52 protein-coding genes, 1 tRNA gene and 1 pseudogene (1 of these 54 running past the window's edge) are annotated in these 57,671 nt (G+C 54.5%); 7 read left to right on the top strand and 47 right to left on the bottom strand.

Annotation, left to right across the window (positions count from 1 at the left end; genetic code table 11):
• The 6 genes from radA to ald form a co-directional block, all read right to left on the bottom strand.
• Positions 1 to 1,355, bottom strand: the 5' portion of a protein-coding gene (gene radA, locus NI21_RS0114235; RefSeq protein WP_033126876.1) for a DNA repair protein RadA. It extends 4 nt beyond the left edge of the window; 1,355 of the gene's 1,359 nt are visible here — the first part of the coding sequence; the start codon lies at positions 1,353 to 1,355; the stop codon falls past the left edge of the window.
• 115 nt (positions 1,356 to 1,470) lie between these two features.
• On the bottom strand, positions 1,471 to 1,884 hold the full coding sequence (locus NI21_RS0114230; protein WP_033126875.1) for a hypothetical protein: 414 nt from the start codon (positions 1,882 to 1,884) through the stop codon (positions 1,471 to 1,473).
• A 57-nt stretch (positions 1,885 to 1,941) separates the two neighbouring features.
• Positions 1,942 to 4,377 (bottom strand): ATP-dependent Clp protease ATP-binding subunit, encoded by a 2,436-nt coding sequence (locus tag NI21_RS0114225; protein ID WP_033126874.1) that lies wholly within the window; start codon positions 4,375 to 4,377, stop codon positions 1,942 to 1,944.
• A gap of 76 nt (positions 4,378 to 4,453) precedes the next feature.
• Positions 4,454 to 4,822 (bottom strand): GntR family transcriptional regulator, encoded by a 369-nt coding sequence (locus NI21_RS0114220; RefSeq protein ID WP_033126873.1) that lies wholly within the window; start codon positions 4,820 to 4,822, stop codon positions 4,454 to 4,456.
• Positions 4,823 to 4,905: 83 nt separating this feature from the next.
• Positions 4,906 to 5,697, bottom strand: coding sequence for a nitroreductase family protein (locus tag NI21_RS0114215; protein WP_033126872.1), 792 nt, complete (start codon positions 5,695 to 5,697; stop codon positions 4,906 to 4,908).
• A gap of 194 nt (positions 5,698 to 5,891) precedes the next feature.
• Positions 5,892 to 7,013, bottom strand: a complete 1,122-nt coding sequence (ald, locus tag NI21_RS0114210; protein ID WP_033126871.1) for an alanine dehydrogenase — start codon at positions 7,011 to 7,013, stop codon at positions 5,892 to 5,894.
• Between the two features lie 327 nt (positions 7,014 to 7,340).
• Between ald and NI21_RS0114205 the strand changes: the two genes are divergently transcribed.
• On the top strand, positions 7,341 to 8,198 hold the full coding sequence (locus tag NI21_RS0114205; RefSeq protein WP_033126870.1) for a MurR/RpiR family transcriptional regulator: 858 nt from the start codon (positions 7,341 to 7,343) through the stop codon (positions 8,196 to 8,198).
• A gap of 89 nt (positions 8,199 to 8,287) precedes the next feature.
• Here NI21_RS0114205 and NI21_RS0114200 read toward each other — a convergent pair whose 3' ends face one another.
• The 28 genes from NI21_RS0114200 to NI21_RS0114065 form a co-directional block, all read right to left on the bottom strand.
• Positions 8,288 to 10,999 carry an ABC transporter permease gene (locus NI21_RS0114200; protein ID WP_033126869.1) on the bottom strand — a complete coding sequence of 904 codons (2,712 nt, stop codon included), beginning with the start codon at positions 10,997 to 10,999 and terminating at the stop codon, positions 8,288 to 8,290.
• Complete coding sequence (locus NI21_RS0114195) at positions 10,999 to 11,691, bottom strand: ABC transporter ATP-binding protein (RefSeq protein ID WP_033126868.1); 693 nt, start codon at positions 11,689 to 11,691, stop codon at positions 10,999 to 11,001. The genes NI21_RS0114200 and NI21_RS0114195 overlap by 1 nt, the downstream gene beginning before the upstream one ends.
• 118 nt (positions 11,692 to 11,809) lie before the next feature.
• Positions 11,810 to 12,832, bottom strand: a complete 1,023-nt coding sequence (locus tag NI21_RS0114190) for a sensor histidine kinase KdpD (protein WP_033126867.1) — start codon at positions 12,830 to 12,832, stop codon at positions 11,810 to 11,812.
• Positions 12,833 to 12,856: 24 nt separating this feature from the next.
• Entirely contained in the window at positions 12,857 to 13,531 is a 675-nt protein-coding gene (locus tag NI21_RS0114185; protein ID WP_033126866.1) for a response regulator transcription factor, read from the bottom strand.
• A 95-nt stretch (positions 13,532 to 13,626) separates the two neighbouring features.
• On the bottom strand, positions 13,627 to 14,901 hold the full coding sequence (purD, locus tag NI21_RS0114180; protein ID WP_033126865.1) for a phosphoribosylamine--glycine ligase: 1,275 nt from the start codon (positions 14,899 to 14,901) through the stop codon (positions 13,627 to 13,629).
• A gap of 25 nt (positions 14,902 to 14,926) precedes the next feature.
• Complete coding sequence (purN, locus tag NI21_RS0114175) at positions 14,927 to 15,550, bottom strand: phosphoribosylglycinamide formyltransferase (RefSeq protein ID WP_033126864.1); 624 nt, start codon at positions 15,548 to 15,550, stop codon at positions 14,927 to 14,929.
• The gene (gene purM / locus NI21_RS0114170) at positions 15,544 to 16,569 is read right to left on the bottom strand and encodes a phosphoribosylformylglycinamidine cyclo-ligase (protein WP_033126863.1); all 1,026 of its coding nucleotides are present in this window, start codon (positions 16,567 to 16,569) and stop codon (positions 15,544 to 15,546) included. Before purM ends, purN begins: the two co-directional genes overlap by 7 nt.
• Positions 16,570 to 16,582: 13 nt before the next feature.
• A complete protein-coding gene (gene purE, locus NI21_RS0114165; RefSeq protein WP_033126862.1) occupies positions 16,583 to 17,095 on the bottom strand; it encodes a 5-(carboxyamino)imidazole ribonucleotide mutase in 513 nt (170 codons plus the stop codon).
• Positions 17,096 to 17,159: 64 nt separating this feature from the next.
• The gene (locus tag NI21_RS0114160) at positions 17,160 to 19,217 is read right to left on the bottom strand and encodes an aminopeptidase (RefSeq protein WP_033126861.1); all 2,058 of its coding nucleotides are present in this window, start codon (positions 19,215 to 19,217) and stop codon (positions 17,160 to 17,162) included.
• Positions 19,218 to 19,616, bottom strand: coding sequence for a DUF6142 family protein (locus NI21_RS0114155; RefSeq protein ID WP_033126860.1), 399 nt, complete (start codon positions 19,614 to 19,616; stop codon positions 19,218 to 19,220).
• Entirely contained in the window at positions 19,585 to 20,064 is a 480-nt protein-coding gene (locus NI21_RS0114150; RefSeq protein WP_052084154.1) for a VanZ family protein, read from the bottom strand. Before NI21_RS0114150 ends, NI21_RS0114155 begins: the two co-directional genes overlap by 32 nt.
• Positions 20,065 to 20,112: 48 nt before the next feature.
• Entirely contained in the window at positions 20,113 to 20,265 is a 153-nt protein-coding gene (locus NI21_RS16920; RefSeq protein ID WP_033126858.1) for a hypothetical protein, read from the bottom strand.
• 12 nt (positions 20,266 to 20,277) lie between these two features.
• Complete coding sequence (gene pyrE, locus NI21_RS0114140; RefSeq protein ID WP_033126857.1) at positions 20,278 to 20,958, bottom strand: orotate phosphoribosyltransferase; 681 nt, start codon at positions 20,956 to 20,958, stop codon at positions 20,278 to 20,280.
• 339 nt (positions 20,959 to 21,297) lie between these two features.
• Positions 21,298 to 22,200 carry a dihydroorotate dehydrogenase gene (locus NI21_RS0114135; protein WP_033126856.1) on the bottom strand — a complete coding sequence of 301 codons (903 nt, stop codon included), beginning with the start codon at positions 22,198 to 22,200 and terminating at the stop codon, positions 21,298 to 21,300.
• Positions 22,200 to 22,982, bottom strand: coding sequence for a dihydroorotate dehydrogenase electron transfer subunit (locus tag NI21_RS0114130; RefSeq protein ID WP_033126855.1), 783 nt, complete (start codon positions 22,980 to 22,982; stop codon positions 22,200 to 22,202). Before NI21_RS0114130 ends, NI21_RS0114135 begins: the two co-directional genes overlap by 1 nt.
• Positions 22,983 to 23,046: 64 nt before the next feature.
• Positions 23,047 to 23,973: an orotidine-5'-phosphate decarboxylase gene (gene pyrF, locus NI21_RS0114125; RefSeq protein ID WP_033126854.1), complete on the bottom strand. Its 927-nt coding sequence runs from the start codon at positions 23,971 to 23,973 to the stop codon at positions 23,047 to 23,049.
• Positions 23,966 to 25,258 carry a dihydroorotase gene (locus NI21_RS0114120; RefSeq protein WP_033126853.1) on the bottom strand — a complete coding sequence of 431 codons (1,293 nt, stop codon included), beginning with the start codon at positions 25,256 to 25,258 and terminating at the stop codon, positions 23,966 to 23,968. The genes pyrF and NI21_RS0114120 overlap by 8 nt, the downstream gene beginning before the upstream one ends.
• A 115-nt stretch (positions 25,259 to 25,373) precedes the next feature.
• On the bottom strand, positions 25,374 to 26,516 hold the full coding sequence (locus tag NI21_RS0114115; protein WP_081958104.1) for a S41 family peptidase: 1,143 nt from the start codon (positions 26,514 to 26,516) through the stop codon (positions 25,374 to 25,376).
• 32 nt (positions 26,517 to 26,548) lie between these two features.
• Entirely contained in the window at positions 26,549 to 27,694 is a 1,146-nt protein-coding gene (locus tag NI21_RS0114110) for a murein hydrolase activator EnvC (RefSeq protein ID WP_033126851.1), read from the bottom strand.
• Positions 27,695 to 27,790: 96 nt separating this feature from the next.
• Complete coding sequence (gene ftsX / locus NI21_RS0114105; protein ID WP_033126850.1) at positions 27,791 to 28,699, bottom strand: permease-like cell division protein FtsX; 909 nt, start codon at positions 28,697 to 28,699, stop codon at positions 27,791 to 27,793.
• Entirely contained in the window at positions 28,689 to 29,375 is a 687-nt protein-coding gene (ftsE, locus tag NI21_RS0114100; protein ID WP_033126849.1) for a cell division ATP-binding protein FtsE, read from the bottom strand. Before ftsE ends, ftsX begins: the two co-directional genes overlap by 11 nt.
• A 16-nt stretch (positions 29,376 to 29,391) precedes the next feature.
• Positions 29,392 to 30,480 (bottom strand): CdaR family transcriptional regulator, encoded by a 1,089-nt coding sequence (locus NI21_RS0114095; protein WP_033126848.1) that lies wholly within the window; start codon positions 30,478 to 30,480, stop codon positions 29,392 to 29,394.
• 210 nt (positions 30,481 to 30,690) lie between these two features.
• Positions 30,691 to 31,386 carry a WecB/TagA/CpsF family glycosyltransferase gene (locus tag NI21_RS0114090; protein ID WP_033126847.1) on the bottom strand — a complete coding sequence of 232 codons (696 nt, stop codon included), beginning with the start codon at positions 31,384 to 31,386 and terminating at the stop codon, positions 30,691 to 30,693.
• Positions 31,387 to 31,494: 108 nt separating this feature from the next.
• Entirely contained in the window at positions 31,495 to 31,689 is a 195-nt protein-coding gene (locus NI21_RS0114085) for a small, acid-soluble spore protein, alpha/beta type (RefSeq protein ID WP_033126846.1), read from the bottom strand.
• Between the two features lie 70 nt (positions 31,690 to 31,759).
• Positions 31,760 to 31,954: a PspC domain-containing protein gene (locus tag NI21_RS0114080; protein WP_033126845.1), complete on the bottom strand. Its 195-nt coding sequence runs from the start codon at positions 31,952 to 31,954 to the stop codon at positions 31,760 to 31,762.
• 16 nt (positions 31,955 to 31,970) lie between these two features.
• Positions 31,971 to 32,810 carry a DUF4097 family beta strand repeat-containing protein gene (locus tag NI21_RS0114075; RefSeq protein ID WP_033126844.1) on the bottom strand — a complete coding sequence of 280 codons (840 nt, stop codon included), beginning with the start codon at positions 32,808 to 32,810 and terminating at the stop codon, positions 31,971 to 31,973.
• Positions 32,811 to 33,572, bottom strand: coding sequence for a DUF1700 domain-containing protein (locus tag NI21_RS0114070; protein ID WP_033126843.1), 762 nt, complete (start codon positions 33,570 to 33,572; stop codon positions 32,811 to 32,813).
• The gene (locus tag NI21_RS0114065; protein WP_033126842.1) at positions 33,569 to 33,892 is read right to left on the bottom strand and encodes a PadR family transcriptional regulator; all 324 of its coding nucleotides are present in this window, start codon (positions 33,890 to 33,892) and stop codon (positions 33,569 to 33,571) included. Before NI21_RS0114065 ends, NI21_RS0114070 begins: the two co-directional genes overlap by 4 nt.
• A gap of 334 nt (positions 33,893 to 34,226) precedes the next feature.
• Here NI21_RS0114065 and NI21_RS0114060 point away from each other — a divergent pair, with 334 nt between their 5' ends.
• Positions 34,227 to 35,264: an Rpn family recombination-promoting nuclease/putative transposase gene (locus NI21_RS0114060; RefSeq protein ID WP_052084152.1), complete on the top strand. Its 1,038-nt coding sequence runs from the start codon at positions 34,227 to 34,229 to the stop codon at positions 35,262 to 35,264.
• Between the two features lie 78 nt (positions 35,265 to 35,342).
• On the opposite strand, the gene addA is transcribed toward NI21_RS0114060, so the two are convergent.
• The 13 genes from addA to NI21_RS0113995 all read right to left on the bottom strand — a co-directional run bounded on the left by addA (position 35,343) and on the right by NI21_RS0113995 (position 54,760).
• The gene (gene addA, locus NI21_RS0114055) at positions 35,343 to 39,002 is read right to left on the bottom strand and encodes a helicase-exonuclease AddAB subunit AddA (protein ID WP_033126841.1); all 3,660 of its coding nucleotides are present in this window, start codon (positions 39,000 to 39,002) and stop codon (positions 35,343 to 35,345) included.
• On the bottom strand, positions 38,999 to 42,376 hold the full coding sequence (locus tag NI21_RS0114050) for a PD-(D/E)XK nuclease family protein (RefSeq protein WP_052084150.1): 3,378 nt from the start codon (positions 42,374 to 42,376) through the stop codon (positions 38,999 to 39,001). Before NI21_RS0114050 ends, addA begins: the two co-directional genes overlap by 4 nt.
• A gap of 1 nt (position 42,377) precedes the next feature.
• Positions 42,378 to 43,637, bottom strand: coding sequence for a GTPase HflX (hflX, locus tag NI21_RS0114045; RefSeq protein WP_033126840.1), 1,260 nt, complete (start codon positions 43,635 to 43,637; stop codon positions 42,378 to 42,380).
• A gap of 14 nt (positions 43,638 to 43,651) precedes the next feature.
• The gene (locus tag NI21_RS0114040; RefSeq protein WP_033126839.1) at positions 43,652 to 44,179 is read right to left on the bottom strand and encodes a tol-pal system YbgF family protein; all 528 of its coding nucleotides are present in this window, start codon (positions 44,177 to 44,179) and stop codon (positions 43,652 to 43,654) included.
• A gap of 34 nt (positions 44,180 to 44,213) precedes the next feature.
• A complete protein-coding gene (locus NI21_RS0114035; RefSeq protein ID WP_033126838.1) occupies positions 44,214 to 46,076 on the bottom strand; it encodes a heavy metal translocating P-type ATPase in 1,863 nt (620 codons plus the stop codon).
• A 30-nt stretch (positions 46,077 to 46,106) separates the two neighbouring features.
• Complete coding sequence (locus NI21_RS0114030) at positions 46,107 to 46,466, bottom strand: helix-turn-helix transcriptional regulator (protein WP_033126837.1); 360 nt, start codon at positions 46,464 to 46,466, stop codon at positions 46,107 to 46,109.
• A 122-nt stretch (positions 46,467 to 46,588) separates the two neighbouring features.
• Positions 46,589 to 48,892: a heavy metal translocating P-type ATPase gene (locus tag NI21_RS0114025; protein ID WP_033126836.1), complete on the bottom strand. Its 2,304-nt coding sequence runs from the start codon at positions 48,890 to 48,892 to the stop codon at positions 46,589 to 46,591.
• A 139-nt stretch (positions 48,893 to 49,031) separates the two neighbouring features.
• A complete protein-coding gene (gene lpdA, locus NI21_RS0114020) occupies positions 49,032 to 50,462 on the bottom strand; it encodes a dihydrolipoyl dehydrogenase (RefSeq protein WP_033126835.1) in 1,431 nt (476 codons plus the stop codon).
• An 11-nt stretch (positions 50,463 to 50,473) separates the two neighbouring features.
• Positions 50,474 to 51,142 (bottom strand): uracil-DNA glycosylase, encoded by a 669-nt coding sequence (locus tag NI21_RS0114015; RefSeq protein ID WP_033126834.1) that lies wholly within the window; start codon positions 51,140 to 51,142, stop codon positions 50,474 to 50,476.
• 33 nt (positions 51,143 to 51,175) lie between these two features.
• Positions 51,176 to 51,937, bottom strand: a complete 762-nt coding sequence (gene hisF / locus NI21_RS0114010) for an imidazole glycerol phosphate synthase subunit HisF (protein ID WP_033126833.1) — start codon at positions 51,935 to 51,937, stop codon at positions 51,176 to 51,178.
• Positions 51,938 to 51,954: 17 nt separating this feature from the next.
• Positions 51,955 to 52,560, bottom strand: coding sequence for an imidazole glycerol phosphate synthase subunit HisH (hisH, locus tag NI21_RS0114005; RefSeq protein ID WP_033126832.1), 606 nt, complete (start codon positions 52,558 to 52,560; stop codon positions 51,955 to 51,957).
• Positions 52,561 to 52,624: 64 nt separating this feature from the next.
• The gene (locus NI21_RS0114000) at positions 52,625 to 54,082 is read right to left on the bottom strand and encodes a cell wall metabolism sensor histidine kinase WalK (RefSeq protein WP_033126831.1); all 1,458 of its coding nucleotides are present in this window, start codon (positions 54,080 to 54,082) and stop codon (positions 52,625 to 52,627) included.
• Positions 54,083 to 54,760 carry a response regulator transcription factor gene (locus tag NI21_RS0113995; RefSeq protein WP_033126830.1) on the bottom strand — a complete coding sequence of 226 codons (678 nt, stop codon included), beginning with the start codon at positions 54,758 to 54,760 and terminating at the stop codon, positions 54,083 to 54,085.
• Between the two features lie 120 nt (positions 54,761 to 54,880).
• Here NI21_RS0113995 and NI21_RS0113990 point away from each other — a divergent pair, with 120 nt between their 5' ends.
• The 5 genes and pseudogenes from NI21_RS0113990 (at position 54,881) to NI21_RS0113970 (ending at position 57,395) form a co-directional block, all read left to right on the top strand.
• Positions 54,881 to 55,168, top strand: a complete 288-nt coding sequence (locus NI21_RS0113990) for a hypothetical protein (protein WP_052084149.1) — start codon at positions 54,881 to 54,883, stop codon at positions 55,166 to 55,168.
• 76 nt (positions 55,169 to 55,244) lie between these two features.
• Positions 55,245 to 55,336, top strand: a tRNA-Ser gene (locus NI21_RS0113985).
• 328 nt (positions 55,337 to 55,664) lie between these two features.
• A pseudogene (locus tag NI21_RS0113980) lies at positions 55,665 to 56,129 on the top strand (iron-containing alcohol dehydrogenase); the annotation flags it as partial.
• Positions 56,129 to 56,599, top strand: a complete 471-nt coding sequence (locus NI21_RS0113975; protein ID WP_033126829.1) for a flavodoxin — start codon at positions 56,129 to 56,131, stop codon at positions 56,597 to 56,599. The pseudogene NI21_RS0113980 and the gene NI21_RS0113975, both read left to right, overlap by 1 nt.
• 130 nt (positions 56,600 to 56,729) lie before the next feature.
• On the top strand, positions 56,730 to 57,395 hold the full coding sequence (locus tag NI21_RS0113970; protein WP_242842874.1) for a TetR family transcriptional regulator: 666 nt from the start codon (positions 56,730 to 56,732) through the stop codon (positions 57,393 to 57,395).
• Positions 57,396 to 57,671 lie beyond the last annotated feature (276 nt).

The raw sequence follows: 57,671 nt of genomic DNA, 5'->3' as shown, positions 1-57,671 counted from the left end.
ATAAAATCAATCGCCTCGTTGATGGATTTCACACCCAGAAGTTTGATCCCCTGAATGTTTTTCACAGCCCCCAGGGATACCGCCGGTAAAATACAAGTCTGAAATCCCAGCTTCTTCGCCTCAGAGACTCTCTGCTCCGGCATGTTGACCGCACGCACCTCACCGCTTAGTCCCACTTCGCCGAACACAAGCACATCTTCCGGTACAGGTCTGTTTTTATAGCTGGACACAAGAGCCAACACAATTCCCAGATCCACGGCAGGCTCATTGATGCGGATACCGCCCGCGATATTGACATAGGCGTCATAATTCGAGAGGGGAAGGCCCAACCTTTTTTCCAACACCGCCATCAGCAGATTCACACGGTTGTAGTCTGTTCCCGCGGCAGTTCTTCTTGGCATGCCAAAATTACTCCGGCATACAAGAGCCTGGATCTCCAGAAGAATCGGCCGGGTTCCCTCCATAGAACAGGCCACCACTGAACCGGAGGCACTTTCCGGTCTTCCGTTCAGCATAAATTCGGAAGGATTTTCTACCTCCCGGAGTCCATCCTGTCTCATCTCAAATACCCCGATCTCGTTAGTAGAGCCAAAACGGTTCTTTACCCCGCGCAGGATTCTGTAGGACGCATGGCGGTCCCCCTCGAAATACAAAACCGTATCTACCATGTGCTCCAGTACTCTGGGCCCGGCCACCGTCCCCTCCTTTGTTACATGTCCCACTATAAAGATAGAAATCCCCATCCCTTTAGCAATCTGCATGAATATGTTGGTAGCCTCCCTAACCTGCGAGACACTCCCGGGGGCAGAGGCCACTTCCTCGCTGTACATGGTCTGTATGGAGTCAATGACTACAAGGGAAGGGTCCTCCCTCTCAATCACACCGCGGATGGTCTCTATATTTGTCTCACACAGAAGCAGCAGATTATCTGTAAATGTTCCCATGCGGTCTGCCCGCAATTTGATCTGCTTCAGGGACTCCTCTCCCGAAATATACAGGAGCTTCTGTTCGCGCTCCGTCAATCTCTGGCACACCTGCAGAAGAAGGGTAGATTTCCCGATTCCCGGATCGCCGCCCACAAGCACAAGTGAGCCTGGCACAATTCCGCCTCCCAGCACGCGGTCCAACTCGCCGATACCAGTGCGAACCCGCTCCTCTATGTCCGTCCGCACACTGGAAAGAGCAACCACCTCAGCCTCTTTCAGACTTTTCATCTGCCCCCCGGCCTTTGCCGTAGTCACCTTCTCTTCCACAAATGTATTCCACTGTCTGCATACCGGGCACTGCCCCAGCCATTTACTCTCTTCATGCCCGCAATTCTGGCAGAAAAAAATACTTTTCTTTGCTTTCGCCACTGTTCTTCTCCTTTTTCTTCCACTTTCTCCATAGACATTTCTCATTAAAAGGAACGAGACGATCTGTCTGACACCAACAAAAACAAGCTGCAGGGGAAATCCCTGCAGCCCGGAATTATTTCTTTACAATTTTCACTTCTATGCTCTTTCCTTCTTCCAGCTCTGCACTGACGCTCAGCTTGCCGCTTAAGTTTGTCGTCATATCACCGATATTCATATCATCCAGATAGACAGTGTACTCACTGTCCGCCTCCAGCTCAAGTGTAAACTGTGCATCTTTTGGCGCAGATACTTTAAAGGAAACAACGCCGTCCCCAGTCTTAAAATTCTCCACCGCTGTCCCGGGAACGGACTCGTATACAAACATGCCGTTTTTCTCCAGTTTGGTGATCTCGGCAAACGTCTTTACCTTATAGATATCTCCCTGGAACTCAAAGCCCTCCAGCTTCGTCTTAGAGCCGAGTGTGTAATCTCCAAAACTCAGTGTCCCATCGTTTTCTGCCCGCAACAGCTCTTTTACTACTGCCATTTTATATGTCCTCCTAGTGGTTCTTCTTTTGTATCCACATTATATCTCAAAAAATTTTCAATTTGTAGTCTTTGGAATAAATTTTATTTCTTTTTTAGACATGCCGACCTCTACTGTCTGGCCTCTTTTTATGGTACCGTCCAGCACTGCCTCAGCCAGCTTATCTTCCAGCAGGTTCTGCACCGCGCGGCGCAGCGGGCGGGCTCCATATTTCTGATCCGTGCCCGTCTCCACAATATACTTTTTCACAGAATCCCGGACATGGAGCATGATGCCAAGCTGCTCTTTTGCCCGCGTACACACCTCTTTGCACATCATACCCACGATCTTCTTCATATTATCATGATTCAGAGCATGGAACACAATGATCTCATCAATACGATTCAAGAACTCCGGCCGGAAGAGCAACTTCACTTCATTCATCACATTGGACTTCATCCGCTTGTAGTTTCCGGCCTCGTCTTCTTTTGTCACAAATCCCAGCCGCTTCGGATCGATGATCGCCTGGGCGCCCGCATTGGATGTCATAATGATCACGGTGTTGCGGAAATCTACCTTCCTGCCCTGGGAGTCCGTAATATGGCCATCATCCAGCACCTGCAGAAGGATGTTAAACACATCCGGATGCGCCTTCTCGATCTCGTCAAACAGTACAACCGAGTAGGGGTGACGGCGCACCTGTTCACTAAGCTGTCCTCCGTCCTCGTGACCCACATATCCCGGAGGAGAACCGATCATCTTAGAGACGCTGTGCTTCTCCATGTACTCGGACATATCCACCCGGATCATAGAGTCCTCATTTCCAAAGAGCGCCTCTGCCAGTGCCTTTGAGAGCTCTGTCTTTCCCACACCAGTAGGACCGAGAAAGAGAAAAGAGCCGATGGGGCGGCCCGGGTCTTTCAAGCCCACTCTTCCACGACGCACCGCCTTCGCCACCGCAGTCACAGCCTCCTCCTGTCCTACTACTCTCTTGTGAAGAGTCTGCTCCAGCCTTTTCAACCTGGCGCTCTCAGACTCTGCCAGTTTCCGCACAGGAATCTTCGTCCACTCGGACACGACGCCTGCTATGTCATCGGCCGTGACACACACCTGGCGGCGGGCATTGTTTCTCTGGAAACGCTTTTTCTGCTGCTCCAGCTTTTTCTGAGCTTCCTGCTGCTCCTTGTGGAGAAGGGAGGCCTCCTTCATATCTCCGGAACGGATGGCATCCTCCTTGTCACGAGCCAGCTGTTCGATCACCTTCTCCAGCTCTTCCATATTTTCCGGCACTTTAAATCCCTTCAGGCTGACCTTGGCGCAGGCTTCATCCAGCACATCTATGGCTTTATCCGGCAGGAAGCGGTCGCTGATATAGCGCTCCGACAGGGAGACCGCAGCCTCCAGCGCCTCCTCCCGGACAGACACGCGGTGATGTTCCTCATATTTTTCCTGAAGTCCCTTCAGGATCTCCAGGCACTCCTCCCTGGTCGGTTCTTCCACTGTCACCGGCTGGAACCGGCGCTCCAGGGCCGCATCCTTTTCTATATATTTCCTGTACTCCACAATGGTGGTGGCTCCGATGAGCTGCAGCTCCCCTCTTGCCAGGGAAGGCTTCAGTATATTGGATGCGTCCATGGCGCCTTCCGCGCCGCCGGCGCCGATGATGGTGTGGACCTCATCCAGGAAGAGGATCACATTGCCGGCAGCCTTCACCTCCTGGATCAGCCGCTTCATCCTCTCCTCAAATTCGCCTCTGTACTTGGACCCGGCGATCATCCCCGCCAGATCCATAGTAACGATGCGCCGGTTTTTCATTGTCTCCGGCACCACGCCTCTGGCGATCCGCTGGGCAAGCCCCTCCAGCACCGCCGTCTTTCCGACGCCCGGCTCTCCTACAAGGCAGGGGTTGTTCTTCGTACGGCGGCTCAGGATCTGCATCAGCCGCTCGATCTCCTTCTCCCGGCCGATGACAGGGTCCAGTTTCCCCTCTGCGGCCTGAAGTGTCAGGTCTGTACCATACTGTTCCAGGACAGAATTTTTCCTCCGCCCGTCCTCCTGCATCTCCTCCATGTACTCTTTGGGGTCTGCGCCCACACTGACCAGGATATCCTGGCACAGCTTCTGAAGATTCACATTCAGCGTGAGCAGGATCCTGGCTGCCACACAGTCCACATCCCGCAGGATAGCAAGGAGCATATGCTCCGTCCCCGCCTCATCGGAGCGCAGGCGCAGCGCCTCCTCCTTGGACTCCTCCAGGATGTACGTAAGCCGGGGGCTCATCTGAGGACTGCCTGTGACCGTCGCTCCCTCCCCGGGGGATACCAGCTCATCTATGATCTTCCGGATATTCTCCTCACTGACACCGTTCAGGGCCAGCACCTGTCCGGCCACCCCGGTGTAAACTTTTTTCAGCCCGACAAGAAGATGCTCCGTCCCGATGTAGGGGTGCCGGAGCTCTCTTGCCACAGTCTTTGCAATTTTCAATACTTCCTTTGCCTGTTCGGTATAGTTCATGTCCTATCAGGGAAAAAGAATCTGCTCCTCTTCCCGCTCCTTTCTCCATTTTCCCGTCTCTGCCGGATCTTTCTTCCTAAGCGTACTCGTCGAAAATCTCATCCACAAGCTCATGCACTTCTTCCCTGGATATAGCCTTGCACCGGCCCTGAGCCAGCACGATCCGAAGCTGCTGCTTCATCTCCTCCACTGCCTTGATCTTGTCGATATCCAGTGCAACCACAGCGCCTTTGCGCCTGTCAAGCTGAATAAATCCTTCCTGCCTAAGCAGGCTGTAGGCCTTGTTCACTGTGTGCATATTGATCCCCACCGCCTGGGCCATCTGCCGGACCGAGGGGAGCGGGTCTCCCTCCCGGATCTCGGCGGTAGCGATCCCCAGGATGATCTGGTTGCGCACCTGCATGTAAATCGCTTCGTCACTGTTAAAATCAATTTCTATCAACATAGTATCCCCTTCTCACTAAGAGCCTTTTCTCTTGTTATATATACATTAGCACATATTACACAATTCCCGCAAGAAAAACAACTCTACCGGATCACGATATTGCCGGATTTCCGGGGCGCAGTCCTTTTATAGGATACAGCCGGGTACCCCATGAGCATGCAACAGACCACGGTGCGCTTCCCGATGCCCAGCCACTCCCTGAGCACATCGCTGTTCTCCACCACCGCTTTGGTGTAGCCGCTGAACAGCACGCCGGCTCCCTCAGCCACAGCCATGTTTTCAATATTGGCCGCCGCCAATCCTCCGTCCAGAGGATTTTTGGAGGTGATCACCAGGAAGGATGTGGCGTTAAAGAAAAAGGTATCGTCCTTTGGATCTTTTTTATATTTCTCATAGAACCCGCGGAAAACGCGCTCATACAGAGGCGCCTCCTCCTTCAGGACATCCAGGATGCCGGGCAGCTCCTTCCAGAAAAGATCTTTAAACGCTTTCATTTCGTCCCGCACCAGGACAAACCTGCATCCCTGGGTATTTTTCGCCGTGGGCGTGTACCGGCCTGCCGCCAGGATGCGCTCCAGCTTCTCCCGCTCTATGGGCGTGCTCTTGAAGTTCCGGATGCTCCTTCTGAATTTCACCGCGTGGAGAAAATGTTCCGGATCCACACAGAATGTGTCTTTATCGTACTCCTCCACCTCGTCCATGTCGTACTCCGGTATGGACACAGCTCCCGTGGGACAGACCGCCACACAGTGTCCGCACTGAATACATTTGCGCACATACTCCGCCTTTTTATCCTGGATCTGCAGCGCTTCTCCCGGACAGTCCCTGACGCAGGCGCCGCATCCCACACACAAATCTTTATTAATCTCAACCATGATCCGCACTCCTTATCCTTTAAATAATCCTTTAAAACTTTATAAGTTCTTCCGTATTTACATCTGATATATTACCACAGCTTCCGGTTTCTGCAAACTAAAAAGACGGAGGCATCCGCCGCCGGACTGTCTTTCTCTGCCCGTCGGGGATGCCTTCGTTTATAAAAGCTGTGAATTTTTATAGACTTTACAATTTATTTGCAGATTTCTCTTATGTCTGTGTACTCATAGCAGTCAAAGCTGTCTGCCACGTTCTTGCATGTCAGCTTGCCATCGTATGTGTTGATGGCTGAGTAGATCACCTCGTTGTCTGCGCATGCTTTCTCAAGTCCCTTGTTTGCGATCTGGAGACCGTAGGAGAGAGTTGCATTTGTCAGAGCGATGGTGGATGTTCTCGGAACAGCACCCGGCATATTTCCTACACAGTAGTGAACAACGCCATCCTCGATGAAGATCGGATCATCGTGGTATGTCACTTTTGTGGTCTCGCCGCAGCCGCCCTGGTCAACAGCAACGTCTACAAATACAGCGCCTGGTTTCATCTCTTTGAGATATTTCTTTTTGAAGATCTTTGGAGCAGCTTTTCCTGGGATCAGGACAGATCCGATCACAAGGTCTGCTTCTTTTACAGCTTTCTCAATGTTTGCATCATTGGATACAAGTGTCTGGATGCGGGCTCCAAAAATGTCGTCCAGATAAGCAAGTCTCGGAAGGCTGATATCCAGGATAGTTACATTTGCGCCCATTCCAACAGCAATCTTGCAGGCGTTTGTTCCTACATTTCCGCCTCCAAGGATTACGATGTTTGCCTTCGGTGTTCCCGGAACGCCTGCCAGGAGAACGCCCTCGCCGCCGAATGTCTGCTCCAGGTATTTAGCTCCTTCCTGGATACTTAAGCGTCCTGCGATCTGGCTCATAGGAGCAAGAAGGGGAAGTCCGCCCTGCTTCGGATCATACAGTGTCTCGTAGGCAACACCTTTAACTTTTCCATTTAAGAGAGCGTCTGTCTGCGGTTTGTCTGCCGCCAGATGAAGATATGTATAGAGGATCAGTCCTTCGTGGAACAGCGGATACTCTTCCGGAAGAGGCTCTTTTACCTTGATCATCATCTCTACTGTATCCCACACTTCTTTTGCAGTGTCGATCATCTTTGCGCCTGCTGCCTCGTACTCAGCATCCTGGAACCCGGATCCAACACCAGCGCCTTTCTCAATATACACCTCATGGCCTGCTGCCACATAGCTCTTTACGTTATCCGGTGTCATACCTACACGGAACTCATTGTTTTTGATTTCTTTTACGCATCCTACTTTCAACTTTCTTACCTCCTGTGTCAATATTTTTCCGGCTCTTCTGCCTTCTCTTATTTCGGGCTGCAGCCTGCTCCTGCACGGCCTGCAGATACCCGGCGAAAAATATTCTTCAAATTCTTATTTTTTTGAAGAATATTTTTCATTTGTTTCTAAAATCATAATAGCACACCACCCTTCAACATTCAATAAAAGTTATTTTTTTCACAAAACTTTTTATTTATCAACATTTCTTTCATTTGCATGTACAATTGACTTGAATATTTTCTCAATCCATGCTTAAATCTTATTGTAGAATACAAACATACTATTGCCAAACCCGGAGGGAAGAATATGAAAGAATTGAGGGACCTTATCAGTAAGACCCCGCTTACCAAGACACAGAAGATCATTGCAAAATATATACTGGACAACTCTGCCGACGCCTGTTTCATGACATCCACAGAAATCGCCCTGAAACTGGGCGTCAGCGAATCCTCTGTCATCCGCTTCAGCCGGTCACTGGGATTTGAAGGATTTATGGATTTTCAAAAAAACCTGCGAAAGGACTACCAGGACAAAGTGCTGAGCATTTCCAGTTCCATCACCATCCCATCTCAGAGGATCGCCAAACGGGCCCAGCTCACCAGCACATCCGACTACATCAACCGGCATTTCAAAAATGCCGCACAGAATCTGGAAAGCGCACTGACATCCAACAGCCCGGACTCCTTCGAGGAGGCAGCCAGCATTATCCTTGCAAGCAGACACAAGTACATCACCGCCTCCAGAGGCAACTCCTCCCTGGGGGACTATTTTCTCCTCTATCTGAAGCACATGGTCCCCAACGTGGAGACCACCAGCTCCTCGGCCATCAGTCCGGTGGACCACCTGTGCAACATTTCAAAGGATGACTGCCTGATCATGTTCAGCTTCCCTCGGTACTCCTCCGAGGATAAGATCTGCGCCCAGATGGCAAGGGAGTCCGGCGCAAAGATCATCGTTGTGACCGACAAACCAAGCGCCCTCCTGGCCGAGTACGCTACTGTCCTCTTCACAGTCCCAGTAGACAGCAACGCTTTCTTCAACTGCATGGTGGGTCCGCAGTTCATCGCAGAGGGCATTCTGGAGACACTGAGCCATAAGGCCAAAGGGATTGAGAAAAGGCTCAAGAAAATCGACAGATATCTCGGCGAATTGGGTAATTATTGATCGCGAAAAGTTAATTCCGGACGTAATACTTTTAAAAAGTATTACGTCCGGAATTAACATATCTGGTGCGTTATTGTGTATTTTGTATTCTACTCTTTGCGCAATTCATCGATGATGTTCATCCTGCGGATCTTGCCTATGCTGTACGCCATGGTGATGCCTACGATGAGGAGCACGCCTGCCACAGCCGCCGCAAACCAGGGCCAGGGGAAGATGAATTCATTCCCGCCTCCGGCCCGGGAAGTGAAATGCCAGAAGGCAAAGCTGATAAGCAGGGACAAAATGGTGCCGTACACAAGGGAGCGCAGGCCATAGATGACGCACTCGTATCCCAGCATAAGGCGGAAGGATCTGCCTGTCATCCCCACGGAACGGAGCATGGCAAACTCCCGTCGTCTCAGCATCAGGTTTGTGGACATGGTGTTGAACACATTTGTCAGTGCAATAAGGGAGATGAGAGTGATAAATCCATAGCACAGAACCTGGATGGCCGCCACCGCCTGCCTGTTCATCTCTGCATCCGCAGCCGGCGTATAGAAAATGCCGTCCCACTCTTCTTTTTCTTCCAGTTTCTCTTGCAGGTCTGCCCCTACCGTCCGGTAATCCGAAGCCCGGATGTTGAACTCTGCAAAATAGGACTCCCCTTCCGTCCCGTCACTCATCAGGCTCCTGTACTGTTCAAACTGTCTCTCCGACAGGATCATGATAGGATCCACTCTTCCCTGGGCGTCATATTTTTCGGGGAGCTGCATCGTCTCCTGATCAAACTCCACCTGGAGCTTTTCTTCAAACGTCATTTCCTGTCCACCGTCCGGCGTCTCCTCCGCCCGGTATATCCCAGCCGCCAGGGGCCTTTTCTTCACCTCGTCTGACAGAACCGGAACCTGACTGTAGGTCTCATTTTCTTCATCATACACCTGCATCTGGTCATAATAAACCGCCTTGAGAACTGTATCGTCTGTGCCGTCCGCGCCGTCTGCTGCAGCACCCGCATCCGGCTCTTCCAGCCCCCGCTCCTTAAGGAACTCCTGGTACTCATCATCTGACAGCACAATCGCGGGGCAGGTAAAGGGCACTTTCCCGTCCGGATGATCATCCCCGCTCCAGGAATTTACCCGGTTGTACTCCTCATTCAGCATGTTCTCTTCCACAGGAATGGAAAGATAGATGCTTTTATACATCCACACCTCTTCCACACCCGGCTCATTTTCCAGAAGTTTCCGGACATCCCCGGTGGTCTGCTCATCTTCCTGGCCGCCGGACAGGAACAGCGTGTACTTCAGTTCATACTTAGGCGGATCCAGGATCGTGCCGCCTGCACGGGTCAGATAAATGGTAAACAGCGCCGCTGTCATAAGCAGTACCATGCTGACCGTAAGGGAAACCACCGTGCTCTTATATTTCTTCCGGTCCCTCCTGTAATTCTTGGAGGCCAGCATCCCCGGAAGCCCCAGCATTTTCCCTGTCAGTCTCCCGCTTTTTACATCCCGGGGACGGATGCGGATGTCCTTTGTGGAACGGATGGCATCCATGGGAGAAATCTTCCGGATCCGCCGGGAGGGTATCCACACAGACACCAGCACAATAAGAAAGGCAAAAGCCGCCGCCAGAAGAAGCGCGGCCGGATAGATCTGCACCGGTATCTCTCCCTCATACCCGTACATAAATGCCGTCAGCCCGCCTCCGATAAAATGCAGCGTGACCGCGCTCCCGGCCACCCCGGCCAGAAGTCCCAGAGGGATCCCCGCGCCGCTTACAAGAAACGCCTCAAATCGCAGGGATTTTCTAAGCTGCTTCCGGGTGGCTCCCACAGAAGCAAGAAGCCCGAACTGAGCTGTCCGCTCCCGCAGGGAAATGGAAAATGAGTTGTAGATCAAAGAGACTGACCCCACCATGATCACCGCCAGCAGTGTCCCCAGCATTCCCACGATAAACTGGATATAGCGTTCACTGCGGAACACGCCCTGCCATCTGAGGAGACTGTCGTGCCGGGACCAGGACACCCCTTCCAGCCTGTTTCTGCCGTCGGAAGGATCCACCCAGTCCGCGATAAATCCGTCTGCCTGGCCCGGCTTTTTCATCTCCAGAAAAGCGCGGCAGTACAGCCCGTTTTCGTCCTGATCCGGGATATCCCGCCCCCCTGTCAGAAGCATGTACCCGGCGTCAAACCTGGCGCTGCCAAAATCCATCTCCGCCATCTCTTTGTAAACGCCTGTCACCGTAAAGCTCTGGGTCTGCCCTTCCACATACTGCCCAGCCCTGCCTGCCTCCTCGGAGGTTTCCCGGACGAGTTCCCAGGATTTCTGCGTCTCCCCGGTTTCCGAGACATATCTGCCCATGGGAATGGCAAGCACATCCCCCACGTGAGCTTCCCGCCCGGCGATCCAGATCCCGTCGTAGGGGATCAAGATCTCGTCTTCTGTTTCCGGCAGCCGCCCTGCGTCAAGTTCCACCGGCAGCTCCTCCCAGGCCGTCTCATCCCGGCTGGCCACCAGATGACAGATCCCGTCCTCTTCCCGGGCCGGGACATACCCCAGCTCATACAGCACAGAAGCCTTCTCCACCCGATCATCCGCCAGGACCTCGGCCAGCTCCTCCCTGGTCATCCCGCTTATATCCACATGCCACGCTCCTTCCGTGGCAATAGTATGCTGCACAAGAAAATGCTGCATGCTCCCTGCAAATACCGCCAGCGCCGTCACCATGGCCGTGGAGAGAATGACGCCGATGATGGTGACCACTGTGCGGGTCCGGTTCTGTCCCATGGTCCTTCTTGTGATCTCTGAAAAAATATTTCTCATTACCGGATCACCTCGTCTTTCACGATCCGCCCGTCCGCCAGGGCGATGACCCGGTCCGCCTGGAGAGCGATATCCTCGTCGTGGGTAATGACCACCATGGTCTGGTCGTAGGTTCGGTTGGAGTATTTCAGAAGCTCCACGATCTGCCGGCTGTTCTCCGAGTCCAGATTGCCGGTGGGCTCATCCGCCAGCACCACCGCCGGGGCGTTCATAAGCGCCCTGCCTATGGACACCCGCTGCTGCTGTCCGCCGGACAACTGCCCCGGCAGATGGGTACGCCGCTTTTCCATCTTCAGGATCTTCAGCAGATTTTCCATCCGCTCTTTATTCACCTTTCTCCCGTCCATGAGCACCGGCAGGGCAATATTCTCCTCCACCGTCAGCACCGGGATCAGATTGTAAAACTGGTAGATGAGCCCCACCTTTCTTCTGCGGAACACGGCCAGCTCCTCCTCCTTCTGGGCGTACACATCCACGCCGCCCACATAGACTTTCCCTGCCGTGGGCCGGTCCACCCCGCCCAGCAGATGGAGCAGGGTGGATTTGCCGGAGCCGGAGGCCCCCATCACCGCCACAAACTCTCCTTTCTGCACGGAGAAGGACACGCCGTCCAAAGCCCGCACGGCGTTTTCCCCCTCCCCGTATATTTTTGTCAGATTTTCAACACGAAGGATCTCCCCTGTCTTTTTCATGTCACTGTTCCTCCTGCATGGTTTTTCTTTCACTGTCAGTATAGCCCGCCCACATGACAGGACCGTGACAGAAAAATGACGGATCTGTCACTTTCAGACCCGTCATCCGCAAAATCCGTCACCTGTAAAACCGCATGGTAAACTGTCCGCCCCGGCCCTTGCTGTTCCCGGCCAGGATCACCCCGTTTTCTCCGGCCAGGATGGACCTGGCCAGCGCCAGGCCGATGCCAAAGTTCCCGGCAGCCGCGTTCTGCCCTCTGTAAAACCGCTCAAACACATGGGGCAGATCCTTATCCGCTATCCCCTCCCCGGAGTCGGTAATGACAATCTCCGCAAAAAGCGGGGTCTCCCGCAGGCTGATCCAGATGCAGCCCCCTTCCGGCGTGTGCTCCAGAGCATTTTTGATCACATTCTGCACCGCCTCCAGCGTCCAGGTATAGTCTCCCCGTATGGCAGGCTCCCCGGACAGGTCGAAGATGCACTCCTGCCCGTGGATCTCCATGGAAATCTCAAAGGGCTTAAGGGCCTCCCTTGCCAGCTCTCCGGCCGGAAATTCCTCTTTTCTCATCACCACTGTCCCTGCCTCCAGCTTTGACAGCTTAAGGAGCGTCTCCACCAGCCAGCCGATGCGTGACAGCATGCCCGTCATCTCCCGGAGCAGGGCCCGCCTTTCGTCCTCTGTAAGGGCGGAACTGCGGAGCCGCTCCGCCTGCAGATTAAGAGACGTAAGAGGCGTGCGGATCTGGTGGGAGATATCTGCCAGCGCTTCCGAGAGCTGACGCTTGTCCGCCATAAGAAGAGCCGACTGCCGGCTTAAGCGGACCAGCAGTTTCTCAATCTCATCCCGCAGCACTTCCAGATCCCCCTCCCGGAAATGCTGCATCTGCATGTCACCTCTGCCGGAGGAGGAGCCTTTTGTCTCCATGTGGAGAAAACCATCCAGCTCCTCTGCCAGGCACTGCACATCCCTGGTCCTCCTCCATGTAAACAAAAGGGAAATGGCCGCAAAAACTGCTCCTGTCAGAAAGACCGGAAGCGCCGCCTGCCGGGAGACAGAAAACGCCGCCCCGGTGGCCGCCAGAAGAACCACAGCAAAGAGCAGGCACTGCTGCCGGATATCCCTGTTTCTGAAAAACTCCATCTCTTTCCTCCTTCTCTCTTCCGGTTACTCCATGCGATAGCCCAGCCCCCGGACCGTCCGCAGGATGACAGGGTTCCCCGGATCCAGCTCTATCTTCTCCCGGAGCCGCTTGATATAGACCGTCAGCGTATTGTCATTGACAAACTCTCCCGAGATATCCCAGAGCTCCTCCATCAGCACATCCCGGCTTAAAATCTGTCCCCGGTGATTTAAAAACACAAGCAGCAGCCGGTATTCCAGCGCAGACAGGTACAGCTCCCGGCCCTCACGCAGGACCACGCCCCGATCTGTGTCCACCGTAAGATCCCCGATCACCGCCGCCCGCTCCGCCCGGCCGCTCCTTCGCAGCACATTTCTCATGCGGGACACAAGCTCCCGGGGCCGGAAAGGCTTGCTGATATAGTCGTCCGCACCCATGTCCAGGCCGGCCACCACCGAATACTCGTCGTCCATAGCTGTCAGAAAGATCACCGGGATCTGGTACTCCTCCTTGATCCTGGCGCAGACCGAAAACCCGTTTCCCTGGGCCAGGGTAATATCAAGAAGCACAAGATCCACCTTGTTCTCATCCAGTATATCCAGTGCCGCCTCCTGCCCCGACGCACTTTTCACCGCAAAACCTTCTCCTGCCAGAAATTCCGTCAGATGTTCCACGATGGAGGGATCGTCCTCCACAAGAAGCACTGCCGCTGTCTGCATGTTTCCCCATCCCCTTTCCTTAAAAGTCTGTCCCGGAAGTCAAAAAGCCCTCCCTGGAATTTCCCTCCAGAGAGAGCTTCTCTTTCGCTTTTTATTTATGCTTCGTCAATGGCTTTTCCAATGTCGTGGCGCATGTACTTGTTGTCAAACTGCACCCACTCTGTGGCCGCGTAGGCGTTGGCCCTGGCCTCCTTCAGATCTTTTCCCTTGGCCGTGATACCAAGAACGCGGCCGCCGTTTGTGACGATCTGTCCGTCCGCCTCTTTTGTCCCTGCGTGGAAGCAGTAGTAACCCTCGTGTTTCTTAAATTCATCCAGCCCTGTAATGGGAAGTCCCTTCTCGTAGGAGACAGGATACCCTTCCGATGCCAGCACCACGCAGACAGCCGCATTGTCCTCAAACTGCAGATCGATCTGATCCAGGGTGCCGTCGATGCAGGCCTCCGCCACGTCGATGATGTCGTTCTTCATCCGGGGCAGAACCACCTGGGCCTCCGGATCCCCGAAGCGGGCATTGTACTCCAGCACTTTCGGCCCTTCCTCTGTCAGCATCAGGCCGAAGAAGATCACGCCTTTGAAGGGGCGCCCCTCGGCTTTCATGGCGTCAACCGTGGGCTGGAAAATATATTTCTGGCAGAACGCATCCACCTCTTCTGTGTAGAACGGGCTCGGAGAAAATGTACCCATACCGCCTGTGTTAAGGCCAGTGTCTCCGTCCCCGGCCCGCTTGTGGTCCTGGGCGCTTGTCATGGTCTTTACAATATTGCCGTCCACAAAGGAGAGGACAGACACTTCCCTGCCGGTCATGAACTCCTCAATGACCATGGTGTTGCCGGAAGCTCCGAATTTCTTGTCCAGCATGATGGTCTTCACGCCTTCCTCCGCCTCCTCCAGGGTGTTGCAGATGAGAACTCCCTTTCCCAGAGCCAGGCCGTCCGCCTTGAGGACGATGGGGAATTTCGCCTCTGTCTTCAGATACTGGATGGCCTTGTCCGGATCGTCAAAATTCTCATAGGCCGCTGTGGGGATATGGTATTTTTTCATCAGATCTTTGGAAAATGCCTTGGAACCTTCCAGGATGGCTGCATTCTTCCTGGGGCCGAAGGTGCGGATGCCTGCCGCCTCCAGCTCATCCACCAGGCCGCCTACCAGAGGATCGTCCATGCCCACAATGACAAGGTCAATGTCTTTCTCCTTTGCAAAAGCCACGATCTTGTCAAACTCCATGGCGCCGATGGGCTCGCACTGTGCGTACTCAGCGATACCCGCATTGCCCGGTGTGCAGTATATCTTCTCCGCTTTGGGACTTTTCGCCACGCAGTACGCGATGGCGTGCTCCCTTCCGCCGCTTCCTACAATCAATACATTCATTGGTCTTCCTCCTGTCTTCCCGGCTTTACCGGATCCTGACTTTTCCGTCTTCCACTGTCACCCTGCCGCCTGCTATAAGGTTAATGGCCTGTGGCAGGATCTTCCACTCTGCCTGCTCCATCACGCGCCTCTGAAGGATCTCGGGGGTATCCCCCTCCTCCACTTCCACAGCTTTCTGTAAAATGATGGGGCCTGTGTCCGTACCTTCATCCACAAAGTGCACGGTAGCTCCCACCACTTTCACCCCTCTTTTAAGGGCCGCTTCATGAACTTTCAGCCCGTAGAAGCCTGTCCCGCAGAAAGCCGGGATGAGGGATGGATGGATGTTGATGATCCTGTTCCTGTATCTTGCGATCATCTCAGCCGGGATGACCACAAGAAATCCGGCCAGCACGATGAGGTCCGGCCCAATCTCGTCCACTGCCTCCAGGAATTTCTCATTAAATTCCTCTCTCGTGGCAAAATCCTTCGGTGAGATGCACTGAGCCGCTACCCCGTGCTCCCTGGCTCTTGTCAGGGCGTAGGCATTTTTATTGTTGCTGATCACCCCCACGATCTCTGTGTTGGTGATGCTCCCTTCGTCCACCGCATCCAGGATAGCCTGCAGGTTAGTGCCGCCCCCGGACACAAGAACCAGTACTCTTAGCATAATGTGACTCCTTTATCTCCGGCTTTGATATGGCCGATCACATAAGGCGTATCTCCTGCCGCTTTCATGGCTTCCATGGCTGCGTCCACATCCTTCGGATCCACTGCCACAACCATGCCGATACCCATGTTAAATGTGTTGTACATCATCTGCTCTTCCACATGGCCCTGCTTTGCCAGCATGTCAAAAATAGGCGGCACCGGATAGCTGTCTTTCTCGATCACTGCGTGGGTGCCTTCCTTCAGCATACGGGGCACGTTCTCGTAGAAGCCGCCCCCTGTGATGTGGCTGCAGGCCTTTACCTTGACTCCTGCGTTTTTCACGCTCTTGAGGGCTTTTACATAAATCCTCGTAGGGGCCAGGAGAGCCTCCCCCAGGGTCTTCCCAAGCTCATCATAATATGTATCCAGAGACTCCCTTGTCATCTCAAAGACTTTGCGCACCAGGGAAAATCCATTGCTGTGCACACCGGAAGAAGCCATGCCGATGAGCACATCTCCCTCTGCCAGGTTCTCCCCAGTGATCATATCTTTTCTGTCACAGACGCCCACTGCAAATCCGGCCAGATCATAATCATCTTCCGGCATAAGTCCGGGATGCTCCGCCGTCTCGCCGCCGATGAGAGCCGCCTCAGACTGGATGCAGCCTTCCGCCACTCCTTTTACAATGTCAGCGATCTTTTCCGGATAGTTCTTTCCGCAGGCTATGTAGTCCAGGAAGAACAGGGGCTCCCCGCCTGCGCAGGCAATGTCGTTGACACACATGGCCACCGCGTCGATACCGATGGTGTCATGCTTGTCCAGGATCATGGCCAGCTTCACTTTTGTGCCGCAGCCGTCTGTGCCGGACAGGAGGACCGGGTCCTCCATCTCCTTGATCTTGCTAAGTGAGAAGGCGCCGGAAAATCCGCCCAGCCCCCCCAGCACCTCGGGGCGCATGGTCTTCTTCACATGCTCCTTCATCAGTTCCACGGATCTGTAACCCGCCTCAATATCTACACCAGCATTCTTGTAATCCATACTTTTCTCCTCACTACATCTGTTTCATGTATTCTTTATAGCCAAGTTCGTCCAGCTTCGCCGCCTTTGCCTGCACGGTCTCTTTCATCTCCTGTGTGTAGGCCTTCAGTCTCTCAAGAAGAGCCGCGTCTGAGGTAGCCAGGATCTTCGCTGCCAGGATGGCCGCGTTCATGCCTCCGTCAATGGCAACTGTGGCAACCGGAATTCCGGGCGGCATCTGTACGATTGAAAAAAGCGCGTCCTCTCCGGCCAGGTTCTTTCCTGACATGGGCACGCCGATGACCGGCATGGGGAAAATGGCAGCGCACATACCCGGCAGATGGGCAGCCATGCCTGCTCCCGCGATGATCACCTTAAAGTCCTTCTCCTCCGCGCTCTTTGCATACTCAAAGAACACATCTGGCTCCCTGTGAGCGGAGATGATCGTCATCTCATACTCGATCCCCAGTTTTTCCAGCATATCGGCAGCCTTGCTCATGACCTTCATGTCAGAGTCACTGCCCATTACAATTCCTACTTTTGGCATAGTTTCCATCCTTTCCGCTTGTATGATTTCCGCTTATTTATAAGTTTTGCAGATAAATCATAGCTTATTTATTCGTATTTTTCAATGGTTCATTTAAAATCTCTGTGCCGGGAAGCACAAATTCTCCATTTTCGATGAGGGAAATCTCCCGTCCGTCCCCTGTCACCACCGCGATCCGGCCCAGCTCCTCATAGGGTATGGTGATGTCCGTATGACAGTGGAAGTAAGCCTTTGACACGTCCTCCCTGCGCAGCGCAGACACCGAGTTGTCCCTGGCCACGATCTCCTTGCCGTCCGGGTTATACACTTTGATGTCCTCCGCCCAGCTGTAGCAGGTGTCGCCCACCGCAAAGTGGGGGCCTGTCTTCTCAGCGATGAGAATGGGCATCTTGTCCCCGATGCCATATTTTCTGGCCGTCACATAGGCTGTGGTGTTGGTTCCGATGGCAAACTCTCCCAGAGGCAGAGTCTCGTGCCGGAAAAGGATGTTGTCATAGATATACTTCTTCCCCTCCTCCTCGTCCGCAAAGTTCCCGCACCGGTAGCCGGTGATCATGCCATCCTCAAAGGTCAGCTCCAGGTCTTTGAACTGCAGACCATTCAGGTACACATGGCTGACGTGGAGCGTACCCCGGGTGCCCTCCAGCACCGGGGAGGTAAAGACCTCCCCCACAGGGATGTTCACATCCGCCACGCAGTTTTCAAAGATGGTCTCCTTTGCAGGATCCTTAAGCCGGAAGAGCTGCACGGTCATGTCCGTCCTGTTGCCGCCTCTGCCGAGGATGCGCACATACTCTCCCTGGTCCAGGGCATTGATGAGCGTTTGCTGAACCTTTCCGTAGAGCTCTGCGTCCAGGGTATTGATCCGGATCACCTCGTCAAAAATCTCCGGATACTTCTCCCCAATCTCAGGAACCGGCCAGGCGATGATGGTGAAACTCCTCTCATCCCCCGGGATGTACTGGTTGGTCATCTGGGAGGAACGGCTGTCGTAGAGGAGCATCAGCTCCTCCTGCTTGGCCGTCAGCGCCACCGCCTCCTGCTTTGGCTCCGGCGCAAAGGGCTTCTCACCAAAGGTCTCCATGACGGCCGGCCCGGCAAGCCCCAGGGCCAGCTTTTTATTTCTCTCATAGAAGGTATGCATAACCTCCAGCTTTCTCTCCATAAAACGCTTGTTGAAGAAAAGGCCCTGGTCATTCCTGTGGTCGTAGTCGTACTGCATGTTGGGAATGCCGCCGTGGTAGCCCACACGCCCGGCTCCCCTCTTTGTCAGAGCGCTGGCTGCCGCCCTGTAGATCACCGGCGAAAGCCCCATCCGGGCGAAATTCTCCACCGCCATTTTCACCACCCGTTCAAATCCCAGGGTGTAGCGAATGTTGACTGTACTCTTCTTTGACAGATCCTTTCCCGTGTTGACAAAGCCCACCCGGTAGCCCTCTGTGTACACGTCCGCCATCCTGCGGATGGTCTCCTCCGGCAGGGAGGCCAGATACGCGGCCGTCCCCAGCTCATTTTCACTTACATATTCCCCGAAGAAATAGAGGTATCTGGGATCCCCAAGGTCACTGCCCTCTATGATGTCCAGGGCAAATGTCTTCTCCGGGTCGATCTGATCCAAGGTCCGGTCCGCCACGAACACATCGCAGTAGTCGCTGGCATACCAGTAGATGATGTCCCGCAGGGTGTGCACCGACGGCTCCTCTTCCTCCTCAAAGCAGTTGTAAATCTCAATGAAGAGCTCGTACAGAATATCCAGATACTCCGTCTTCTCCTCCGCCGCGTAGGGGATGCCGCCTCGTATCTCAGCGTAGAGAAAGCTTAATATCTGGCCGTACTCCTCCCCCAGCTGGTCCACTGCCCAGGCTGGATTTCCAAAGCTGGTCCCGTAATTTTCCGGCAAAATGTCCTCGTACAGCCGCCTATTCCACTCCTTCAGCTCCTCCAGAGAGGATCTCCGGTATTCCCCGGACCGGACGCATCGGTAAAATCTGTCCAATAAAAGAATAAATTCCGCAGTGCGCCGGAACCAGGGCCGGAACCTCTCTCCTGCCGCCCTCTCATCCGGGATCTGCGAAATTCTTTCTATTGCAAGTTCATATCTTTCTTCTGTCAGCTCTGCCATCTAAAACAGCCCCCTTAAAAATATTGCGATCAGCCCGAGAAGAAGAAGGCCGTTCAACGCCGCGCCCACCTTGCAGGTCACGTAGTTCTTCTCCCGCTCCTTAAAGCCCTGGACAGCGTCCTTCAGACCGACGATGGCCAGGACAAGGGCAAAGAGACCTACGACGCCGATCAGGAGCCCCACATCTCCTCTGGTTATGTATGATGCAGAAAAAGCCAGCACCAGAAGGAACAGGCAGCACACTGCCAGGAAAGTGGCTCTTATTCCCCTTCTGGAGTGCTTCAGCTGCGCCTGTCCGTATTTCCGGCTGCGCCTTTTCATCTTTTCTTTTTCAATTTTTTTCTTTTTTCTTCCCTCCGCCATCTCCTCAATGGCTTCTCTTATTCTTCTTAGAAGCATGGTGTCTCCTTATCGCTGCGCATATGATAAATATGATGTATCCTGCCGCTCCTCCTATGGTGTTCAGGAGCAGGTCGTCCACGTCAAAGCTGCCCACCTTCGTCAAGAGCTGAAAGGTCTCCACCATCAGGCTCAGCGAAAAGCTGTACAGCACGGCTGCGGCAAAGCTCCTGTACCGGCTCGCCATAGGCAGGAAAAACCCAAAAGGCATAAAGATCAGCACATTTCCAAAGAGATTGGAAAACACGGCATAGGTGCCAAGCTGATGCCTGTACGTCCAGAACCTCCTGATCTCCCGGAACAGGACCAGATTGTAGTGGTACTCGCTGGCCGGGCCAGTTCGCCCGTACAGATCAGAAAACAGCAGAAAATACACGATAAATGCCATATACAGGATAAAGAGGATCTTCCCCAGTATACGTATTCCCCTGCCTTTTTTATAACTCAAAATCTGTCTTCTACTCCTCCGTTCAGTCCGCCGCGCAGACTGCTTTCTCTAAAACATCAGGCCATTTTTCTCCTTCAGGAGTCTGGCCCCGCTTATGATGGCCAGGATGCCTGCCACTGTGCCCACCACGATCATCACAATGCCGATAGCTATATTTCCGGTTCCCGCAAACGCCATAGATCTGTATGCTTTCTCATTCATAGCAACTTCCTCCTATTTTGCTCCGTACTGTTCATAGTATGCGTCGATAGCCGCCTTTAATGTATCGTCGATGACAACCTTTCCATCACATTCTTTATTGTAGAGGCACTCCACCACCTCTGCCATGGTGACGATGGCCGCTGTGTCAAACCCGTACAGCTCCTTCACCTCGTCCAGGGCCTTCTTCACGCCACCCTTTCCGACCTCCATCCGGTCCAGGGACACCATGAGGCCCACAATGGTCACATCCGCCGCGCCTCTCACCTTGGGCACAGTCTCCTCCATGGATTTCCCGGAAGTAGTCACATCCTCGATCATGATAACCCGGTCGCCGTCCCTCAGACTGCTGCCGAGGAAGCTTCCCTTGTCCGCGCCGTGGTCCTTCTCCTCCTTGCGGTCTGAGCAGTAGCGGATCTCTTTTCCGTAGAGCTCACTGTAGGCGATGGCTGTCACCACTGCCAGGGGGATTCCCTTGTAGGCAGGCCCGAAGAGAACGTCAAAATCATCCCCGTACCTGTCGTGTATAGCCTTTGCGTAGTACTCTCCCAGCTTCTTTAACTGAGAGCCTGTCACGTAAGCGCCGGCGTTCATGAAAAATGGAGATTTTCTCCCGCTCTTCAAAGTAAAATCTCCAAATTTCAGCACATCGCTGTCCACCATAAAACGGATAAATTCCTGCTTGTATCCTTCCATATCTATAAAGCCTCCTGTGATCTGTGAGTATTTAACATGAATTTTTCTTTTCAATTTTAACATAGGTGGGATGTATTTTCAATCGGTCTGTTGGGGCAATATCTCTATCCTGTTTCTCAAACAAAAACAGCTCCGCAATATGCTCTCCCGATCATACGCATATTACGGAACTGTTTTTATTTTTTACACCGCGCTTGCTCTGCACTGCACATATTCTCAGAGGTCCGAAACAAGCTCCCCGTAATCCTTCTCTATCCTCTCCCGCAGCTCTGCGAATACAGGAATATATTTTTCCAGGATCACCTTTACCATCTGCCGGGCCGCCTCGCCGACTGCCTTCTATCTCACAGCTCCCACCATGTCCTTCACGGTCTCAAAGCCATACTTCTCCATATACTTCCCGATGCCGTCAATGACCTTCAAGGTCACGGCCGGGTCGTGGAAGTTGGCTGTCCCCACCGACACGGCGCTGGCCCCGGCCAGGATCATCTCGATGGCATCCTCCGCCGTGGCAATGCCTCCCATACCGATGATGGGGATGCGGACTGCCTGGGCCGCCTGGTACACCATGCGCACGGCAATGGGGTGGACTGCCGGGCCGGACACGCCGCCGGTCTTATTGGCCAGGGCGAATGTCCTGCGGTTGATGTCGATCTTCATACCGGTCAGTGTGTTGATAAGAGAGATGGCATCCGCGCCGCCCGCCTCCGCCGCCTTCGCAATCTCTGTGATATCCGTCACATTGGGAGTCAGCTTCATGATCACCGGCTGCTTTGCGATCTTTTTGATCTGCGCTGTCAGCTCCTCCACATGTCCCGCATCCTGCCCGAAGGCCAGAAATCCCGCGTTCACATTGGGGCAGGAGATGTTGATCTCCATCATGTCGATGGGCTCGTCCTGAAGCCGCTCCACCACTGCCAGGTACTCCTCCGGCGCGTGGCCGCACACATTCACGATGATCTTTGTATCAAACTGCTTCAGATAGGGGATATCCCTCTGGCAGAACAGCTCAATCCCCGGGTTCTGCAGGCCGATGGCGTTCATCATACCGCCGTACACTTCCGCCACACGGGGCGTCGGGTTGCCGCTCCAGGGCACGTTTGCCACGCCCTTTGTGGTCACAGCTCCCAGACGGTTCAGATCCACGAATTCTGAAAACTCTTCACCGGAACCAAAGGTGCCGGAAGCCACGGTCACCGGGTTCTTCCACTCTACACCCGCTATATTTACTCTCATGTCCATCAGATCTCCACCTCCGTCGCTAAAAAGACCGGTCCGTCCTTGCAGATCCTTTTATTGTTCACATTACTGTGGGCGTCCTTCTCCTTTGTCTGGCACACGCACCCGAGACAGGCGCCGATGCCGCAGGCCATCCTCTCCTCCAGGGAAATGTAACACTTGGTTCCCCTTTCCTGCGCGTACTGCTTGATCGCCCGGAGCATGGGTGTAGGGCCGCAGGCGTAGATGATATCCGCCTCCAGGCCGAGCTCCCGCACCGCGTCCAGCACGTTTCCCTTCACGCCCTCGCTTCCGTCCTCTGTGGAGATGTAGAGCTCTCCGCTCTTTTCAAATTCCTCCCGCAGGAAGGTCTGCGCGTCCCTGTACCCGGCAATGATCTGCTTTTTCCCACAGTCCAGCTCCTTTGCCAGCTCCAGGATGGGAGGCACGCCGATGCCGCCGCCCATGAGGAAGGCCTTTTTCCCTTTTGCCCTTTCCAGCGGGAAGCCGTTTCCAAGGGGGCCAACAATGAAGAGGTTATCCCCTGCCTTCATCCGGGAAAACTGCTCTGTCCCGGTATGTTCTCCTGTCACCCGGTACACCACCCGCAGCGCGCCGCCTTCTCTGTCGATCTCGCAGATGCTGATGGGTCGGGGCAGCAGCTTTGTCCCGTCATTTGTATACATGGATATAAACTGCCCGGGCTTTGCTGCCTTCGCCGCCTCCGTTTGTATCCACATGCTGAAGATCCCCTCCGCAAGCTGCTCCTGGGAGATGATCTGTACCTGTTCTTTCTTCCTTGTCATCTTTTTCCTTCTCCTGTTTTTCTGCTGTATCCGCCCTTCCGGCGGATACCTGCGCCGACTCTGCTTACCGGTTCTCCAGTGCGCCTCTGATGTCAGCGATCATGTCCTCCACCGCTGCCCTGGAGGCGTCGCCGAAGGCCTCCGCTCCAAAGGAAGCGTATTTTTCCTGCTTGTAGGCGGCAATGATGCCTCTGGAGGAGTTGACGATGGCTCCAAGCCCGTCCTCGTTGAAGAAGTGCACCAGGTCTTTTCCCTGGCCGCCCTGGGCGCCGTAGCCTGGCACAAGGATGTAGGCCTTGGGCATGATCTTGCGCAGCACCTTGCCCATCTCCGGATAGGTAGCGCCCACAACTGCGCCCACATAGCTGTAGGAGCAGCCCATGCACTCCTGGCCCCACTCATTAACCTTCTCGCCCACCAGCTCGTAGAGCGGACGCCCGTCGATGAGCTGATCCTGGAACTCCCCGCTGGAGGGGTTGGATGTCTTTACAAGAATGAAGAGGCCCTTCTGCTCTTTCTTGCACACATCGATAAAGGGCTTCACGCCGTCAGAGCCAAGATAGGGATTGACCGTCACAAAATCCTCGTCAAAGGGAGCAAAGGTGTTGCCGCCCACCTGCACCTTCCCGATGTGCCCTGTAGCGTAGGCGGCGGAGGTGGACCCGATGTCCCCTCTCTTGATATCGCCGATCACAACCAGCCCCTTTTCCTTGCAGTAGTCCACCGTCTTCTTGAAGGCTGTAAGTCCCGGGATGCCGAACTGCTCGTACATGGCAATCTGGGGCTTCACAGCCGGGATCAGGTCGTATGTCTTGTCCACGATCTCTTTGTTGAACTGCCAGATAGCCTCTGCGGCTCCCTCCAGCGTCTCTCCGAACTCGGCAAAAGCCTTCTTCTGCACCTGCTCCGGGATATAGCTGAGCATGGGATCCAGTCCCACCACAATGGGAGCCCCTGTCTTTTTGATATTGCTTACTAACTGATTAATCAATTGTCTTTCCTCCTTCGTATACGATCCGTCCGCCCACGATGGTGCAGCGCACTTCGCCTCTCACCTTCCTGCCGTGGAAGGGCGTGTTTTTCCCTTTAGATAAAAATGTGTTCTTGTCAATGACATACTCCTTCTGCGGGTCAAAGATCACCACATCCGCGATCTTGCCTGCGCTCACAGAGCCCTTGTCCGAAAGCCCCAGAATCCGTGCCGGATTATAGCTCATCTTCTCCGCCATCTGCATGGGGGTGAGAACGCCTTTTTCCACCAGCTCTGTGTAAGTCAGGGCCGCGGAGGTCTCCAGGCCCACGATGCCGAAGGCCGCCAGCTTCATGGAGCGGTTCTTCTCCGCCTCTGCGTGGGGCGCATGGTCTGTGGCAATGACGTCCACCACGTCATTTTTCAGGGCCTCTCTTAAGGCCTCCACATCCTCCCTGCTACGAAGGGGCGGGTTCATCTTAAAGTTGCCGTCGTCCTCCCTGATGTCGTCTGTGGAGAGGATGAAATGGTGGGGGCACACTTCCCCGGTCACGGGAAGCCCCTCCTCCTTTGCCAGCGCCAGCATCTTCACGCTGTCCGCTGTGGAGCAGTGGCACAGGTGGAGCTGCACACCGGTCTCCTTGGCCAGCAGGATATCCCTGGCCACGATCACATCCTCCACCGCGTTGGTGATGCCCGGAAGCCCCAGCTCCCTGGCCTTCTCATCTGCGTTCATGACACCGCCCTCCACCATGGTAATGTCCTCGCAGTGGGCGAACACGGCGATGCCTTCCTTTTTGGCCGCCTTCATGCCCTTTCTGTAGAGAGAAGCGTTCATGACGGATTTCCCGTCCTCGCTGATGGCATGGCAGCCGTTCTCCGCCATACCGTTAATGTCAGCCAGCTCCTCGCCCTTCTGTCCTCTCGTCACGGCCCCCAGCTGGATCACGTTGGTGAGGGACTCTCTCTTGGCCCTCTCCATGACCTCCCGCACCTTCACGCCGTTGTCAATGACCGGCTTTGTGTTGGGCATGGCGCACACTGTTGTGACGCCTCCCCGGACAGCCGCGCGGCCGCCTGTTGCCAGTGTCTCCTTGTACTCCAGTCCGGGATCCCGGAAGTGCACGTGGAGATCGGTAAAGCCCGGCATCACCCAGCATCCGCCGGCGTCGATGACCCGGTCGCTCTCTGTCTCAATGTTCTTTTCCACCTCTGTGATCCGATCCCCGTCGATCAGCACGTCACATATATCATCCAGCCCTGTCCCGGGATCAAGCACATGTCCGTTTTTAATTAAAATCGTCATAGCCTGTATTCCTTTCTAAATCTCTTTTACATCTATCCTGGCAACATTTTATCATACCACTATAAGAAATGGAACGGGAAATTTCCCGTTCCACCTCTTTCGCAGGGACTGCCGCTCACTGCTGCGCCAGGACCTCCATGGCCCTGTCAAGCTGATTGTCAGCCTCCGGATCATTTTCATCATACTGGTATTCCACTTCCACGTCCGGGGTAATGCCCTCACCGTCGATGCTGCGGCCGTTGGGGGTGAAGTACTCTGCAATGGTCAGCTTCACGCTTGTGCCGTCCTGCAGGTCAAAGATGCTCTGCACAACGCCCTTCCCGTAGGACTGGGTCCCCACGATCTGCCCCAGGCCGTAGTCCTGGATAGCGCCTGCAAATATCTCCGAGGCGCTGGCGCTGTAGCCGTTCATCATGACCACTAGTGGTTTGTCAAACTGATGTTCCTCGTCAGATGTGTACTCCTCCCGCTCCCCATTCTTATCCTCGGTGTAGACGATCAGTCCCTCCGGCAGCATCAGATCCAGGATATCGCAGACAGTATCCAGGTTGCCGCCAGGATTGCTCCTGAGATCCACGATCAGCTTCTCCATGCCCTGGCTCTCCAGATCCTCCAGCGCCTCCTTGTACTGGTCATAGGTCACGGCGTCAAACTCCGCGATGCGGATGTAGCCCACATTGTCCTCCTTCATCTCGTGGGAGACCGTCTGGGCCTGGATGGTATCCCTTGTGATGGTCAGCTCTTCCTCCTCGCCTGTGTCCGCCCGGAGGACTGTGAGGGTCACCTGGGTGCCCTTCTCTCCCTTCACCTTGCTCACCACATCGGACAGGTCCTCCCCGATCACCTCTTCCCCCTCCACCTTGTAGAGGGTATCGCCGTCCCGCATGCCGGCCTCCTGTGCCGGGGAGCCGTCATACACCTGGAGCACCGTGATGACGCCAGAGTCCCTGTCCTGGCTCATGAGGGCGCCCACGCCCCCGAACTCGCCGGACAAACTCTCGTTCATCTGCTCTGTCTCCTCCTCGTCGTAGTAGACTGAGTAGGGATCTCCCAACCCCTCGATATAGCCCTTGTAGACTCCCTCAGACAGCTCCGCCTCATCCACATCGCCGATATAGTACTGGTCGATGAGGCTGTTCAGAAGATCCATCTTCCGTCCCTCTTCACTTTTCAAAATCCCGCAGGAGACAACTCCCCCTGCCAATAACACAACGAGGGCGCCAGCAAGCGCCCCCTTTAAAAAACTATGATTTTTCATATATGAAGTCCTGTTCTCCATCTATTCGTCTTCTACAGATATAATCTTGGGTCTACCGGTGTACCGCCCACCCACACTTCAAAGTGGAGATGAGGTCCGGTGGAATTACCCGTAGAACCGACTGCCGCAATATTAGCACCTGCCCCTACCGACTGTCCTACACTCACAAAAATAGCGCTGCAATGCTGATAGAGGGTGGAAATATCTCCATGGTTGATAATCACATAATTTCCCCTGGCGCCACTGTAGGATACGGTTGTAACTGTACCGGATGCCGCAGCATAGATCGGTGTGCCGGATGCCGCAGCATAGTCGCGTCCCTTGTGGTTTGTACTTCCGATGCCTCCCGGAGACTGACGTCCGCCGAACTCACTGCTGATGTAGGCCGCCGGGCAGGGGTTCTGCAGTCTCCCTGTTCCGCCGGAAGGCGTATAGGATGGCCCTGGTGTATAATCGTTATCATTACTATTGTTATTATTATTATTTGAATTCTGAGCTTCCCTCTGCAGTCTCGCCTGCTCTTCCGCAGCCGCCTGCAGCTCGGAGATCTTGGCGTTTGTAGCGCTCAGCTCGGACTGAAGACTGGCAATCTCGCTGCTCTTGCTGTCCACGAGAGACTGAAGCTCTGTCTGCTGACTCTGGAGACTGTTCTGCATCTCCTCCAGCTCTGCGTTCTCCTGCTCCAGCTCCTCCTGCTGCTTTTCCACCTTATCCACAACATTTTGGAACTCCACCAGCATGTTTCTGTCGTACTCAGAGATCTGCGTAATATACTCCGCATTGCTGAGGAACTCGGCAATACTCTTGGACTCCAGCAGTGTCTCCAGGAACTGTCCGTTCCCGTTCTCATACATATACTGTATGCGGAGCTTCATGCTTTCATACTGATTATTCTCATCAATTTTAGCGGCGTCAAGTTCATCTGCCTTTTTGGCGATCTCCTCCTGCTTTGCCTCAATGTCGGCCTGGGTCTGCTCCATATCCGCCACAATGCCGTCAAGCTGAGCCACCAGCTCCTTCTTCTCCGCCTGTGCAGCGTCGATCTGGCTTTGCTGCTCGCTGGCCTTGTTCTTTGCGTCCTGCAGATCATCCGCCTTCACTGTCACATTCACCTGCAGCCCCATTCCTGCCACAAGCGCTCCCGCCAATAAAACACTGACTAACCTTTTCCTAACCATAGCTTTTTTCTCCCTTACTTTGTACCCCTTTGTTTCCCCTGTGTCTGTTTTCTGGTTCCGTAATCTATCACAGACAGGCGTCTCCGCGCCTGTTTGCTACACTTTCAGATGTTTGCGGATCGTGAAGAAGCTTCCCACAAATCCGATGCCCACACCGAGGGCAAGACCTACCGGAAGCAGAACCTTATAGACTGCTGTCACCGGAAGGAAATCCAGAATATTATTTAAAAGATTAAATCTCTGAAGGATGTATGAAACCGCCTTCCCATACATAAAATATAACAGGGCGAGCGGTATGATCGCTCCGATCAGTCCGATGACCACACCCTCTATGACGAAGGGCGCCCGGACAAACCCATCCTTGGCTCCTATATATTTCATGATGGCGATCTCCTCGCGCCGGACTGTGATACCCATGGTGACCGTGTTGCTGATCAGGAAGATGGACACAGCCAGCAGGATGGCGATGATCGCGATGGACACGTAGGTGATCAGTCTGTTGACGCTGCTGAGCGTATCCGCCACAACGTCCGACTTGTTGACCCTTCTGACGCCATCCAAGCTCTCTGCGAAGCTTACCACGCTCTCCTGCTTGGACACGTCCTCCATATAGACTGCGTAGTTGTCTGAGTTGGCAAGAGGGTTGTCATCCTTAAAGCCCTCCGCCAGACTGGAGTCCTCTCCGAAATACTCACTCTGGAAAGACTCCCACGCGTCGTCCGCCGATACATACTCCACATCCAGCACGCCGTCGCAGGATCTCAGCTCATCGCCGATCTCATCGATCCGGGACTGATCCAGCCCCTCGTCAAAGAAGACGGTGATGGCAACTCCCTCCTCGGCCTTCTGCACAATATAGTTAAAGTTCATGACAATTGCAAAGAACAGACCGAACACAAAAATACACGCCGCCATCGTCGCAATGGACGCAATGGAAAACAGCTTGTTACGGGCAATGTTCTTAAACCCCTGTTTTGTCGAATATCCGACTGTACTAATCTTCATTATTATACCCACCTTTTTGCTCGTCGCTGACAATGACTCCCTTTTTCATTGTCACTACTCGTTTTCTCATCTCGTTCACGATCTCCTGGTTGTGTGTCACGACCAGGACAGTCGTCCCCCTCTCATTGGCCTCCTCCAGGAGCTTCATGATCTCCCAGGAGTTAGTCGGATCCAGGTTACCTGTCGGCTCATCGGCCAGAAGGATGGCAGGCTCATTTACGATAGCCCGCGCGATGGCAACCCTCTGCTGCTCACCTCCGGACAGCTCCTTTGGATAAGACTTATATTTCTGGGCAAGACCAACCAGCGAAAGAGCCGCAGGCACTTTCTTCTTGATGATCCTGGGCGATGTCTCCACGACACGCTGGGCAAAGGCAATATTCTCATATATATTTCTGTCCTTCAGAAGACGGAAATCCTGGAACACGACACCCAGACCCCTGCGATACATAGGGATCTGTCTGTGTTTCAGCCTCTCCAGATTCTGTCCATTCACGACGATCGTACCGGAAGTCGGTTCCAGTTCCTTCATGATCAGACGGATCAGCGTGGATTTACCCGATCCGCTGTCTCCGACGATGAAGACAAACTCACCCTGCTCGATCTTCAGAGTCACACCGTTTAGCGCCGCGACTCCCTTCGAGTATTCCTTCGTTACTTCGTTCAGTTCAATCATATTTTCCTCCTAATTATCAATACTCCAGTGATTCCATGTATTTCATGTACTTCACTACCATCAGCGCGATCTTGAACGTGATGGCATCCTCAAACACACGGAGGTCAAGCCCCGTGCTCTTCTGCAGCTTATCCAGCCTGTAGACAAGCGTGTTGCGATGGATATAGAGCTGCCGCGATGTCTCGGACACGTTCAGACTGTTCTCAAAGAACTTGTTGATCGTCGTCAGTGTCTCCTCATCGAACTCATCCGGCGATTTCCCCTCAAAAATCTCACGGATAAACATCTTGCAGAGCGGAATGGGAAGCTGATAGATCAGACGCCCGATCCCCAGTGTACTGTAGGCAATGACCTTCCGGTCATCAAAAAAGATCTTCCCCACATCCAGGGCAAGCTTTGCCTCCTTGTAGGACTTCGACACTTCCTTGATGTCATTGATCACAGTTCCGTAAGCAATGCGGATATCGTCATCATCCTCTCCCTTCAGGAGTTCCAGTATGGTCTCAGCTGTCTTCTCCAGCTCCGCGTGACCGTCTGAAGGCGCCAGCTCCTTTACGATTATAATATCTTTCTCGTCGACTGCGGTGACAAAATCCTTTGTCTTGTTGCCGAGAAGGCTGCGCACATGATCCAGCATGCTGCTGTCCTTCTCCCGGGCAGTCTCCACTATAAAGATAACACGTCTGACCTCTGTGTCAATATGTAATTTTTTTGCACGGTTATAAATATCTACCAGCAGCAGATTGTCGAGAAGGAGATTTTTTATAAAATTGTCTTTGTCGAAGCGCTCCTTGTAGGCAGTCAGAAGAGTCTGGATCTGAAACGCCGCGACCTTCCCAACCATGTAGACATCGTCGCTCCCGCCGTTGGCGAGAAGGATGTACTCAAGCTGGTGCTCGTCAAAAATCTTAAAAAACTGATAGCCCTGGATCACCTGGCTGTCCGCCGGCGACTCCACAAAAGAAAGTACAGATGCCTCATAATTCTCCTGTTCGGCAAATGTGCTTGCTAGAGATTTCCCGTCTGTATCCATGACACACAGATCGATCCGCGTGATCGCTTTTAAGCCATCGATGGTATTTTGTAGTATTTGATTAGATATCATATTCCATCTCCTCCACTCATTTCAATATGCATTTTCCACAATGTATTTGCGCACATTTACCGCTTTTTGCATATTACTCTTTTCTATACTAATATAAATTCACAAAAAAAGAAAGAGGAAATCACACATTTTTGTTAATTTCCTCAATTTTCTTCCTCTATTTTCTTTAATTTTCCACCCCAAGGGGCTATACAAATTGCCTTGAAAATGTCAGTGCTCCGAGGCTGTCTCCAGCTCTTTTTTCCTGTTTTTTTCCACCTCGTGGCGGAAAAGCCTGTGGTTGATAAACTGGACGATCCGCTCCAGCCTGCCCCGTCTTCTGTAGATAGGGTTTTCGCTCTTCCCCACTCCAAGCCAGACCCGCGCGTTCAGCAGCAGCCTGTTCCGGGCAATGAACTCCTCCTGGCCCGGAGAAGACAGAGAAGCGATAACACAGTCGATCTCAGCCCCGTTGACCGCATTGACCACCAGGTCGTCGGCCTCATCTGCGGGCGACACCTTCGCCATACCGGCGATCTGGATCCCGCTGTAGTCCTCCTCGAGAAAGCGGTAAAAGCCCTCCGCCTCCTCCTCTGTCTCCACCAGGAGAAAGACTCTGGAATGGTTCTTGTGAAGAAAGCGAAGGAACATTTTCAGATAAGTCCTCTGCTCGATCTCCTGGAGCTGTCTCTTCTCGCGCACATCCACACCCTCCAGGATCTCCTTCTCACCTGGGATCACGAGATCGATCTTCTCTATATTTTCACGCAGGGAAGGATCGCCGGAGGCATACATCAAGGTATCCACCGTGACCATCTCGATCACATTGATCGCTTCAGTCCCCATATATGCCACAGTCTGCTTCATGGCCTCCTTGGCGGTACAGTCATCTATGTCAATATTCAGCACATGGATCTTTCCGTTCATTGATAATCACCCGCAATTCCCTCTGGCTGTCGATTATAACAAAATGACCTGTCCTTTTCAACCTTTGACACTAAATCTTCACACTTCGTAATATTTTTAACAGTTTTGTCACTTTTGGGTTTTCTGCCGTCTTTTCTTGGTGATCAGGCCGCCGATGCGGCCCGTCTCCTTGGACGACAGAGACTTCCACCCTGTTTCCATGACTTTGTCAAGCAGCCCCAGCTCCTCCGCGATCTCGTACTTCAGCTTTTCCTCCTCTGTAAGTGTGTTCAGATCCACCGGCTTTTCTTTTTTCTTTCCCATATGCCTGCCCCTTTCCAAATAGATTGCTATCTGGAAGTATTGACAGGATGGGCTGTTTTATACAGTTCTTTTACTGACGGGGATCATCCGGTATGATGATGGCCGCGATCAGATAGGCCAGGAACCCGCTTCCTCCCGCAAAAACAAACAGGACAAAGGCCAGCCTTATAAGGGTCGGGTCGATACCGAAATACTCGGCCACGCCTCCGCACACACCGCAGATCATGCGCTCTCTTCTGGAACGGTAAAGTCTCTTTGTATCCATAATCAATCCTTCCTTTCTACGATTCTTCAAAATAAATTTCTGTGCTTCCCACATCGCAGGAAATATCCATTGTCCTCTGGGCCCTGTTGTCGATTGTCCTCTCTACGCCAAGTCCGGAGTAGCTGCTCTCTCCAATATTCAACTCTCCAACACCGCACTCCAGCCTGTAGTTGAAATCTGTCTCTTTTCCCGCCGCCGTGTAGACAAGGCTGCCAACGCCACACTCCAGATCCGCCTTCTGTCTGGTATCGCCGGACACTTCAACAGTGCCCACGCCCACCTCTATGTCCAGCTCATCCGCTGTGAACCAGTCCAGGGCGGCGGAGCCGGCGCCCACCTCCAGCTTCAGCTCTCCGGCGTCTATATTTTCCACATAGAGCTCACCTATGCCCAGCTGAAGATCCGCTGTCTCAAGCTGCAGCTCCTCCGGAACATAGATCCACACATTGCCGTAATTTCCCTTGTTCATCCGCCAGGGGAAGCGGCGGGCCGTGGTCTCCACCGTCAGCTCTCCGTCCTCCTCTGCCACCTGAAATTTCAGGGCAGAGTAGACGTCCTCCGTCTGTACGGTGATGCCGTCGCCGGTGCCCTTCAGGATCTGGACATGGAGTCCCTCTGTGTCCAGCTTCAGGGAGCGGACATCATAGTAAGTCTCATCCGTGTCCGCCTCCAGGGGAGTGTCGCCGTAATCGTAGGACACATCCACTTCCCCTCTTCCCGGGCCGATCCAGTCCGGAATATAGTTATCCATGACAGTCAGGGTAGCTCCCATCACTTTCCCGCTGACCAGGCATACGCACCCGATACCGGCTACCACGCCGCAGGTGATCCAGAAATTTCTCCATCCCCTCTTCATTTAACCCACCGCCTTTCTCCTGTGAAACGGACGTCTGCAGAGTTCTACAAAAAACCGGAACAGTCCCGGCAGCACGATGATGCAGAGCCTTACGGCCGCCACGGTCAGAATCGCTCCGATCACCGCCAAAATCATGCCGCTTCCAATCAGAGCCAGCCCTGTTGGCAGGTCCGGCACCAGGGCCATCATCCCCGCAAAGAAGAGGACGACCCCTACGACAGCCACCACGACAGCCGCAAGAGCAAAGGCAAAAAAGACGGCAAACGCAGCGATGGCAAGCCCCGCCACAACACAGAGGAGGGCGAACCCTACCGGAACCACGACGGGTGAGCAGACAAGAAGAATCAGCACGATCAGGATGATCTTCCAGGTCCGGCTCCCGCGGGGCTGGCCATAACTGCCGGCGTTTGAGCTATACCCCGCCGATGGGCCGCCATTTTCAGTCCCGTACCCCGTGCCGCCTCTCTGACTGTCCGGGCCCGGGCCGCCCGGTCTTGCGGGGGACTCCCTGCGCTCAAATCGGGGATCTGTGTATCCGGTCTCCCGGAACTCTCCTTCCTCCCCGGCCTTTCCTCCCAGGCCCGCCTTGATCTCGGCCGCTACCTTGGCGGGGCTTCCCAGCTCCCGGATGATCTCCGCCTCGTTCTCCTCTCCCGCCTCGTCAAAATAGTCATTGTAATATTTCATTGCCTCTGTGCGCTCCTCCACGGATATATCCTGCAGGAGCGCCGCCAGCTCAAGCATAAACTGTATACGGTTCATAAGATAGCACCTCCCTCAAATATTTCGCTGATCTTTTCCGAATAGCTCTTCCACTCGGATCGATACAAATTCAGCTGCGCTTCACCTCTCGGCGTAATCTTGTAATATCGTCGGTTCCTCCCGTCATACTGCCTGTCGTAAACTTCCAGGCAGTCGTCCTTCTGCAGTCTCCTCAGCACGGGGTACAGGGTGGACTCCGACACCTCGATGGCCTTCCTTACATCCTGGGTGATCTTATAACCGTACGTCCCCTCTTTTTCTCTTGAGACAACCGCCAGGACGATCGCGTCAAGGAGGGCAGCTCCGGTGTTAAATACCATACAATCACTCCTTTTCTCCCTGCCTTACAGTGCCGCTCCAACACCGGCACTGATATTGTCAAAATCTCAATATTATTTTCATGGCTATATTATATGTTGTATAGTATTATTTGTCAATAAATATTATACAAAAATATAATAATGCCAGAGAGCTCTTTTTTCAGAGGCTCTCATCCTTATTTCTTGGCCCTTCGGCCGGAAAATACCCTTTGGGATCACACAGCAAAACAACAAAGAGAATACATGAGAGCGATTGTATTTTACATATTTGCCTGTTACAATAAGCATAGATCCTGTCTTTTATGTATTCTCGCCTTCACGAAAGGAGAACTGCATGACAGACAGCGAAGACAAACGCACACAAACACATACCATACGGAACACAAGGCCAAGGGACAGCGGCGCCAAGCTGATCTTTGACAATCCCGTCCTCTGCGCTCAGTTCATCAGGGACTATCTGAACGTAGACATTTTAAAGGATGTTCAGCCGGAGGACATTGAAGATATCTCCGAGCGCTTTTTGTCCATGTGGCAGGAAAACAGAGACTCAGACTGCGTGAAGAAGATCCATCTGAGCGGGACAGCCGGGCCTGACGCCCTGTTCCTGATCGCCATGATCGAGCATCAGTCATCCGTGGACTACGATATGCCCTTCCGCATTTTGCGGTATATCACCCACATACTGACCGATTATGCCGCGGAAGCTGAAAAGAGGCAGCCCCGCATCACGGCCAGAAAGGATTTCCGCTATCCGCCTGTCCTTCCGGTGATCTTCTATGACGGGCCGGGAAGCTGGACTGCTGCGGCGGATTTCAGAGACAAGGTATATCTCAATGAGATCCTGGGAGAGTATATCCCCTCATTCAAATATATCGTGGTCCCTCTCTCCTGCTACTCCGCCGAAGATCTGATCGGCAAAAACAACGAGCTCTCCCTGCTCCTGCTGATCGACAAGCTGCGCAGCTCCTCGGACTTCAAATTTCTCAGGAATATCCCTGATGAATATTTTGAAAATCTGGGCCGGAATTCACCGGAGTCTGTGCTGAAGCTGATGAGAACAGTCATATCCGTCCTGCTCCTAAAGCTGAATGTTCCAAAAGAAGAGGTGGCCGAGTTCACCGACCGCATCGAGAGGAGGGATTTTTCAGTGCTGTTTGAACATTTTGAGGCGTACGATGTCCAGGAGACCCGCAGGATCAGTAAAGCCGAGGGAAAATCCGAAGATATACTGGATCTTCTGCGGGATCTGGGTCCTGTGCCGGAAGACGTAGAAACACAGATTTCCCAGACAACCGATCTGGAGCTCTTAAAGAAATGGCTGAAGGTTGCCGCCAGAGCAGACAGTATAGAGAGCTTTATTTCCCAAATGTAAAACACAGCCCCGCCCTGACAGGGACCAGATGTCCTACTGCCAGAGCGGGGCTGTTCTTTCACTCTTTTTTGCCGGTCACTATCCCGGCAGAATAATTTCTTCCTGTAAAGTGAAGGAGTAGATGATCTTCTCCCTGACCGGTCTGCCCAGAAGCTGTTCCAGGGCTTTTGCGTAGTAGTCAAGCTGGGCGTGGTACTTCTCCACAAGCTGGTCCGCGGTCTTCACCTGGTCTGTCTTGTAGTCCAGCACCACAATCCCGTCCTCCTCCTGAAACCAGGCGTCGATGATCCCCTGCACAAGGATTTTGTCCTCTTCCTTGCCGGCGCTGTCGGGGTACACCTCCGCCATGTCCACTCCAATGACAAAGGGCTGCTCCCTGAAGAGCTGTCCTCTCCTGGCCGCCTCCCGCATTCGTCCTCCACTCTCACAGCGGGTAAACTCCAGAATATCCCCGGGACGGACGCACCGGGCCATCTCCGGAGCGATGCGGCCGCTCTCCTCCATAGACCGGACCGCCTGGGACAGGCTCTCCTGGGTGTACTCTTCTGTAAAGTCCAGAAGCTCCATCACCCGGTGGTAGGCGCTTCCCCGGGAGGCGCCGGTGAGCTCCTCCTCCCCGGCCCGGAACCTGGGGATCAGAGGCACCACCTCCGGCTCCTCAAAGGGCATCTCTCCTGCGTCTCCTGGCTCTTCCAGGGACAGCTCTCTCAGATACTCCCTCTTTTTCAGCTCAGAGACCGTGAATTTCAGCTTCCGCCCCTCCAGGTCCGGATGAGGGTATCTGTAGGAAAACTGCTCCTCCAAGCTCTCCTTCATCTCCCCGTCGTACACTTTCTCTGTATCCCAGTCCTCCAGGGCCTTCTTTGTAAAGATGCCCTCTGCCTCCTCCTGCACCTGCCTTCTGACAAGCCCCTCCAGAGTCAGGATCTCCACCTGCATGTGAGCCTTTCCGTCTGCCGCGGCCACAGCCGGCAGAATCCAGTCCAGATAGCTGGAGGCCCGGGACAGCTCCCCGAAAGAGAGGGGGCGTAGGGCTTCCAGCTCCTCCTCTGCGCTCGTTAAAGCCCGCAGCTCCTCCAGCCTCCCCGCCGGATCCTTCATAGTTCCCACCAGGATCAGCTTCTCCTTGGCCCGGGTCAGGGCCACATAGAGGACACGCAGCTCCTCCCCTAAGTTCTCCAGCTTTTCCCTCCTCTGTATCACCTGCTTGTAGAAGGAGGGCGCCTTTGTGCGATACTTAAGATCCACCACATCCATGCCTACTCCCAGGGAGGCGTGGATGAGGATGTTCCCCTTTGTGTCCTGGGTGTTGAAGCCTTTTCCCATTCCGGCCGCGATCACCACAGGGAACTCCAGTCCCTTGCTCTTGTGAATACTCATGATGCGCACCGTGTCCGCGTTCTCATCGCTGACAGAAGCCTCTCCGTAGTCCACGTTGTACTTCTGCAGCTGCTCGATATAGCGGATAAAATTAAAAAGCCCCTGGTAGCTGGTACTCTCGAAGGCCATGGCCTTCTGAGCCAGCATATCCACATTGGCCCTCCTCTGCTCACCGCCGGGAAGGGCCGCCACATAGTCTCCGTATCCGGTGTCATCCAGAATCTCCCAGAGAAGCTCATGAATGGCTGTGTAGGAGGCTTTCTCCCGAAAATAATCCATCTTGTCCAGGCAGGCAGCCAGCTTCTCCCGAAGTGCCGGATCCTCCCCCTGGCTTCTGTACTGCTGCACCGCTTCACAGAAACGGCGGTCGGGACAGGCGATGCGGATCCTGGCCAGCTCCTCGTCGGTGAGCTGTCCAAACCAGGAGGAGAGGACGGCTGTCAGGGGGATATCCTGCTTTTCATTCTGCAGTACCCGGAAGTAATCCAGCAGCACGCCGATCTCCCTCGTCTCAAAATACCCTTCCTTCGTCCCCGCGCAGGCGGGGATTCCCTCCTCCAGAAGCACCTCCATGAACACGTCGCTCCACCCTTTGATGCTCCTTGTCAGGATGACAATATCCCCATAGCGCGTCGGCCGAAGCTCCCCTGTCTCCTTGTCCGTCACCAGCTGCTCCTTTAAAATCCTGCGGATGCAGTCTGCCACGGCCCTGGCCTCCAGCTTTCTGGCGGAGAGCTTCTCTCCCGCCGCCTCCTCCAGCTCCTCGTCCAGGCTGCCGTCAACGAGAAGCAGCTCCGTGTCATTGCCCCGGCTCTCCGGGTAGGAGGCGCCGGGCCAGAGGGCGGCCCTGTCGTCGTAGGTGATGCCTCCCAGCTCCGGTATCATGATCCGACGGAAAAGGGCGTTGACGCTTTCCAGGACCTCCGGGCGGCTCCGGAAATTCTTAAACAGATCGATCCTCTGAGTCCGACTGTCCGTGTCCTCCCCCTCATAGATCCGGTAGGTGTCAAATTTTTCCATAAAGAGCTCCGGCCTGGAGAGGCGGAACCGGTAGATGCTCTGCTTCACATCCCCCACCATGAAAATGTTGTTCCTCCCCTGCCAGGTGCGGGACACACTTGTCAGGATGGCCTCCTGGATCAGGTTGCTGTCCTGGTACTCGTCGATCATCACCTCCCGGAACTGCTCCTGGTACACCCGGGCGCAGGGGGAGGGCCGAAGCCCTTCTTCCGTCTTCTCCGTGAGGATGCGCAGGGCGTACTGCTCCATATCCGAGTAGTCGATCATGCCGCGGCTTCTCTTCTTCTCCTCAAAGCGGGCGGCAAAGGCCTCTGTCAGATCCTTAAGCTCCGCCATCATAGGAGCGCAGACTGCCAAGCCTGCGAGGAGCTCCTCCTCTGTCTGTGAAAAATACTGCCTGGCCAGGAAGTCAAACTCATCTTTCAGCTCTTTCCGAAGCTTTTTCACCCGGTCCGCCTTGTCCTTAGACACAGCCTTGTCCCTGTTAGGGGCCAGCTTTTTCCAGGAAATCTGCTCAGACGCCTGGCGGTACCGGGCGTAGGTGGCGGCCTGCCGGAACCGCTCCACGTTTTTCATGTCGCTCTCCAGCATCTCCTCATACATGTAGGGGCCATCCGGCTCCAGGCAGAGGGCCAGCGCCTGATCCTTCAGGCGGACCGCCGTCTCCATGGCGTGGTCCACCTCCTCCCGGACGAAAGCAAAGAAGGGCGTCTTCTCCAGCTCCTCGCCTGTCTGTACCTGACAGGCCCGGACGCAGTCCGCAAGCCACCCCTCCGGGTCAGGACAGCTCCCGGAAAATTCGTACAGCTTCAGGATGATCTCCTCCAGCCTTCGGTCGCTCTTTCCCGACGCATAGCTCTCCGCAAAAGCCAGAAAGCGTTCCTGTCCCTCCCCGTACTTTTCCTCCAGAAGCTCCTGCAGCACATCTCTTTCCAGCAGCTTCAGCTCCCCCTCCTCGCCGATGCGGAAGGAAGGGTCCAGGTCAATGACATGAAAATTCTCCCGGATCACAGAGAGGCAGAAGCTGTGGATAGTGGTGATGGAGGCGCTGTGGATGAGAGTGGCCTGCTGCCGCAGGTGCTCGTTAAAGGGATCCTCCTGGGCTTTCTTTTCGATGGCCCGGCGGATCCTCTCCTTCATCTCCGCGGCAGCCGCCTCCGTAAAGGTGACGATGAGGAGCTCATCCACGGAGAGCGGATCCTCCTGCCTGGTGAGCATGGTGATGATGCGCTCCACCAGCACGGCCGTCTTGCCGGAGCCCGCCGCCGCGGACACAAGGATGCTGCGGTCTCTTAAGTCAACGACACTCTGCTGTTCTTTTGTCCACTTTACGCTCATGACTGTCCCTCCTGTCTTCCTTCCTCTGTATCAGGCCCGGCGCTGTAGGCCTGGATGCGCAGCAGCGCCTCCTCCTGCCCCATGCTGCTGATGTCCCGGTAGCCGTAGCCTGGCAGGGAGCTGTCAAAGCCGCAGATATGCCGGTATCCGCAGTAATCGCAGCCGGTCCGCCCCCCGTACCTGTAGGGCTCCGCTTTCGCCTCCCCGGAGGCGATGCGGTTGTGGAGCTCCCCCGCCTTTGCCCTGGCAAACGCTCCCAGCATGCGGAAGCGCTCCCCTGAAAGCGCCTTCGACCTGGCGGAGAGGGCCCCGTCCTTGTTAAAGGAAACCGGAATGGCCAGAGACTCCCCCTGTGTCCTGTGCTCCAGATGCCGGAGGGAATCCCCCTCCAGGCTCACCAGACCATCCGGCCGGAGCTTCTTCAAAAGGCTCTCCTGGATCTGACTCTCCTCTTCCCTCGGTTCTGTAAAGGGATCCTGGATGTGGTAATAGAATACTCCGGCAGGGACGGGCTCCCTGCCCGGATACCTCTTTCCGGTAATCTTCAGCGCCTCCTCCATGTAGACCAGAAGCTGCATCTGCAGTCCCCCGTAGACAAGGGAAAGGTCAAAGGCAGTCTGCCCGGTCTTGTAGTCCAGGATCTTGACATAGACCCGGTCATCCCCCACACAGGTGTCCACCCGGTCGATCTTGCCTGCCCCGAACTTCAGCTCATAGGCCTCCGGCTGAAAATCCCCGGCCTTCAGCTGCTCTGTCAGTGCCCACACCGTCCGCTCCATCATGTGCTCGATGCGGGTGATGAGCCAGGCGTTCCTCGAGGAGCTGTAAAGGACGGAGTTACCGTAGTCTGTCACCGCCTCCTCCACGCTCTCCTGGCAGAGCCGCTTCTGAGCCTCCCGGTCCAGGCCGGTCCACCCTCCCTGGCTGGCAGAGGCCTTCCGGGAGTACCGCTCGATAGCGCCGTGGAACACATTTCCCATGTCCACAGCCTGGAACTCAAAGGTCTCTCTCTCCTTCAGCCGCAGCCCGTAATCGAGAAAATGGGCAAAGGCGCAGGCGGAGAACTTCTCCATCCGGGAGATACTCTCCAAAGGCCGGTTCCCATACAGCCGTTCTGCCGCGGCCCGGGTGATGGCGTCCTGGGGTCTCCGGTAAAATCCCGCCTCCAGAATGGCGCCGATCCGGTCTCCCCACTCCCGGTTCCTCTTATACCAGGTGTAGAGCTCCATCCAGGCACCCCCCGCCTTCTCACTCTTCATCCGCAGGCCCTCAATGAGCTCAGACAGCCCGGTCCTCGAAGAGAGCTCCCGGTCTTTCAAGAGAATGGCATCCTCGTCGATGACTGCCAGCTCCGGGAAAAGCTTCTCCAGCTCCTGCACCAGGTAGGAGGGCCGGATGGTCTTCCCGTCAGCGGACACCCTGCTGTAGAAGACGCAGAGCTTCCGGGAGGGCTTGGTCAGGTTCAGATAGAGATAGTACTTCTGCACATAGGCCTGCTCCCGGCTTCCCGGCGTCAGGGCGATCCGCTCCTTCTCAAAGGCCTTCACATCCCGCTCGGAGAGAAGGCCTGTCCTCACCAGGGAGCCCGGCAGAAAGGTATCGTTGGCCCCCACGAAGATCAGGGCCTTCACCCCCTTCAGGCGGGTCCTTTCCATATCTCCAGCCACCACCTGGTCGATACCAGGCGGGATAACCCCCACCTTTGCCTCCGCAAGGCCTGCGTCCAGCAGATCGCAGTACTCCTGGAGGGAGACCTGCTCCTCCCCCAGAAGCTCCACAAATTTGTCAAAAAGGCCAATGACAATGCCGTAGATCTGGGCGTACTCCCGGGCCAGGGCGTTCTCGCCCCTCTCCTGAAATGCCTCCTCCTGCCTTTTCAGGGCAAGCTGCATCTGTTCCCCTGCCAGGAAATCGTAGAGGGCCTCTGTGATGTCCCGGACCGTCTTCCGTCTCTGGCGGAGCACGAAAAGGAGAGGCTCCATTTTCTCCACAAAAAGAACCCTCATGTGGTTGAGCCGGTCCAGTTTCTCAGTGTCCATGCCCTCCGTCCGGCGGATCCAGCGCTGCTGCCATTTCTTCCATCCCCGGATGCCCAGAGCCAGGCAGTAGTTCTCCAGATCGTCCAGCTCACCTCTGGAAAAGGAGGTGTAGCCAGTCCGCAGAAACCGGAACACACTGTCGCAGGTAAAGCTCTCCCTGGACATGGCAAGAAGGCTGCGGATGTACTCCACAAAGGAGTTGAGAAGAATGCTCCTCTTCTGGTCCATGAAGACCGGTATCTCATAGCGGGCAAATGCCTTTCTGAGATAATTTCCGTACACCTCCATGTCGCTGGCGATGACGCCGATCTCCCGGTACCGGTATCCCTCCTTTCTCACAAGGGACCGCACCTTTCTGGCGGCCGCCTCCGCCTCCTCGTCCGGGCCGGCTGCCACATGGATCTCCACACCGTCCTGCCCACCCTCAAAGACCATATTTCCATATCGGAAAAGATGATTCTCCACAAAAGCCAGAGCCGGGCTCTCTTGAAATCTGGGAGGCACCTGGGGCCGCAAAAATTTCAGTTCCTCCACCGGCACGCGGCGTTCCCGGGCAATCTCCACCAGAGAGGTGACGGTCTTCTTGCTCATGGCAAAGAGCTGATAGGGGTGATCGCAGGCGTAGGGATTTTCCCTCCCGTCGATGGTCACTGTCACCACCACATCCCGGCAGATCGTCATGAGCTCCCCCAGCAGACGGTTCTGGACCGGCGTAAACCCGGTGTAGCCGTCCAGCACCACTGTGCTCTTCCCAAGAAGGGCAGACTCCCCCGCCACCTTTGCCAGCACGTCCAGGAGCTCCTCCTTTGTGGTGTATTTTTCCTTCAGGTAATCCTGGAAGCTTCTGTAGAGAAGCTTCAAGTCCCGCAGTTTAAAAGACAGGTAGGAGTCCTCCTTCTCCCCTGCTATAACCTGAGCGAGCTGCTCCTCCCCCACGTCGTACTGCATGAACTCAGAGAGGACGGACTTCACTTCGCTGACATAACCCAGCCTGCGCATATTGCCCTTCAGCACCGTCAGCTCTTCCTCCAGGTCCCCGCCGATCTTGCGCAGCACCAGGTTCTTCCCCTCGTCATCCAGCACAGGAAAGCCCCCTTTGCCTGTCTCTTCAAAGATCCGGTGAGCCAGGCGCACAAAGCTGAGGACGTCGATATTCATAATCCCCTTCGCAGGACTCATCATCACAAGATCCTTCTGAGTCTGCATGGTAAACTGCTCCGGCACAAGGACCAGATAGGAAAGGCCGGGATTTTCCCCGGCCTCCTTTATGATCCTCTCATATAGATAATGGGACTTCCCGGAACCGGAACCCCCAAAAATAAATTTCAATGCCATATTATCTTCCTCCTGACGGATCATGGGTGAGCTTCCCGTAGACATCCACAGGCACATAGGCCCTGACATAGATTCCATCCTGGGTGTACTCTTCCTTTTCCAGCTCCCCGTATTTTCGGATGAGCTGTATTTTCCCCGCATCGCTGTAGGGGTAAATCTGCTCGATCTCCACCTTCTGCTCCCGCAGCACATCTTCCACACAGGAGAGGAGCGCATCCACGCCCTCTCCCGTTTTTGCCGAGATGAAGGCTGTCCTCTCCGCCTGAAAATCTCTGGGCGCGTACTCCCCCTCAAACCTGTCCCTTTTGTTGAAGGCCGTGATCACCGGCTTATCCGACGCCTCCAGCTCTCTCAATGTCTCATAGACCACATGCATCTGCTGGTCCATCTGGGGATTGGACGCGTCCACCACGTGGAGGAGAAGGTCCGCGTACTTCGCCTCCTCCAGGGTGCTTTTAAAGGCCTCGATGAGGTGGTGGGGCAGCTTGCGGATAAAGCCCACCGTGTCTGTCAGGAGCACCTCCTGGCCCCCCGGCAGCTTCAGATTTCTGGTGGTCGGATCCAGAGTGGCAAAGAGCTTGTCCTCCGCCAGGATGCCAGCGCCGGTGAGATAATTTAAGAGGGTGGACTTCCCTGCGTTGGTGTAGCCCACAATGGCGATCACCGGGATCCGGCTCCTGGCGCGGGATTCCCTTGTGAGCTGCCGGTGCCGCTTTACCTCCTTCAGCTCCTTTGTGAGCTGGGAGATCCGCCCCTTGATGAGGCGTCGGTCCATCTCCAGCTTCTTCTCCCCGGGCCCTCTCGTACCGATGCCCCCTCCCAGCCTGGACAGAGAGGTGCCAAGGCCGGTGAGTCTGGACTGTCTGTACCTGAGCTGAGCCAGCTCCACCTGGATCTTTCCCTCGCTGGTGGAGGCTCTGGCCGCAAAGATGTCCAGGATGAGAAGGGTCCTGTCCATGATCTTCACATCCAGCTCATCCTTCAGATTGCCGATCTGGGCCGGCGACAGCTCGTCGTCACAGATGATGCCATCGGCCTGAGTCTCCCAGATCAGCTCCTTCAGCTCCTCCGTCTTTCCTCTTCCAAGGTAGGTGGCCGGGTGCATCTGCTCCCTCTTCTGCAGGATGCGCCCCACACAGAGGGCTCCCGCGGTACAGGCCAGCTCCTCCAGCTCATCAAGGGACTGCTCCGCGTCGTCGCTGTCCGCCAGGCTTACCCCCACAAGGATAACCCGCTCTTTTTTCTCCGCTGTCTCATACATACGCGCAAGACTCCTTATCTGGTCTCAAGAAATTCTGCCTCTTTTGCCGCTTTTTCGTCATCCGGATAGTCGGCTGTGTAGTCCTCCAGTTTGGATTTGGCGCTCTCCATATCCCCGGACTGCTCGTAGGCCGCGATCTCGTTGAAGCGCATCTCCTGCATCATCTCCTCGCTGACATCCTCCGCCTCCATGCCCAGCCGGAAATAGTTCAAGGCCTCCGTGGGATTGTCCAGCTGCATGGCGCAGCACCCCATGAGATTGTAGAGCTCCCCGGTCTTATCTCCCCCGTTGTCCAGCACAGACTGAAAGGCCTCCAGGGCCCCCTCGTAGTCCTTCTGCTCCCACCTTGCAAGGCCAAGGCCTCTCCAGCCCTCCGCATCCTGGCTGTCCTCGTCCACAGCCTCCTGAAATGCAGCGGCCGCCTCCTCATAATTTCCTTCCTCCAGGAGGGAAGTTCCATCCTCCAGAAGGTTGGAGCCACAGCCCGTCAGCATCAGGGCGGCCAGAAGAACCGCCGCACATTTTCCTGCCTGTCTTTTCATATTCAAGCTCCCTTCGTCTATACTCTCCCGCATGTTATACTGAATATTTCACAACTCCCGCCGCATTGATGATGGAGATGATCATAACCCCCACATCCGTAAACACAGACTCCCACATGGTGATATAGCCCGCCGCCGCAAGGAGAAGGACGACAAATTTCATAATCAGCGCAAAGTTGATATTCTGGCTCACCACCCGGACAGTCTCCTTAGCAATCCGCACCGCATCCACAACTTTAGGCAGCTCATCCTCCAGAAGAACGATGTCAGCCGCCTCGATAGCCGCGTCAGACCCGAGAGCCCCCATGGCGATTCCTACATCCGCCCGGGCGAGCACCGGGGCATCGTTGATCCCGTCTCCCACACATGCCACTCTCTCTGCCTCGTACTGGTACTGCATGAATTCCTCCATCTGCTCCAGCTTATCCTCCGGCATCAGCTCCGTGTAGGTGTAGTCCAGCTGCAGCTCCTTTGCCACCGCATTTCCGGCGGCACGGCTGTCTCCTGTGAGCATGACAAGAACCGCATTGTACCTCTCCCGCAGCATCTTCATGGTCCATCTGGCATTGTCCCGGATCCGGTCCTCGATGACAATATATCCGGCATACTGGTCCTCCCGGGCCACGTAGATGACCGTCCCGATGGTCTTCACCTGCTCCACCGCAAGGCCCTGCTCCTCCATCATCCGGAGATTTCCGATATGTACCCTGCTGCCGTTGTAGCTGGCGCTGATCCCATAGCCGGGCATCTCCTCCACATCCGTCACCCTCTCCGGATCGTACGTGCCGCCGTAGGCGCTCATGAGGGACTGGGCGATGGGGTGGTTGGAATAGCTCTCCACGTGAGCCGTGATCTCCAGCAGCTCCTCCTTCGTGAGCCCCTCCGGGCGCACCCGGGTCACAGTAAAGGTTCCCTCTGTCAGTGTACCCGTTTTATCAAAAACAAATGTATCTACCTTCGCCAGCATCTCCAGATAGTTGCCGCCCTTTACCACGATGCCCTGGCGGGCCGCCGAGGCGATCCCCCCCAGGAAGGCGATGGGCACGGACAGGATCAGTCCCGTTGGGCAGGCGGCGATGAGCACGATCATCCCCCGGTAGATCCAGGTCTCCCAGCCGCTCCCTGTGATAAAGAGAGGCGGACAGACCATGATAAGGAGAGCCGCCAGCACCGCCACAGGCGTGTAGATCCGGGTAAATTTTCTCACAAAGCCTTCGCTGTCCGCCTTCTGCTGCTGGGCTCCCTCCACCAGCTCCATGATCCGGGACACGGTAGAGTCCTTGTAGAGCTTCTTCACCTCGGCTTCCACCACACCGGTCATGTTGATACTTCCGCTGTAGATCCGGCTGCCAGGGCCCACACTGTCGGGCATGGCCTCACCTGTCAGGGCCTTTGTGTCAAGACTGGTATTTCCGCTTTGGATCACCGCGTCCACCGGAACCCTCTCGCCGGGCTTGATAATGATCACATCTCCCACTTCAAGCTGGGACGGCTCCACCTGCACTTCGCCGCTCTCCTCTTTTCTCGTGGCAAAGGCAGGGCGTATATCGATGAATTTCTCAATGGTCCTCTTTGTCCTGTCCACAGACACGGCCTCAAGGATACAGCCGATCTGAAACAGAAGCATGGCGGCCACAGCCTCCGCGTAGTGTCCCACTGCCAGGGCTCCCACTGTGGCGATCACCATGAGCAGATGTTCTTTCTCCAGCTTTTTCCGGGCAAGGCTGCTGCTGATACTGTAAAAGGAGTGAAACGCGACGACAAGATACACAGCAAGAAACAGGGCAAAGCGCACCTCGTTTTCCAGCATCGCCCGCCCCGACCAAATGACGGCGGCAATAAACAAAGCCGCGCCCGCCGCCAGTGTACCTGCCTGTATCTTGATTTCCTTCGCCATCGCTTCTGCCCCTCTTGTTTTCCTTAGACTTTATTCGCTGATATGCTCCATGCCCTGGCTGATAATGGTCTGGATATGGCCGTCGGCCAGCGAATAGAAGACAGTCTTTCCCTCTCTTCTGTTCTTCACCAGCTTCATCTGCTTCAGGATCCGAAGCTGATGGGAGATGGCCGACTGGCTCATGCCCAGCAGCTCTGCCAGATCGCAGACGCACACTTCAGCCTGCAGAAGGGCGCAGAGGATACGGATGCGGGTGGCGTCTCCGAACACCTTGTAGAAATCCGCGAGCTCCCGGATCGTCTCCTCCCCAGGCATCCTGCCGCGCACTTCCCGGATGATATCTGTATGAGCCGCCACCACGTCGCAGCATTCTGCCTCTGTCTTTTTCATCGTCAGTCACCCTTTCTGAAGTCAGCGTTCTGCCGGACTTGTTCATATGAATATCAGTTCATCTGTTAATTATGCCAAAACAAGCCCGGCATTTCAACCTTTTCCCGGAAAATCGGGGAAACTTAATACTTTTGTAACACGGTTTTCCCGTACAGGGCCCGGATGGAGTTCAGCACGCAGAGCATGGCCACTCCCGTGTCCGCGAACACAGCCATCCACATGTTTGCCATGCCCGCGAAGCCAAGGATCATGACAAGCGCCTTCACAGCCAGTGCAAAGACTACGTTCTGCATAGCGATCCGCCCGGTTCTCCTGGCAATGGCAATGGACTCAGGAACCGCGGTCACCTGGGAGGTCATAAAGACCACATCCGCCGCCTCTATGGCCGCGTCGGCGCCGCTTCCCATGGCCGCCCCCACGTCCGCTCCGGCCAGCACAGGGGCGTCGTTGATGCCGTCTCCCACAAACATGACCGCCCCGTTCTCCCTGCGCATCTCCTGCAGATGGGTCAGCTTATCCTGGGGAAGGAGCTGGGCAAATACCCTGTCGATGCCCGCCTCACCTGCCACCGCCCGGGCGCTCTCCTGTCCGTCCCCAGTAAACATGGCAGTCACAAGGCCCTGCTTTTTCATAATGGCAATGGCTTCCTTTGCCTCCTTTTTCAGAGAGTCCGCGATAACGATACAGCCCGCCAGCTTCCCGTCAAGAGCAAGGAGCACCTCCGTGCCATACTGGCCGCTCTCGTACCGGTCCATCTTGACGTGGAACATGTCCATGAGGGCCCTGTTCCCGCAGAGGACTTCTCCCCTCTGTGTGACGGCGTGGATCCCCTTTCCGGAGATCTCCTCCACCTTTTCCGGCCGCTCCAGGGTCATGCCCTTCTCCCTGGCAGCCTCCACAATGCTGGTCCCGATGGGATGTGTGGATCCCAGCTCGCACCGGGCTGCCATCTCAAGGAGCGCGTCCATGCTCTCTCTTCCAAAGGGAATCACGCTCTGCACCTGGAATTCCCCCTTGGTGATGGTGCCGGTCTTATCCATCACAACGGCCTTTATATTTTTCAGCGCTTCGATGGCAATGCCGCCCTTAAAGAGGATGCCCTCCCTGGAGCCCGCGCCGATGCCGGAGAAAAAGGCCAGTGGCACACTCAGCACAAGGGCACAGGGGCAGCTGATGACAAGGAAGGTGATGGCCGTGTAGATCCACTCCCGCCAGTTCCCGGTTATGAGGGACGGTATGATAGCTGTGGCCACAGCCACCAACACCACAATGGGAGTGTAGATCCTGGCGAATTTCGTGATAAACCGGTCCAGCCTGGGCTTGCTGGCGGCGGCGTTTTCCACGGAGTCCAGTATCTTGGTCACCATGGACTCGGAGAGGGGCTTCTCCACCTCCATCTGCAGCACTCCCTGCTCGTTGACACAGCCAGACATGAGCCTGGAGCCTCTGCGCACGGTCACAGGGACCGGCTCTCCCGTCACCGGGGAGGTGTCGATCCGGCTCTCCCCCTCGGTCACAATGCCGTCCAGAGGGATGCGGTCTCCCGGGCGCACAAGGAGGATGTCTCCCACCGCTGCGTCCTTTGCCGGAATCTCATGCACTTCCCCGCCTTCCAGGCGTCCCACTACCTCGGGCCGCATATCCACGGCCTCCATAATCTGGGAGCGGCTCCTCGCCACAGCCACGTCCTCAAAGAGCTCTCCCACTCTGTAGAACAGCATAACGCCTACTGCCTCCGCAAAGTCTCCGATGGCAAAGGCGGCCAGGGTAGCTACGCTCATGAGGAAGTTCTCGTCAAACACATGGCCCTTCCCCAGGTTCCTGAGAGCAGTCCAGACGATCTCCCAGCCCAGCAGCACGTAGGCGATGACATAGCCCACGGAGGGCCACAGAGGCGCCGCCCCCATATGCTCTGCAATCTCCCCTGCGGCAAAAAGGGCTGCTCCCACCGCAATGATAAGGATTTCCTTTCTGTTTTCCTGGAAAATACTCTTCTTCTGCGCCTTCCCGGATGGCTGTATCTCCTCCCTGGGAGTGACTGTCACCTGCTCCTCTATGGAGGCGCAGATCTCCCGGAATCTGGGCAGAAGCTCCTCCTGGTGACTCGCCGCCACCCGGAGCTGCTTTGTGGCAAAGGTGATGGTAGCCATCTCCACGCCCGGCAGCTCCCGGATCTGTCTCTCCATCTTGGCCGCGCAGTTGGCGCATTCAAGTCCTTCAAGAATGTAGACCTTCTGCTCTACGCCGGCAGATACGCCGTCAAATTCCCGCCCCGTGTGGTGCACCTCCTCGTGGGAATGATGGCTGTGGTCATGCTCGTGCCCGCAGCCGCAGGCTTCATGGTCGTGACCATGCTCATGGCCACAGTCGCAGGCTTCATGGTGGTGCTCATGGGTGTGTTCTGATTCTCTCTTTTCAGTAAGCATTGTACTCCCTCCTGTGTATGTCGTAATATATGAATGATTGTTCATATGTTCATGCTTTAATATAAGCACAGAACGGCACACATGTCAATAGGATAAGCAAAAAAAAGAGAGCAAACGCTCTCTTTTTTCTGCACACTCTCTATACCGGGAAGTCTTTTCTGCTGTCCTCCACCGCACAGGAGATGGCCTCATTGAAGGTGGGGTGGGCTCTCATAGCGTAGAGGAGCTGGGTGGATGTAAGCCCATTGGCAAGAGCTGTGGCCAGCTCGCCGATCATATCCGTGGCTCTGGGGCACATGAGTTGCGCCCCAAGCAGCTCATCGCTGTCCGGCGCAAACAGCACCTTGATAAATCCCTCTTCCTCGCCTGTGATGATGGACTGCCCGTTCCCCTGCATCACGTACTTTCCGCACCGCACCGGCACGCCCTTCCTGCGGGCCTCCTCTTCTGTCAGCCCCACGGAAGCGATCTCCGGGTCTGTGTATATGCAGCTGGGGATAATGGAGACCGGCGTAAAAAGTCCTCCTGGAACCATGGATATGATGACGGACGGCTTCCTGCCATTCATCCTCTCCACCACATAGGCAGCCTGGGCTGAGGCCACATGGGCCAGCTGTATGCCGCCTGTCACGTCCCCCACCGCGTAAACGCCCGGGATATTAGTGCGGAAGAAATCGTCCACCACGATCCGGCCTCTCTCCAGTTTTACCGGCACATCGCTCTCAAACAGTCCCTCCGTGGCGGGACTGCGCCCCACCGACACCAGCACAGCATCCACGACCTCTTTATTGTTCCTGCCGTCACAGACAAACCGGCACACCAGCCTGCCGCTCTCTTTTTCCTGCTCGATCCTCTCCAGGATGCTCTCCTTGCAGATCCGGATGCCTCTGCCTGTCAGGATGCGCTCAAGCGCATCAGAAAATTCCCGGTCCATGTTCGGCAGAAGGCGGTCCGAGATCTCCACCACCGTCACTTCCGTACCCAGAGACTGGAAGACTGTGGCCAGCTCCAGCCCTATGACGCCGCCGCCCAGGATCAGCATCCGGTCGTACTTGTGGGCGTCCGCGGTGAGAAGCTCCTCACTTGTCATGACACCGGGCAGATCCATGCCGGGCAAGTCCGCAAGGTTCGCCTTCGCCCCAGCGGCCACCAGGATATTTTTTCCCTGGCAGACGAAAGTCGTTCCCACTTCGTCCGTCACCCGCACTTTCCGGTCCCGGCAGATCACCGCGCTGCCCCGGATCAGATCCACATCCAGCTGCCGGAATTCTTCCTCCAGTTCTTCTCTCATGCGGTCCGCCGCCATATCTTTGTACTCATAGATCTTCTGCAGGTCAAAGGAAATCCCCTCTGCGTGCAGGCCGAACCTCTCACAGGTTGTCATCTCCCTGTACAGTGTGGCCGCGTGAAGCAGCGCCTTGGCAGGGATGCATCCTCGGTTGATGCAGGTTCCTCCTGCGGGTCCCCTGTCGATAAGGGCCACTGACATCCCCAAACTGGCCGCCTTTCTGGCAGCCACATAGCCTCCCGGCCCTGCGCCCACGATCACGAGATCATACGTATCTCTCATAAATATCCCCCCTACTCAATCTGCCAGTCAATAGGTTCCACACCATTCTCCTCAAGAAACGCGTTGGTCTTGCTGAAAGGCCTGCTGCCAAAGAAACCTCTGTACGCAGACAGTGGGCTTGGGTGCGGCGCCTCCAGGACAAGATGCCGCGGGTTGTGGAGCATGGTCTTCTTACGCTGGGCCGGCGTCCCCCACAAGATGAACACAATGGGCCGGTCCTGCTCATCCAGCACTTTGATGGCCGCGTCCGTGAACTCCTCCCAGCCGATCCCTCTGTGGGAGTTGGCCTGGTGCGCCCGAACTGTCAGCACGGTATTGAGCATCAGCACACCCTGGCGGGCCCATTTCACCAGATAGCCGTGATCCGGTATGGAGCATCCCAGGTCATCGTGGAGCTCCTGATAAATATTGACAAGGGAGGGCGGGATAGCCACTCCCTTTTGAACTGAAAAACACAGGCCGTGGGCCTGCCCCACATTGTGGTAAGGGTCCTGTCCCAGTATCACCACCTTTACATCCTTCAAAGGTGTCAGGTGGAACGCATTGAAAATGTCATCCGACGGCGGGAAGACCAGATGGGTCGCATACTCCTTCTTCACGGTCTCGAACAATTGTCTGTAATAGGGCTTTTTAAACTCTCCCCGGAGAGCTTCCAGCCAGTCATTGGAAATCGCTGCCATGGTTTTATCTCCTTTTAATCTTTTGTAGCCGGATCACAGGCGCACGGGAATTCCCTCGCCCCGGAGGTATTCTTTCACTTCCCGTATCTCCAGCTCCTTATAGTGGAAAAGAGAAGCCGCCAGGGCCGCATCTGCGCCGCCCTCTGTCAGGGCCTCTTTAAAGTGCTCCAGTGTGCCGGCTCCCCCGGAAGCGATGACCGGGACAGACACGGCGTCCGCCACCGCTCTGGTAAGCTCCAGGTCATAGCCCGCCTTGGTACCGTCGCAGTCCATGCTGGTCAGGAGGATTTCCCCTGCCCCCAGCTTCTCCACTTTTGCCGCCCACTCCAGGGCGTCGATCCCCACGTCGATCCGGCCGCCGTTTTTATAGATATTCCAGCCCGTACCGTCGGGACGCCTCTTGGCGTCAATGGCCACCACCACGCATTGGCTGCCGAACTTGTCCGCCGCCGCGCAGATGAGCTCCGGCGTCTGTATGGCAGAGGAGTTGATGGAGATCTTGTCCGCCCCCTCCCGAAGGAGCGCCCGGAAATCCTCCACCGTGCGGATGCCTCCCCCAACCGTGAAGGGGATAAAGACGGTCTCCGCCACCTTGCGGACCATATCCACCACCGTAGCCCTGGCGTCGGAGGAAGCTGTGATATCCAGGAACACAAGCTCATCCGCACCGGCCTCGTCGTAGGCCTTTCCGATCTCGACCGGATCTCCCGCATCTTTGAGATCCACAAAATTCACGCCTTTCACTACCCTTCCGCCTTTCACATCCAGACAGGGAATGATCCGTTTTGTATGCATCTTCTATGTACCTCCGTCTATAGTTCTACAAAATTCTTCAGCATGAGAAGCCCTGTGGAGCTGCTCTTCTCCGGGTGGAACTGGCAGGCAAACACATTGCCCTTCTCCACTGAGGCGTGGATCTTTTTCCCGTACCAGGTGACCGCCTTCACGATCTCCTCTTCTTCCGCCTCCAGATAGTAGGAGTGTACGAAATACACAAATGGTTCTTCCGGCACTCCTCTGAACAGGCGTCCGTTTCCCGACAGTTCCAGCGTATTCCATCCCATGTGGGGAATCTTCAGTCCTTCTCCTCCGGGGATCCTGCGGATCCTCCCCTTCAGTATGCCAAGTCCCTTCGCGCCGGGGCTCTCCTCACTCTCCTCAAAAAGAAGCTGCAGTCCCAGGCAGATGCCAAGGAAGGGGGTGCCTCTGTCCACCACCTGGCGGATCACACCCTCCAGGTCATACTGCCGGATCTTCTCCATGGCATCTCCAAAAGCCCCTACCCCCGGCAGGATCACCTTGTCCGCCGCCAGGATCCGCTCCTGGTCTCTTGTGATCTCCACTTCCTGGCCCAGGTAATGCATCGCCTTCTCCACACTTTTTATATTTCCCGCATCATAATCAATAATCGCTATCATCTGTCTTCCCGGTTCCTTTCTGTATGTGTCACAGTCTGTACGCAGTTCCAGTCTACCATATTTTCTATTTCACATCCAGCTCAAGCCAGAATTCCACGCCGTTATCGTAGTTGTTGACACCATATTCCTGGTGGAAGGAGTCCATAATGGCCTTCACAATGGAAAGCCCGATGCCGTTGCCCCCGTACTCCCTGGTGTGAGCCTTGTCCACCTTGTAAAACTTCTCCCAGATGTGGGGCACATCCTCCTCCGGAATGGGGGTGCCTGTGTTGAACACGGTCACCTTCACCTTGTCCCCGGCGGGGATGATCTTCACATCCACTACCCGGTCTCCGTCCAGATGGTTAAACGCGTTGCTCACATAGTTTCTCACAACCTGCTCCGCCTTGAACTCATCCGCCCACACATAGACCGGATCTTTCTGCCGGAACTGGACCTTGGCCTCCTTCTGCTGGGCCATGATCTCCATGCTCTGGAGCACGCCACGGATCAGTTCCGTCAGGTCAAACCGCTGGAACTCCACATTTTCATCTCCGAATTCAAGCTGGTTCAGAGTCATGAGGTTTTTCACCATCTGGTTCATCTTGGAGGCCTCATCCATGATCACGTCACAGTAGAATTCCCTGCTCTCCGGATCATCGCTGACTCCTTCCTTCAGCCCTTCTGCGTAGCCCTGAATGAGGGCGATAGGCGTCTTTAGCTCATGGGATACATTCCCCATGAAGTCGGTACGCATCTTCTCCATCTTTTCTTTCTGCTCAATATCCTGCTGCAGGCGGAAGTTGGCATTCTTCAGCTCTGAGATGGTGTTTTCCAGCTTCTGGGACATGATATTAAAGTTCTCTCCCAGCACACCGATCTCGCCACCGCCGCCGCTGGTGTACTTGGCATTAAAATCCAGGTCAGCCATCCTGGCAGACAGGACAGCCAGCTCCCGCAGAGGCTCCGTGAGCCGTCTGGAAAAGTACCAGACAAACAGGATTCCCCCTGCGATCACAGCGATACCAACGATCAGAAGGAAGCGGAAAAACAGTCCCATGGTCTCCTGGATACTCTCCAGAGGACTGCGGATAAAGATATTGTAGGAGTTCCCCACTGTTCCCCAGAGGGCGAGATAGTCCACCTGCTGGGTATTATCCCGGAACTCCACCACCTGGTAATTGTCATTTCTCTCCATCACCCGGCTGTCGATCTTATTGAACAGGACGCCGCCCAGCTGCACCAGCAGCATCTGGCTGTCGTGGAGATTGGAAAAACCATTCTCATTGGAAAAATTCCACACGATATAGTAGAAATTGTAGCGTTCTGCCGTGCGGTTGATCTGGCTGACCTCGTCCTCTGTCAGTTCTTCTCCTTCCGCCAGGCTTTCTATCTCCTTGTATAGTTCTTTAAAATTTTCTTCCTTTTCCCTGACATAGTAGGGCTCCAGGCCGGCGCCAACCAGTACAAGGAGAATCACCAGCATACAGACGATCAGTCCCACAAATATGGCGATCATCTGCCTGCGTATTGAATGCTTCATCTATGCCACCTCAAATTTATAACCCATGCCCCAGACTGTCTTGATGTAATTTCCCTTATCTCCCAGCTTGCTCCGCAGTTTCTTCACATGAGTGTCTATCGTCCTGGCATCGCCGAAATAGTCATAGTTCCACACATTGTTCAGGATCTTTTCCCTGGAGAGGGCTACGCCCTTATTTTCCATAAAGTAGGTGAGAAGCTCAAACTCTTTGTAACTGAGCTCTACCACTTCCCCGTCCAGCTTCACAATGTGGGCTGTCTTGTCCAGCTCAATGCCGCCTGCTTCCAGCGTCTCCTGCGCCTCCCCGTCCCGGGTACGCCTCAGGATCGCCTCCACCCTTGCCACCAGGATCTTGGGGCTGAAGGGCTTAGATATATATTCGTCCACTCCCAGGCTGAAGCCCTGGAGCTCATCCCGCTCTTCTCCCCTGGCTGTCAGCATGATAATGGGCACTTTTGAAGACTGGCGCACTTCTCTGCACACCTGCCATCCGTCCATCTTCGGCATCATGACATCCAGGATCATAAGCGCGATATCTTTATTCTCATAAAAAATATCCATGGCCTCCATGCCGTCCCCGGCCTCCAGCACCAGAAATCCCTCTCTCTCCAGGAAATCCCGGACCAGTTTGCGCATGCGGCTCTCGTCATCGACCACCAGTATTTTCAGCTTTTCCATCAAAATTACCTCCTGCCGCTTCCATTTTACACTATTATAGCAGTATTCTATGTTCCTTTTGTGAAATTTTTTCAGAAATATGGTATAATGGCCACAGCAAATTCAAGGAGGAGGACAACCATGAACTGTCCCAGATGTGGAAACGAATTGAGAATCAGCAGGAAAGACCCCAGATTTGGTCTCTGTGATACCTGCAGGAAAAAATACCGCCTGCCGGAGCAGAAGGCTCCACAGGCACAGGAGGAAGAGGAGGAACACTATCCCAAGTACGCCAATATCCCGCCCAAGGCTGTGCGCGAGAAGCGTGAGACGGAGATGCGCCGGGCCTACGATGAACTTCTGGCCATCGGCAAGGAAGAGCGCGAGGGAAAGAAAGGGCTGTTCGGCCGCAGAAAAAAATCCAAATAAAATCTTTTCTATTTTTTTGGAACATGCTATAATGATTTGTGCTGTTCAGCGCTTTTAAGACGGGCAGCATGTTTCTGGAGACGTACCGAAGTGGCCGTAACGGGGCTGACTCGAAATCAGTTTATCGGTTTTATCGCCGGTACGAGGGTTCGAATCCCTCCGTCTCCGTCAGAAAATCCAGTCCTCAAGCGGTTTTCCGTTTGAGGGCTTTTTTTATTCCTACACTCCATAAGTAAAAAGTATATTGACACAGTGTCAGAACGGTGCTATATTAAAGGCGCTGACGCGGCGTCAGAATAAGAAGCAGGAACTGCTTCTGATATGGCCTTAACAACAGCAAAGTCTTTTGCAGAATCCGGCGCATCGATCGTGCTGGCTGATGTAAATGGCAAAGCAATACGGATCAAAGAATAGGAGGTTTTGATTATGTTGGGTAATTTTTCATTCTGCAACCCCACGAAACTGTACTTTGGCAATGAGTCCCTGAACGATTTGAATAGAGAATTCGCAGGATTATGAGGCAAGGAGCAATCTGATGTGGGCAGCGACCTGGGCACTGAACACCCTGGTTTCCCGTGGAAAATCCACAGACTGGATGGTACACATGATCGGGCAGTCGGTAGGAGCATATACCAACGCTACCCATGGCATGACACTGGCAGCTGTCTCTCTCCCCTACTACCGTTACATCTTTCCTTACGGCGTACAAAAGTTTAAAAAGTTTGCCATCAATGTATGGGATGTAAATCCGGAAGGCAAAACTGATGAGCAGATTGCCGCGGAGGGTCTGAATGCCATGGAGGCATGGATGAAGGAACTGGGGCTGGTGATGAACATTTCTGACCTGGGAGCCACAGAGGATATGCTGGAAGGCATAGCCGACGGCACGATCATCCTGCCCGGCGGATATAAAGTTCTGGAACATGATGAAATTGTTAAGATTTTGAAGGAGAGTTTGTGATGAAAAAAATATTAGTTGCATATTTTTCCGCCAGCGGCGTTACCGCCCGCACAGCTAAGGAGATGGCAAAGGCGGTAAAAGCTGATTTATATGAAATTTGTCCAGCAGAAGCCTATACAGACGCAGATCTGAATTGGATGGATAAAAATAGCCGCAGCACTTTGGAAATGAATGATTCGTCCTGCCGCCCTGCCATCGCACAGCCGGTAAAGGATATGGAACAATATGATACCATTCTGATCGGCTTCCCCATCTGGTGGTATGTGGAGCCCCGCATCGTAGATACATTCCTTGAAAGCTATGACTTTTCCGGCAAGACGTTGATCCCATTTGCCACCTCCGGTGGAAGCGGAATTGGGAAGGCCGAAAAGAGCCTGAAGGAACATTGCCCCAATGCAGTGTGGAAAAAGGGTCAGCTTTTGAACGGAACAGGAGCGGCAGAGTGGGCAAAACGAATGATTGGAGCATGAGTTTCCTAAATCCGGCAAAACGGTTTCTTCCGGTACCTGCTTTTCATGTGGTAACAGTGGTTTTTCTTTGACGCAGTGTCAGAAAAAGACTATAATACAATACAGAATTTGCCGTTCTCCGCAGTTAAAAATGGAACGGCTGATGAGGAAGGAAGGAATCGTTATGCCAAGGGGCTCAGAAGAATTAACAAATGCAAGAAAAGAAGAAATCATAGGCGCCTGTGCTTCCCTTTATGAAACGACGGGATTTAAGGATATTACAATCCGGGATATAGGCGAAAAAACCTCGTTTACACGCACCTCAATCTATAACTATTTTCAAACAAAAGAAGAAATCTTTCTGGCACTTCTGGAACGGGAACACAGATTGTGGATAACAGATCTGGAGGAAATCACCAGGGCAAATCGTTCTTTATCTGTCGATGCATTTGCAGACGCATTAGCCCGTACTCTTGAAAAGAGAGGCTGTATGCTGAAGCTGATGTGCATGAACCTGTATGATATGGAATGCAACAGCCGGATTGAAAACCTGGTATCTTTTAAAAAGGAATACGCAAATGCGTTAAGAACCATCAGCTGTTGTCTGGAAAAGTTTTTTCCCGATATGACAGCAAACAATATTCAGGAGTTCCTCTATGCTTTTTTCCCGTTTCTATTTGGGATTTACCCCTATACTTCACATACGGAAAAACAGCTGGAAGCGATGCGGCTGGCCCATGTGGATTACACCCACTGCTCGATTTATGAGCTGACCAGGTCCTTTGCCGCAAAGATGCTGGCCCCTTTTGGAAGATAACAACCGATCTACTTTAAAAATGCGGACAGCTGAACATTTGAGGCTTTGGAAGTCACCAACGCAAGTTGAAAATGGGAACGGTTTTCCGTTTGAGGGCTTTTTTATTGTTGTTGTTTCAATGAATAATTTCTCGGACAATGCCTGCAAAAATATCAAAAAAAGAAAATGCCTGTAAAAACAGGCATTTCAGACTGTAGACAAAGTCCCCGGTTTACCCCGGGGCTTTTCTATTGTAGTTATCAACATTTCAATGATCCTTCCGGTTTTTATCAAGAA

It is taken from the genome of Eubacterium sp. ER2 (assembly GCF_000765215.1).
Classification (GTDB): Bacteria; Bacillota; Clostridia; order Lachnospirales; family Lachnospiraceae; genus Claveliimonas; species Claveliimonas intestinigallinarum.
The sequence above is the reverse complement of the archived record's forward strand: the minus strand, read 5'-3'. Positions and strand labels throughout refer to the sequence as shown.

Coding starts and splice junctions, on each gene's coding strand:
- NI21_RS0114220 (WP_033126873.1), bottom strand. CDS start 4,822: ATGTTGATAGAAATTGATTTTAACAGTGACGAAGCGATTTACATGCAG.
- NI21_RS0114095 (WP_033126848.1), bottom strand. CDS start 30,480: ATGATATCTAATCAAATACTACAAAATACCATCGATGGCTTAAAAGCG.
- NI21_RS0113990 (WP_052084149.1), top strand. CDS start 54,881: ATGAACTGTCCCAGATGTGGAAACGAATTGAGAATCAGCAGGAAAGAC.
- NI21_RS0114085 (WP_033126846.1), bottom strand. CDS start 31,689: ATGGGAAAGAAAAAAGAAAAGCCGGTGGATCTGAACACACTTACAGAG.
- NI21_RS0114215 (WP_033126872.1), bottom strand. CDS start 5,697: ATGGTTGAGATTAATAAAGATTTGTGTGTGGGATGCGGCGCCTGCGTC.
- hisH (WP_033126832.1), bottom strand. CDS start 52,560: ATGATAGCGATTATTGATTATGATGCGGGAAATATAAAAAGTGTGGAG.
- NI21_RS0114030 (WP_033126837.1), bottom strand. CDS start 46,466: ATGAAAAAGACAGAGGCAGAATGCTGCGACGTGGTGGCGGCTCATACA.
- NI21_RS0114155 (WP_033126860.1), bottom strand. CDS start 19,616: ATGCTTCTAAGAAGAATAAGAGAAGCCATTGAGGAGATGGCGGAGGGA.
- NI21_RS0114025 (WP_033126836.1), bottom strand. CDS start 48,892: ATGCTTACTGAAAAGAGAGAATCAGAACACACCCATGAGCACCACCAT.
- ftsX (WP_033126850.1), bottom strand. CDS start 28,699: ATGAAGATTAGTACAGTCGGATATTCGACAAAACAGGGGTTTAAGAAC.
- hflX (WP_033126840.1), bottom strand. CDS start 43,637: ATGTATGAGACAGCGGAGAAAAAAGAGCGGGTTATCCTTGTGGGGGTA.
- NI21_RS0114035 (WP_033126838.1), bottom strand. CDS start 46,076: ATGGCGAAGGAAATCAAGATACAGGCAGGTACACTGGCGGCGGGCGCG.
- NI21_RS0114000 (WP_033126831.1), bottom strand. CDS start 54,082: ATGAAGCATTCAATACGCAGGCAGATGATCGCCATATTTGTGGGACTG.
- NI21_RS0114050 (WP_052084150.1), bottom strand. CDS start 42,376: ATGGCATTGAAATTTATTTTTGGGGGTTCCGGTTCCGGGAAGTCCCAT.
- pyrE (WP_033126857.1), bottom strand. CDS start 20,958: ATGGAAGGATACAAGCAGGAATTTATCCGTTTTATGGTGGACAGCGAT.
- NI21_RS16920 (WP_033126858.1), bottom strand. CDS start 20,265: ATGAATGAGAAAGCATACAGATCTATGGCGTTTGCGGGAACCGGAAAT.
- NI21_RS0114230 (WP_033126875.1), bottom strand. CDS start 1,884: ATGGCAGTAGTAAAAGAGCTGTTGCGGGCAGAAAACGATGGGACACTG.
- NI21_RS0114080 (WP_033126845.1), bottom strand. CDS start 31,954: ATGGATACAAAGAGACTTTACCGTTCCAGAAGAGAGCGCATGATCTGC.
- ftsE (WP_033126849.1), bottom strand. CDS start 29,375: ATGATTGAACTGAACGAAGTAACGAAGGAATACTCGAAGGGAGTCGCG.
- NI21_RS0114075 (WP_033126844.1), bottom strand. CDS start 32,810: ATGAAGAGGGGATGGAGAAATTTCTGGATCACCTGCGGCGTGGTAGCC.
- NI21_RS0114195 (WP_033126868.1), bottom strand. CDS start 11,691: ATGAAAAAGACAGGGGAGATCCTTCGTGTTGAAAATCTGACAAAAATA.
- NI21_RS0113970 (WP_242842874.1), top strand. CDS start 56,730: ATGGAACGGCTGATGAGGAAGGAAGGAATCGTTATGCCAAGGGGCTCA.
- NI21_RS0114160 (WP_033126861.1), bottom strand. CDS start 19,217: ATGGCAGAGCTGACAGAAGAAAGATATGAACTTGCAATAGAAAGAATT.
- NI21_RS0114090 (WP_033126847.1), bottom strand. CDS start 31,386: ATGAACGGAAAGATCCATGTGCTGAATATTGACATAGATGACTGTACC.
- NI21_RS0113975 (WP_033126829.1), top strand. CDS start 56,129: ATGAAAAAAATATTAGTTGCATATTTTTCCGCCAGCGGCGTTACCGCC.
- NI21_RS0114065 (WP_033126842.1), bottom strand. CDS start 33,892: ATGGTATTTAACACCGGAGCTGCCCTCCTTGACGCGATCGTCCTGGCG.
- purE (WP_033126862.1), bottom strand. CDS start 17,095: ATGCCAAAAGTAGGAATTGTAATGGGCAGTGACTCTGACATGAAGGTC.
- NI21_RS0114060 (WP_052084152.1), top strand. CDS start 34,227: ATGACAGACAGCGAAGACAAACGCACACAAACACATACCATACGGAAC.
- NI21_RS0114110 (WP_033126851.1), bottom strand. CDS start 27,694: ATGGTTAGGAAAAGGTTAGTCAGTGTTTTATTGGCGGGAGCGCTTGTG.
- lpdA (WP_033126835.1), bottom strand. CDS start 50,462: ATGAGAGATACGTATGATCTCGTGATCGTGGGCGCAGGGCCGGGAGGC.
- purN (WP_033126864.1), bottom strand. CDS start 15,550: ATGCTAAGAGTACTGGTTCTTGTGTCCGGGGGCGGCACTAACCTGCAG.
- purM (WP_033126863.1), bottom strand. CDS start 16,569: ATGGATTACAAGAATGCTGGTGTAGATATTGAGGCGGGTTACAGATCC.
- addA (WP_033126841.1), bottom strand. CDS start 39,002: ATGAGCGTAAAGTGGACAAAAGAACAGCAGAGTGTCGTTGACTTAAGA.
- NI21_RS0114205 (WP_033126870.1), top strand. CDS start 7,341: ATGAAAGAATTGAGGGACCTTATCAGTAAGACCCCGCTTACCAAGACA.
- NI21_RS0113995 (WP_033126830.1), bottom strand. CDS start 54,760: ATGGAAAAGCTGAAAATACTGGTGGTCGATGACGAGAGCCGCATGCGC.
- NI21_RS0114185 (WP_033126866.1), bottom strand. CDS start 13,531: ATGCAGACAGCGGCAGTGCTTCTTGTGGAGGACGATCCCTCCATCGTG.
- NI21_RS0114190 (WP_033126867.1), bottom strand. CDS start 12,832: ATGGAGTTTTTCAGAAACAGGGATATCCGGCAGCAGTGCCTGCTCTTT.
- NI21_RS0114225 (WP_033126874.1), bottom strand. CDS start 4,377: ATGAACTATACCGAACAGGCAAAGGAAGTATTGAAAATTGCAAAGACT.
- NI21_RS0114200 (WP_033126869.1), bottom strand. CDS start 10,999: ATGAGAAATATTTTTTCAGAGATCACAAGAAGGACCATGGGACAGAAC.
- NI21_RS0114070 (WP_033126843.1), bottom strand. CDS start 33,572: ATGAACCGTATACAGTTTATGCTTGAGCTGGCGGCGCTCCTGCAGGAT.
- NI21_RS0114120 (WP_033126853.1), bottom strand. CDS start 25,258: ATGACGATTTTAATTAAAAACGGACATGTGCTTGATCCCGGGACAGGG.
- purD (WP_033126865.1), bottom strand. CDS start 14,901: ATGAATGTATTGATTGTAGGAAGCGGCGGAAGGGAGCACGCCATCGCG.
- NI21_RS0114015 (WP_033126834.1), bottom strand. CDS start 51,142: ATGGCAGCGATTTCCAATGACTGGCTGGAAGCTCTCCGGGGAGAGTTT.
- NI21_RS0114040 (WP_033126839.1), bottom strand. CDS start 44,179: ATGAAAAGACAGGCAGGAAAATGTGCGGCGGTTCTTCTGGCCGCCCTG.
- NI21_RS0114115 (WP_081958104.1), bottom strand. CDS start 26,516: ATGAAAAATCATAGTTTTTTAAAGGGGGCGCTTGCTGGCGCCCTCGTT.
- hisF (WP_033126833.1), bottom strand. CDS start 51,937: ATGCATACAAAACGGATCATTCCCTGTCTGGATGTGAAAGGCGGAAGG.
- NI21_RS0114130 (WP_033126855.1), bottom strand. CDS start 22,982: ATGACAAGGAAGAAAGAACAGGTACAGATCATCTCCCAGGAGCAGCTT.
- NI21_RS0114135 (WP_033126856.1), bottom strand. CDS start 22,200: ATGGACATGAGAGTAAATATAGCGGGTGTAGAGTGGAAGAACCCGGTG.